This is a genomic window from Janibacter sp. UYMM211, from assembly GCF_040547045.1.
GTDB lineage: Bacteria > Actinomycetota > Actinomycetes > Actinomycetales > Dermatophilaceae > Marihabitans > Marihabitans melonis.
In genome coordinates this window covers 795,274-850,176 of record NZ_JBEPOY010000001.1, presented here as the reverse complement: position 1 = coordinate 850,176, position 54,903 = coordinate 795,274, and the positions used below count along the sequence as shown (strand labels likewise).

57 protein-coding genes and 1 riboswitch (2 of these 58 cut by a window edge) are annotated in these 54,903 nt (G+C 72.8%); of the genes, 40 read left to right on the top strand and 17 right to left on the bottom strand.

Translation table 11 applies throughout. The features are described 5' to 3' along the window. Positions 1–816: the 3' portion of a type I methionyl aminopeptidase gene (gene map / locus ABIB53_RS03845; RefSeq protein ID WP_354587188.1), read on the top strand. Its footprint begins 33 nt before the window's first position; 816 of the gene's 849 nt are visible here — the last part of the coding sequence; the start codon falls outside the window, past its left edge; the stop codon is at positions 814–816. A 3-nt stretch (positions 817–819) separates the two neighbouring features. Here the strand turns inward: map and ABIB53_RS03840 are convergent, their stop codons facing one another. Genes ABIB53_RS03840 through ABIB53_RS03830 form a run of 3 tightly spaced genes read right to left on the bottom strand, consistent with a single transcriptional unit; the run spans position 820 to position 2,465 of the window. Then, on the bottom strand, positions 820–1,248 hold the full coding sequence (locus ABIB53_RS03840) for a YybH family protein (RefSeq protein ID WP_354587187.1): 429 nt from the start codon (positions 1,246–1,248) through the stop codon (positions 820–822). Then, a complete protein-coding gene (locus ABIB53_RS03835) occupies positions 1,245–1,811 on the bottom strand; it encodes a dihydrofolate reductase family protein (protein WP_354587186.1) in 567 nt (188 codons plus the stop codon). Before ABIB53_RS03835 ends, ABIB53_RS03840 begins: the two co-directional genes overlap by 4 nt. Positions 1,812–1,823: 12 nt before the next feature. Beyond that, on the bottom strand, positions 1,824–2,465 hold the full coding sequence (locus ABIB53_RS03830) for a dihydrofolate reductase family protein (protein WP_354587185.1): 642 nt from the start codon (positions 2,463–2,465) through the stop codon (positions 1,824–1,826). A 107-nt stretch (positions 2,466–2,572) separates the two neighbouring features. Here ABIB53_RS03830 and ABIB53_RS03825 point away from each other — a divergent pair, with 107 nt between their 5' ends. The 12 genes from ABIB53_RS03825 to ABIB53_RS03770 all read left to right on the top strand — a co-directional run bounded on the left by ABIB53_RS03825 (position 2,573) and on the right by ABIB53_RS03770 (position 15,689). Then, entirely contained in the window at positions 2,573–3,079 is a 507-nt protein-coding gene (locus ABIB53_RS03825; protein ID WP_354587184.1) for a winged helix-turn-helix transcriptional regulator, read from the top strand. Positions 3,080–3,247: 168 nt separating this feature from the next. Continuing rightward, complete coding sequence (locus tag ABIB53_RS03820) at positions 3,248–5,128, top strand: methylmalonyl-CoA mutase subunit beta (protein ID WP_354587183.1); 1,881 nt, start codon at positions 3,248–3,250, stop codon at positions 5,126–5,128. Further along, positions 5,125–7,320: a methylmalonyl-CoA mutase gene (scpA, locus tag ABIB53_RS03815; RefSeq protein WP_354587182.1), complete on the top strand. Its 2,196-nt coding sequence runs from the start codon at positions 5,125–5,127 to the stop codon at positions 7,318–7,320. Before ABIB53_RS03820 ends, scpA begins: the two co-directional genes overlap by 4 nt. Then, entirely contained in the window at positions 7,313–8,305 is a 993-nt protein-coding gene (gene meaB / locus ABIB53_RS03810) for a methylmalonyl Co-A mutase-associated GTPase MeaB (protein WP_354587181.1), read from the top strand. The genes scpA and meaB overlap by 8 nt, the downstream gene beginning before the upstream one ends. 199 nt (positions 8,306–8,504) lie before the next feature. Beyond that, the gene (gene infA / locus ABIB53_RS03805; protein WP_007928045.1) at positions 8,505–8,726 is read left to right on the top strand and encodes a translation initiation factor IF-1; all 222 of its coding nucleotides are present in this window, start codon (positions 8,505–8,507) and stop codon (positions 8,724–8,726) included. A gap of 82 nt (positions 8,727–8,808) precedes the next feature. Further along, complete coding sequence (gene rpmJ / locus ABIB53_RS03800) at positions 8,809–8,922, top strand: 50S ribosomal protein L36 (protein ID WP_006592630.1); 114 nt, start codon at positions 8,809–8,811, stop codon at positions 8,920–8,922. A 254-nt stretch (positions 8,923–9,176) separates the two neighbouring features. Beyond that, the gene (gene rpsM / locus ABIB53_RS03795; RefSeq protein WP_068277189.1) at positions 9,177–9,554 is read left to right on the top strand and encodes a 30S ribosomal protein S13; all 378 of its coding nucleotides are present in this window, start codon (positions 9,177–9,179) and stop codon (positions 9,552–9,554) included. Further along, a complete protein-coding gene (gene rpsK, locus ABIB53_RS03790; RefSeq protein WP_068277192.1) occupies positions 9,554–9,952 on the top strand; it encodes a 30S ribosomal protein S11 in 399 nt (132 codons plus the stop codon). The genes rpsM and rpsK overlap by 1 nt, the downstream gene beginning before the upstream one ends. A 26-nt stretch (positions 9,953–9,978) precedes the next feature. After that, entirely contained in the window at positions 9,979–10,587 is a 609-nt protein-coding gene (gene rpsD / locus ABIB53_RS03785; RefSeq protein ID WP_354587180.1) for a 30S ribosomal protein S4, read from the top strand. 168 nt (positions 10,588–10,755) lie between these two features. Further along, a complete protein-coding gene (locus ABIB53_RS03780) occupies positions 10,756–11,781 on the top strand; it encodes a DNA-directed RNA polymerase subunit alpha (RefSeq protein ID WP_123092223.1) in 1,026 nt (341 codons plus the stop codon). A 54-nt stretch (positions 11,782–11,835) separates the two neighbouring features. Next, positions 11,836–12,387: a 50S ribosomal protein L17 gene (gene rplQ, locus ABIB53_RS03775; RefSeq protein WP_201467607.1), complete on the top strand. Its 552-nt coding sequence runs from the start codon at positions 11,836–11,838 to the stop codon at positions 12,385–12,387. Positions 12,388–12,578: 191 nt separating this feature from the next. Continuing rightward, the gene (locus ABIB53_RS03770; protein ID WP_354587179.1) at positions 12,579–15,689 is read left to right on the top strand and encodes a pullulanase X25 domain-containing protein; all 3,111 of its coding nucleotides are present in this window, start codon (positions 12,579–12,581) and stop codon (positions 15,687–15,689) included. Between the two features lie 74 nt (positions 15,690–15,763). Here ABIB53_RS03770 and arr read toward each other — a convergent pair whose 3' ends face one another. Next, positions 15,764–16,183, bottom strand: coding sequence for an NAD(+)--rifampin ADP-ribosyltransferase (arr, locus tag ABIB53_RS03765; protein WP_123092220.1), 420 nt, complete (start codon positions 16,181–16,183; stop codon positions 15,764–15,766). Beyond that, entirely contained in the window at positions 16,180–16,752 is a 573-nt protein-coding gene (locus tag ABIB53_RS03760) for a winged helix-turn-helix domain-containing protein (RefSeq protein ID WP_201467602.1), read from the bottom strand. Before ABIB53_RS03760 ends, arr begins: the two co-directional genes overlap by 4 nt. A 176-nt stretch (positions 16,753–16,928) precedes the next feature. Between ABIB53_RS03760 and rplM the strand changes: the two genes are divergently transcribed. The 3 genes from rplM to truA are packed head-to-tail and all read left to right on the top strand — an operon-like array spanning position 16,929 to position 18,787. Further along, the gene (gene rplM / locus ABIB53_RS03755) at positions 16,929–17,372 is read left to right on the top strand and encodes a 50S ribosomal protein L13 (protein WP_068277211.1); all 444 of its coding nucleotides are present in this window, start codon (positions 16,929–16,931) and stop codon (positions 17,370–17,372) included. 33 nt (positions 17,373–17,405) lie between these two features. Further along, positions 17,406–17,912, top strand: coding sequence for a 30S ribosomal protein S9 (rpsI, locus tag ABIB53_RS03750; protein WP_068277213.1), 507 nt, complete (start codon positions 17,406–17,408; stop codon positions 17,910–17,912). Between the two features lie 35 nt (positions 17,913–17,947). Further along, positions 17,948–18,787: a tRNA pseudouridine(38-40) synthase TruA gene (truA, locus tag ABIB53_RS03745; protein ID WP_354587177.1), complete on the top strand. Its 840-nt coding sequence runs from the start codon at positions 17,948–17,950 to the stop codon at positions 18,785–18,787. Positions 18,788–18,825: 38 nt separating this feature from the next. Here the strand turns inward: truA and ABIB53_RS03740 are convergent, their stop codons facing one another. Beyond that, entirely contained in the window at positions 18,826–19,977 is a 1,152-nt protein-coding gene (locus ABIB53_RS03740) for a glutamate--cysteine ligase (RefSeq protein WP_354587176.1), read from the bottom strand. Between the two features lie 150 nt (positions 19,978–20,127). On the opposite strand from ABIB53_RS03740, the gene glmM reads away from it, so the two are divergent. Further along, entirely contained in the window at positions 20,128–21,477 is a 1,350-nt protein-coding gene (gene glmM, locus ABIB53_RS03735) for a phosphoglucosamine mutase (RefSeq protein WP_123092216.1), read from the top strand. 33 nt (positions 21,478–21,510) lie between these two features. Here the strand turns inward: glmM and ABIB53_RS03730 are convergent, their stop codons facing one another. Then, a complete protein-coding gene (locus ABIB53_RS03730; RefSeq protein ID WP_068277218.1) occupies positions 21,511–22,038 on the bottom strand; it encodes a beta-class carbonic anhydrase in 528 nt (175 codons plus the stop codon). A gap of 46 nt (positions 22,039–22,084) precedes the next feature. Here ABIB53_RS03730 and ABIB53_RS03725 point away from each other — a divergent pair, with 46 nt between their 5' ends. From ABIB53_RS03725 to ABIB53_RS03710, 4 genes are all read left to right on the top strand, one after another. Further along, a complete protein-coding gene (locus ABIB53_RS03725; RefSeq protein WP_354587175.1) occupies positions 22,085–23,533 on the top strand; it encodes a GH1 family beta-glucosidase in 1,449 nt (482 codons plus the stop codon). 254 nt (positions 23,534–23,787) lie between these two features. Next, positions 23,788–25,155 carry an ABC transporter substrate-binding protein gene (locus ABIB53_RS03720; protein ID WP_123092214.1) on the top strand — a complete coding sequence of 456 codons (1,368 nt, stop codon included), beginning with the start codon at positions 23,788–23,790 and terminating at the stop codon, positions 25,153–25,155. 83 nt (positions 25,156–25,238) lie between these two features. Then, the gene (locus ABIB53_RS03715; RefSeq protein ID WP_307785194.1) at positions 25,239–26,279 is read left to right on the top strand and encodes a carbohydrate ABC transporter permease; all 1,041 of its coding nucleotides are present in this window, start codon (positions 25,239–25,241) and stop codon (positions 26,277–26,279) included. Continuing rightward, a complete protein-coding gene (locus ABIB53_RS03710) occupies positions 26,279–27,256 on the top strand; it encodes a carbohydrate ABC transporter permease (protein ID WP_354587174.1) in 978 nt (325 codons plus the stop codon). Before ABIB53_RS03715 ends, ABIB53_RS03710 begins: the two co-directional genes overlap by 1 nt. A 202-nt stretch (positions 27,257–27,458) precedes the next feature. Here the strand turns inward: ABIB53_RS03710 and ABIB53_RS03705 are convergent, their stop codons facing one another. Then, the gene (locus tag ABIB53_RS03705) at positions 27,459–28,358 is read right to left on the bottom strand and encodes a carbohydrate kinase family protein (protein WP_354587173.1); all 900 of its coding nucleotides are present in this window, start codon (positions 28,356–28,358) and stop codon (positions 27,459–27,461) included. Between the two features lie 5 nt (positions 28,359–28,363). Then, entirely contained in the window at positions 28,364–29,365 is a 1,002-nt protein-coding gene (gene glpX / locus ABIB53_RS03700; protein ID WP_229299444.1) for a class II fructose-bisphosphatase, read from the bottom strand. Positions 29,366–29,503: 138 nt separating this feature from the next. Here glpX and ABIB53_RS03695 point away from each other — a divergent pair, with 138 nt between their 5' ends. After that, positions 29,504–30,064 carry a DUF4245 family protein gene (locus ABIB53_RS03695; RefSeq protein WP_068277231.1) on the top strand — a complete coding sequence of 187 codons (561 nt, stop codon included), beginning with the start codon at positions 29,504–29,506 and terminating at the stop codon, positions 30,062–30,064. A 36-nt stretch (positions 30,065–30,100) separates the two neighbouring features. On the opposite strand, the gene ABIB53_RS03690 is transcribed toward ABIB53_RS03695, so the two are convergent. Together ABIB53_RS03690 and xseA are read right to left on the bottom strand one after the other, a co-directional pair. Beyond that, the gene (locus ABIB53_RS03690) at positions 30,101–30,349 is read right to left on the bottom strand and encodes an exodeoxyribonuclease VII small subunit (protein ID WP_354587171.1); all 249 of its coding nucleotides are present in this window, start codon (positions 30,347–30,349) and stop codon (positions 30,101–30,103) included. 10 nt (positions 30,350–30,359) lie between these two features. Then, the gene (xseA, locus tag ABIB53_RS03685; RefSeq protein WP_354587170.1) at positions 30,360–31,595 is read right to left on the bottom strand and encodes an exodeoxyribonuclease VII large subunit; all 1,236 of its coding nucleotides are present in this window, start codon (positions 31,593–31,595) and stop codon (positions 30,360–30,362) included. Between the two features lie 88 nt (positions 31,596–31,683). Here xseA and ABIB53_RS03680 point away from each other — a divergent pair, with 88 nt between their 5' ends. The 4 genes from ABIB53_RS03680 (at position 31,684) to ABIB53_RS03665 (ending at position 35,462) form a co-directional block, all read left to right on the top strand. Then, positions 31,684–32,190 carry a GNAT family N-acetyltransferase gene (locus ABIB53_RS03680; RefSeq protein WP_229299439.1) on the top strand — a complete coding sequence of 169 codons (507 nt, stop codon included), beginning with the start codon at positions 31,684–31,686 and terminating at the stop codon, positions 32,188–32,190. 67 nt (positions 32,191–32,257) lie between these two features. Beyond that, positions 32,258–33,271: a 4-hydroxy-3-methylbut-2-enyl diphosphate reductase gene (locus ABIB53_RS03675; RefSeq protein ID WP_068277237.1), complete on the top strand. Its 1,014-nt coding sequence runs from the start codon at positions 32,258–32,260 to the stop codon at positions 33,269–33,271. Positions 33,272–33,408: 137 nt separating this feature from the next. Beyond that, positions 33,409–34,887, top strand: a complete 1,479-nt coding sequence (locus ABIB53_RS03670; protein ID WP_201467590.1) for an MFS transporter — start codon at positions 33,409–33,411, stop codon at positions 34,885–34,887. An 11-nt stretch (positions 34,888–34,898) separates the two neighbouring features. Further along, a complete protein-coding gene (locus ABIB53_RS03665; protein WP_354587169.1) occupies positions 34,899–35,462 on the top strand; it encodes a universal stress protein in 564 nt (187 codons plus the stop codon). Between the two features lie 26 nt (positions 35,463–35,488). Here ABIB53_RS03665 and ABIB53_RS03660 read toward each other — a convergent pair whose 3' ends face one another. Then, positions 35,489–36,061, bottom strand: a complete 573-nt coding sequence (locus ABIB53_RS03660) for a hypothetical protein (protein WP_354587168.1) — start codon at positions 36,059–36,061, stop codon at positions 35,489–35,491. Between the two features lie 120 nt (positions 36,062–36,181). Beyond that, positions 36,182–36,937 carry an IclR family transcriptional regulator gene (locus tag ABIB53_RS03655; protein WP_354587167.1) on the bottom strand — a complete coding sequence of 252 codons (756 nt, stop codon included), beginning with the start codon at positions 36,935–36,937 and terminating at the stop codon, positions 36,182–36,184. 90 nt (positions 36,938–37,027) lie between these two features. Between ABIB53_RS03655 and hutH the strand changes: the two genes are divergently transcribed. The 5 genes from hutH to dacB all read left to right on the top strand — a co-directional run bounded on the left by hutH (position 37,028) and on the right by dacB (position 44,003). Further along, on the top strand, positions 37,028–38,599 hold the full coding sequence (gene hutH, locus ABIB53_RS03650) for a histidine ammonia-lyase (protein WP_354587166.1): 1,572 nt from the start codon (positions 37,028–37,030) through the stop codon (positions 38,597–38,599). 79 nt (positions 38,600–38,678) lie between these two features. Then, a complete protein-coding gene (hutU, locus tag ABIB53_RS03645) occupies positions 38,679–40,367 on the top strand; it encodes a urocanate hydratase (RefSeq protein WP_191564534.1) in 1,689 nt (562 codons plus the stop codon). Beyond that, the gene (gene hutG, locus ABIB53_RS03640) at positions 40,364–41,281 is read left to right on the top strand and encodes a formimidoylglutamase (RefSeq protein ID WP_354587165.1); all 918 of its coding nucleotides are present in this window, start codon (positions 40,364–40,366) and stop codon (positions 41,279–41,281) included. The genes hutU and hutG overlap by 4 nt, the downstream gene beginning before the upstream one ends. Then, positions 41,278–42,447, top strand: coding sequence for an imidazolonepropionase (gene hutI, locus ABIB53_RS03635; protein WP_354587163.1), 1,170 nt, complete (start codon positions 41,278–41,280; stop codon positions 42,445–42,447). The genes hutG and hutI overlap by 4 nt, the downstream gene beginning before the upstream one ends. 167 nt (positions 42,448–42,614) lie before the next feature. Then, positions 42,615–44,003, top strand: coding sequence for a D-alanyl-D-alanine carboxypeptidase/D-alanyl-D-alanine endopeptidase (gene dacB, locus ABIB53_RS03630; RefSeq protein ID WP_251719363.1), 1,389 nt, complete (start codon positions 42,615–42,617; stop codon positions 44,001–44,003). Between the two features lie 88 nt (positions 44,004–44,091). Here the strand turns inward: dacB and ABIB53_RS03625 are convergent, their stop codons facing one another. Continuing rightward, positions 44,092–45,387 (bottom strand): DNA recombination protein RmuC, encoded by a 1,296-nt coding sequence (locus tag ABIB53_RS03625; protein ID WP_354587161.1) that lies wholly within the window; start codon positions 45,385–45,387, stop codon positions 44,092–44,094. Between the two features lie 77 nt (positions 45,388–45,464). Here ABIB53_RS03625 and ABIB53_RS03620 point away from each other — a divergent pair, with 77 nt between their 5' ends. The 3 genes from ABIB53_RS03620 (at position 45,465) to ABIB53_RS03610 (ending at position 47,677) form a co-directional block, all read left to right on the top strand. Next, entirely contained in the window at positions 45,465–46,010 is a 546-nt protein-coding gene (locus tag ABIB53_RS03620; RefSeq protein WP_123092199.1) for an NUDIX domain-containing protein, read from the top strand. A gap of 96 nt (positions 46,011–46,106) precedes the next feature. After that, positions 46,107–47,192, top strand: coding sequence for a redox-regulated ATPase YchF (gene ychF, locus ABIB53_RS03615; RefSeq protein WP_354587160.1), 1,086 nt, complete (start codon positions 46,107–46,109; stop codon positions 47,190–47,192). A 35-nt stretch (positions 47,193–47,227) separates the two neighbouring features. Beyond that, a complete protein-coding gene (locus ABIB53_RS03610) occupies positions 47,228–47,677 on the top strand; it encodes a DUF6357 family protein (RefSeq protein ID WP_251719343.1) in 450 nt (149 codons plus the stop codon). A 28-nt stretch (positions 47,678–47,705) separates the two neighbouring features. On the opposite strand, the gene ABIB53_RS03605 is transcribed toward ABIB53_RS03610, so the two are convergent. After that, positions 47,706–49,265 (bottom strand): HNH endonuclease signature motif containing protein, encoded by a 1,560-nt coding sequence (locus tag ABIB53_RS03605; RefSeq protein ID WP_354587159.1) that lies wholly within the window; start codon positions 49,263–49,265, stop codon positions 47,706–47,708. Beyond that, a complete protein-coding gene (locus tag ABIB53_RS03600; RefSeq protein WP_354587157.1) occupies positions 49,189–49,404 on the bottom strand; it encodes a hypothetical protein in 216 nt (71 codons plus the stop codon). Before ABIB53_RS03600 ends, ABIB53_RS03605 begins: the two co-directional genes overlap by 77 nt. A 132-nt stretch (positions 49,405–49,536) precedes the next feature. Here ABIB53_RS03600 and ABIB53_RS03595 point away from each other — a divergent pair, with 132 nt between their 5' ends. From ABIB53_RS03595 to ABIB53_RS03585, 3 genes are all read left to right on the top strand, one after another. Further along, complete coding sequence (locus ABIB53_RS03595; protein WP_251719341.1) at positions 49,537–50,058, top strand: glycine cleavage system transcriptional repressor; 522 nt, start codon at positions 49,537–49,539, stop codon at positions 50,056–50,058. 69 nt (positions 50,059–50,127) lie between these two features. After that, positions 50,128–50,192: riboswitch (guanidine-III (ykkC-III) riboswitch) on the top strand. A 14-nt stretch (positions 50,193–50,206) separates the two neighbouring features. Next, complete coding sequence (locus tag ABIB53_RS03590; protein ID WP_123092194.1) at positions 50,207–50,533, top strand: DMT family transporter; 327 nt, start codon at positions 50,207–50,209, stop codon at positions 50,531–50,533. A gap of 55 nt (positions 50,534–50,588) precedes the next feature. Continuing rightward, positions 50,589–51,053 carry an SRPBCC family protein gene (locus ABIB53_RS03585; RefSeq protein WP_354587155.1) on the top strand — a complete coding sequence of 155 codons (465 nt, stop codon included), beginning with the start codon at positions 50,589–50,591 and terminating at the stop codon, positions 51,051–51,053. Here ABIB53_RS03585 and glsA read toward each other — a convergent pair. Continuing rightward, positions 51,044–52,024, bottom strand: a complete 981-nt coding sequence (gene glsA / locus ABIB53_RS03580; RefSeq protein ID WP_354587154.1) for a glutaminase A — start codon at positions 52,022–52,024, stop codon at positions 51,044–51,046. The two genes, ABIB53_RS03585 and glsA, sit on opposite strands and share 10 nt — an antisense overlap. A 57-nt stretch (positions 52,025–52,081) precedes the next feature. Here glsA and ABIB53_RS03575 point away from each other — a divergent pair, with 57 nt between their 5' ends. From ABIB53_RS03575 to malQ, 3 genes are all read left to right on the top strand, one after another. Next, complete coding sequence (locus ABIB53_RS03575; RefSeq protein WP_123092373.1) at positions 52,082–52,528, top strand: deoxycytidylate deaminase; 447 nt, start codon at positions 52,082–52,084, stop codon at positions 52,526–52,528. Positions 52,529–52,554: 26 nt separating this feature from the next. Further along, on the top strand, positions 52,555–53,499 hold the full coding sequence (locus tag ABIB53_RS03570) for a universal stress protein (protein ID WP_123092191.1): 945 nt from the start codon (positions 52,555–52,557) through the stop codon (positions 53,497–53,499). Positions 53,500–53,565: 66 nt separating this feature from the next. Further along, a protein-coding gene (gene malQ, locus ABIB53_RS03565; RefSeq protein WP_354587153.1) for a 4-alpha-glucanotransferase crosses the window boundary here: on the top strand, positions 53,566–54,903 show its 5' portion. 783 nt of this gene lie beyond the right edge of the window; 1,338 of the gene's 2,121 nt are visible here — the first part of the coding sequence; the start codon lies at positions 53,566–53,568; its stop codon lies off the right edge, out of view.

Genomic DNA, 54,903 nt, shown 5'->3' with positions numbered 1-54,903 from the left:
AAGACCCCGGAGCAGATCGCGCTCATGCGCGTCGCCGGGCTCCTCGTCGGCCGCACCCTGGAGATGCTGCGCGGCGAGGTGCGCGAGGGCGTGACGACCGCCCAGCTCGACGCCCTCGCCGAGCAGCACATCCGCGACCACGGCGGCATCCCGAACTTCCAGCTCGTGCCGGGCTACTCGCACACGCTGTGCACCTCGGTCAACGAGGAGGTCGTCCACGGCATCCCCGGCGAGCGGGTCCTGGTCGCCGGAGACCTGCTGAGCATCGACTGCGGTGCCCAGGTGCAGGGGTGGAACGGCGACGCGGCGATGACCGTCGTCGTCGGCGGCGAGGAGGCGGCGCGCCCCCGCGACCTGCGCCTGTCCGAGGCCACCCGCGTCTCCATGTGGGCGGGCATCGCCGCGCTGCGTGCCGGGGGGCGGATCAGCGACGTCGGCGCTGCCGTCGAGGACTCGATCATCGCCTCCGGTCAGGAGCACGACCACGAGTACGGCATCGTCCTCGACTACGTCGGCCACGGCATCGGCGAGGACATGCACATGCCGCCGCAGGTCCCGAACTACCGGCACACCGGGCGCAGCCCGGCGACCCCGGTCGGCACGACGATCTGCGTCGAGCCGATGGTGACCCTCGGCTCGCAGGACAACCACGTGCTCCCCGACGACTGGACGATCGTCACCGACGACGGCTCGCGGGCCGCGCACTGGGAGCACTCCGTCGCGATCACCGAGCGCGGCCTGTGGGTGCTCACCGCGATCGACGGTGGCGAGGCCGAGCTCACGGCGGCGGGCGCTCCCTTCGGCCCGCTCGACTGACGGCTACGCCGACCCGGGGCGCATGACGCCCTGGCCGGTCGTCGGGTCCCACGGGACCGACTCGTGCTGGTGCACGACCAGCCAGCGTCCGGCACGCCGCTGCAGGACCGCCGTCGCCCGCACCCGCATGTCGACCTCGTCGCCCGAGCGCAGCGTGCCGCTCACGGCGTAGACGAAGGTCGCGACCGCGAGGTCGCCGTCCGCGCGCACCTCGAGCTCGTGCACCGCGTACCCGATGTCGGAGGCGTACCCGGCGAACCACGCCTGCAGGCCGGCCGCCATGGCCTCGCGACCCCGGACCCGGTGCGGCGGGGTGACGCCGAAGCTGTCGAGCTCGTCGGCCATGCGTGCGAGCAGGGGAGCGGGGTCCTTCGCGGCGACCGCGGCGACCCGCTCGTCGAGCAGCGCCCGCACCTCCTGCTCGGAGCTCATCGCGTGCTCCCGCCGACGACGTCGTAGACGAGGGCGACGACGCCGCTCGCGAAGCGCTCGGTCTCGCGCAGGCGCAGCTCGAGGAGCAGACCCTCGGGCACGAAGCGGCGCGACCCGGCGCCGGCCACCCGCGGCCCGACATACGCGCTCACCTCGTCCACGAGGCCGGCTCGCAGGGCGGCGCCCGCGAGGGTCGGCCCGCCGACCGAGACGTCGCCGTCGGCCTCGGCGACGAGGGCCCGCAGGCGGTCGACGTCGAGCTCGGGCCACAGGGTGGTCCGTGGCGCGTCGAGCGCTTTGAGCGTGCGCGAGACGACGACCCGGTCGGTGTCCTGCCAGGCCTGCGTGTACTCGCGCACGTAGGAGATCTCGAGGTCCTCGGCGGGCGGGTCCTGCCAGTAGCGCATCGTCTCCCACATCCGACGCCCGTAGACGTCGAGGACGAGCCGCTCCTGCATCCGGTTGAAGTGCTCGTGCAGCTCGCGGTCGGGCTCGGTCGCCTCGCCCGCGTCGTCGACGAACCCGTCGAGGGTGGTGGTCATCGCGTAGATCAGCCGTCCCATAGCGCTCTCCTGTCAGTGCTTGGTCACGAAGGTCAGATGGCTCACGCCCGAGGCGGGCGAGACCACGGTCTCGACGTCGTAGCGCTCCTCGAGACCCTCGAGCCCCTCCCAGAGGGAGACGCCACGGCCGAGCAGGATCGGCACGACGACGACGTGCATCCGGTCGACGAGGCCGGCGGCGACGAAGTCGCGCACCGTGCTCGGGCCGCCGCCGACGCGCACGTCACGCCCGTCGGCGAGCCCGCGGGCGACCTCGAGCGCCTCGGTGGGGGAGGCGTCGACGAAGTGGAAGCTCGTGCCCCCCTCGAGGTGCAGGGTCGGCCTCGGGTGGTGGGTGAGGACGACGACGGGGGTCTCGAAGGGAGGGCGCGGCCCCCACCACCCCTGCCACTCCTCGTCAGTCCACGGCCCGGTCTGCGGCCCGAACGTGCGCCGCCCCATGATCTCGACACCGACCGAGCCGTCCCACCCGAGCGCGGCGAAGGCCCCGTCGACGCCGTCGCGGGCGCGCCCGCCCCCGGGCTGGTCGGGCGGCATCATCCACTCGTGGAGACGGCCGGTGGCATGACCCATGGGCTGCTCGAGGGTCTGCGGCTCGCCCGTGGCGTAGCCGTCGAGCGAGACGCTCAGCTGGGTGACGACGACCTCGGACATGGCGCTCCTGCCGGTCAGGTGGTTGCGATGCGCAACCGCTCCTCACCGTAGAGTAGGGTGATTGCGCAGCGCAACCACTTGCCGGACGAGCGGGACGAAGGGGGACGATGCGCACCGAGCCGAGATCGGGCTGCCCGATCAACCGGGGGGTCGAGGTCCTCGGCGACCCGTGGAGCGCCGTCGTCCTGCGTGACATGATCTTCGGCGACCGCCGATACTTCCGAGAGCTGCTCTCCGGGTCGCTCGAGGGCATCGCGAGCAACGTCCTCGCCGCCCGGCTGCGCGACCTCGTCGCCGCGGGCCTGCTCGTGCGCGAGGACGCCGGGCGCGGTCACCGCGCCCGGTACTCCCTCACCGAGGCCGGCATCCAGACCCTGCCGGTGCTCGTCGCGCTCGGCACGTGGGGGCGGGCGCACCGCGAGACGGCGCCGGAGCTCACCGTGCGCCAGCGGCTGCTCGAGGAGGGCGGGCCCGGGCTCGTCGCCGAGCTCATGGACGAGCTGCGCGCGGCCCACCTCGGTGCCCCGCTGCCGTCCGCGACCGGGCCGCGAGCGAGCGAGCGGCTGCGCGCCGCCTACGAGGCCGAGGTCGCCCGTGGGCTCGCCGACGGGTGAGCCGGGCGGGTGCCGGAGGCGGGTGCCCCGCCGACCCGCCAGGGCCGTGCCGCTGTGCGGGATCTCTCAGTCTGGGCCGGCCTGCCCGCCGGTAGCCTGACGACGTCCCGCCGCTGCCCGGCATGCGCGCAGGAGCCGTCCGAGCCGCCCCCGAGGAGCGATGCGCACATGATGTCTGCCCGGCCGACCGAGGTCATGCCGCTGGCCGAGGGCTTCGCGCCCACCGACGAGGCACGCTGGCGCGAGCTGGCCGCGCAGGTCGTCGGCAAGAGCCGCGCCGAGGACGACGCGCTCGGACCCGACGAGGCGGTCGAGGCGCTGTCGACGACCCTGCCCGACGGCGTCGTCGTGCGCCCGCTCTACACCCGGCCCGCGCAGGAGCGACCGCTCGGCGTGCCCGGGGCCATGCCCTTCACCCGCGGCACCGGCCCGCGCCGGCCCGACCAGCCGTGGGACGTGCGCGCCCTGCACGAAGGGGGAGACGCGGCCGCGACGAACCGCGCGGCGCTCGTCGACCTCGAGCGGGGCGTCACCTCGCTGTGGGTCGCGGTCGGGGACGGCCACCTCGACCCCGCCGATCTCGCGAGGGCGCTCGACGGCGTCCACCTCGGCATGGCCCCCGTCGTCGTCTCCTCGACGACCGCCCAGCGGCCTGCGGCCGAGGCGCTGCTCGACCTCCTCGAGGCCGCGCCCGAGCTCGCCCCCGGCTCCGGTCTCGGGCTGGACCCGCTCGGCGCCGCAGCGGCGACCGGGGGAGCCGCCGACCTCGCCGGGCTCGCCCCCTTCGTCACCCGCGCGGCGGCACTGACCGACGTACGCGCCCTCACCGTCGACACCCGCGTCTACCACGACGCCGGGGCGCACGACGTCGAGGAGGTCGCGCTCGCCGTGGCCACCGCGGTCGCCTACGTCCGTGCGCTCGAGGAGCAGGGGGTCGGCGCCGCCGAGGCCTTCGCGAGCATCGACGTGCGCGTCGCCGTGACCGCCGACCAGTTCACGACGATCGCCAAGCTGCGCGCCCTGCGGCGGGTGTGGGCCCGCGTCGGCGAGCTCGCCGACGTGCCGGAGCGGGCCCGGGCGGCGCGCGTCCACGCCGTGACCTCGGGCCGGATGCTCACCGCGACCGACCCCTGGGTCAACGTCCTGCGCGGCACGATCGCCTGCCTCGGCGCGAGCGTCGGCGGCGCCGACGCCATCACCGTGCTGCCCTACGACACCCCGCTCGGGCTGCCGGAGGCCTTCTCCCGGCGTCTGGCCCGCAACACCCAGAGCCTGCTCGCGCTCGAGAGCCACGTCGCGGCCGTCGCCGACCCCGCCGGTGGCTCCTGGTACGTCGAGGCCCTCACCGACGAGATGGCCGAGCGCGCCTGGGCGCGGCTCGGCGAGCTCGACGCGTCCGGGGGAGTGGCGGCAGCGCTCGCCGACGGCTCGCTCGCCCGCGGGCTCGAGGCGATGTGGCAGGAGCGCCTGCGCGGCCTGTCGACCCGGCAGGTCCCGCTCACCGGCACCTCCACCTTCCCGCTCGCCGGCGAGACGCCGCTGCAGCGCGCACCCCGCCCCCAGCCCCCGTCGGGGGGTCTGCCCCGCCACCGCGACGGCGAGGTCTTCGAGCGTCTGCGCGCCCGGGCCGCCCGGCTCGACGACCCGACGGTGCTCGTCGTCAGCCCCGGCAGCCGCCGAGACTTCGGGGCCCGTCAGACCTTCGCGACGAACCTGCTCGCCGTCGCCGGCATCGGCGCCCGTCTCGTCGACGGCGCCGACGCCGACACGGCCGCTGCGGAGGTCCGCGACAGCGCCCTGCCGGTCGCCGTCCTCGCGACCTCGCCCCGGCTCAACGCCGAGCACGGGCTCGAGGTCCTCGCCGCGCTGCGCGGGGCCGGCGTCGAGCACGTCGTGCTCGCCGGACGGGCGGGCGAGCTGGGCGAGGGCGACCACGGCGTCGTCGAGGCCCGTGAGGGCGTCGACGTCGTCGCCCTCCTCTCCGACCTGCTGACCCGGCTCGGGGCCGGGGACGACGTGACCATGACGACGGATGGAGACGCCCGATGAGCGCGATCCCCGACCTGTCCACCGCCTCGCTCGGCGAGGGCCTGCCCGGCGAGGACGCCGCCGCCCGCTGGGCCGAGCTGCTCGAGCAGGTGCCCGGCGCGGCCGACGGGTGGCAGACCCCCGAGCACATCACCGTCGCGCCCGTCTACACCGAGGCCGACACCGCGGGCCTGGACTTCCTCGGCACCGTGCCCGGCGCCGCGCCCTACCTGCGCGGCCCCTACCCGACGATGTACGTCAACCAGCCGTGGACGATCCGGCAGTACGCGGGCTTTTCGACGGCCGAGCAGTCCAACGCCTTCTACCGGCGCAACCTCGCCGCCGGGCAGAAGGGGCTCTCGGTCGCCTTCGACCTCGCGACCCACCGCGGCTACGACTCCGACCACCCCCGGGTCGAGGGAGACGTCGGGATGGCCGGCGTGGCGATCGACTCGATCTACGACATGCGCACCCTCTTCGACGGGATCCCGCTCGACCAGATGTCGGTGTCGATGACGATGAACGGCGCGGTCCTGCCGGTCCTCGCGCTCTACGTCGTCGCGGCCGAGGAGCAGGGGGTGAGCCCGGAGCAGCTGAGCGGCACCATCCAGAACGACATCCTCAAGGAGTTCATGGTCCGCAACACCTACATCTACCCGCCCGAGCCGTCGATGCGGATCATCTCCGACATCTTCGCCTTCACCAGCCGGCGGATGCCGCGCTTCAACTCGATCTCCATCTCCGGGTACCACATGCAGGAGGCCGGGGCGACGCAGGACCTCGAGCTCGCGTACACGCTCGCCGACGGCGTGGAGTACATCCGCGCCGGGCGCGACGCCGGGCTCGACGTCGACCGCTTCGCGCCGAGGCTGTCCTTCTTCTGGGCCATCGGGATGAACTTCTTCATGGAGGTCGCCAAGCTGCGGGCCGCCCGGCTGCTGTGGGCCCGGCTCGTGCAGGAGGGCTTCGAGCCGAGCAACCCCAAGTCGCTCTCGCTGCGCACCCACAGCCAGACCTCGGGGTGGAGCCTCACCGCGCAGGACGTCTTCAACAACGTCGTGCGCACCGGGGTCGAGGCGATGGCGAGCACCCAGGGCCACACGCAGAGCCTGCACACGAACGCGCTCGACGAGGCGATCGCGCTGCCGACCGACTTCTCCGCTCGGATCGCCCGCAACACCCAGATCGTCCTGCAGCAGGAGTCGGGCACCTGCCGCGTCATCGACCCCTGGGGCGGCAGCGCGTACGTCGAGCGGCTCACCCACGACCTCGCGCAGCGGGCCTGGGCCCACATCGAGGAGGTCGAGGCGGCCGGCGGCATGGCGAAGGCCATCGAGGCCGGGATCCCGAAGATGCGCATCGAGGAGGCGGCCGCCCGCACCCAGGCGCGCATCGACTCCGGCACCCAGCCGGTCATCGGCGTCAACACCTACCCCGTCGACGAGGACGAGCCGATCGAGGTGCTCAAGGTCGACAACGCCGCGGTGCGCGCGAGCCAGGTCGCGAGCCTGGAGCGCCTGCGCGCCGAGCGCGACGAGGAGGAGACGCAGGCCGCGCTCGCGGCGCTCACGCAGGCCGCCCGGGCCGACGGCGGCGACATGGAGACCAACCTCCTCGCGCTCGCCATCGACGCGGCGCGCGCCAAGGCGACGGTCGGAGAGATGTCGGCCGCGCTCGAGGAGGTCTACGGCCGCTACACCGCCCAGATCCGTACGATCTCGGGTGTGTACCGCGACGAGGCGAAGGGGAGCGGCTCGGTGCGAGAGGCCCAGGCCGCCGTCGAGGACTTCGAGCAGCAGGAGGGGCGTCGCCCGCGCATCCTCGTCGCGAAGATGGGCCAGGACGGGCACGACCGCGGGCAGAAGGTCATCGCGACCGCCTTCGCCGATCTCGGCTTCGACGTCGACGTGGGCCCGCTCTTCCAGACCCCGGCCGAGGTCGCCCGTCAGGCGGTCGAGGCGGACGTGCACGTCGTCGGGGTGAGCTCGCTGGCCGCGGGGCACCTCACCCTCGTGCCGGCGCTGCGCCGCGAGCTCGACGCCCTGGGGCGCCAGGACCTCATGATCGTCGTCGGCGGGGTCATCCCCGACCAGGACTTCGAGGAGCTGCGCGCCGCGGGGGCCGACGACATCTACCCGCCCGGGACCGTCATCGCCGACGCGGCAGTGCGTCTCGTCGCCCGGCTGCAGGAGCGTGCGTCGGGCGATGCCTGACCCGGTCGCCGACCTCGTCGCGGGCGTGCGGGCGCGCTCGCGCGCGCACGTCGCCCGGGCGATCACGCTCGTCGAGTCCTCGCGCCCCGACCACCGCGACCAGGCGCGAGCCCTGCTCGAGCAGATCGCGCCCGAGACCGGCGGGGGAGTGCGCGTCGGCATCTCCGGCATCCCGGGGGCCGGCAAGTCGACCTTCATCGACGCCCTGGGCACCCGGCTCGTCGAGCAGGGCCACCGGGTGGCGGTCGTCGCGGTCGACCCCTCGTCCTCGCGCACCGGCGGCTCGGTCCTCGGCGACCGCACCCGGATGGCGCGCCTGACGAGCACCGAGGACGCCTTCGTGCGGCCCTCGCCCTCGGGCCGCCACCTCGGCGGCGTCGCCCGGGCCACGCGCGAGTCGATGCTCGTGCTCGAGGCCGCGGGCTTCGACGTCGTGCTCGTCGAGACCGTCGGCGTCGGCCAGTCCGAGGTGGCCGTCGCCGAGATGGTCGACACCTTCCTCCTGCTCGCCCTCGCCCGCGGCGGCGACCAGCTCCAGGGCATCAAGCGCGGCATCCTCGAGATGGCCGACGTCATCGCGGTCAACAAGGCCGACGGGCCGCACGAGGGCGACGCCCGCGTCGCCGCCCGCGAGCTGAGCGGCGCGATGCGCCTCATGAACCCCGACCCCTCTGCCCGCCGACCCCCGGTCCTCACGTGCAGCGCCCAGACCGGCGCTGGTCTCGACGAGGTGTGGCAGGCGGTCCTCGACCACCGCGCCCACCTCACCGAGCACGGCTCGCTCGACGCCCGGCGCCGCGAGCAGCAGACGAGCTGGATGTGGGCGATGGTCGACGCCGAGCTGCGCGACGGGGTCCGGCGCAGCCCCGCGGTCCGAGAGGTCGTCGCCGAGGTGGGCGAGGACGTCGCCTCGGGTCGCGTGAGCGCCGTCGACGCCGCCCGCCGGGTGCTCGACGCCTACGCCCGCGACCTCGCGCCGGGCTGACCCGCGGGCTCACCTGCGGGCCCGGCGGCGGACGCGCCGCCGCCGCCCGGTCAGCGGCCCACCGGTGCTGCTCACCCGATTTCGTGGGTCCTCACCCGGTCCCGTAGGATGGGGCGTCGCTCTCGTGTGCGTGCTGCGCGCGCGGGGCGTCTCCGGGCGTCCTCATCCAGAGGGCCCCAATCACACGGATTGAGAGGATATGGCCAAGAAGGACGGTGTCATCGAGGTCGAGGGCACGATCGTCGAAGCACTCCCGAACGCGATGTTCCGGGTCGAGCTGACGAACGGTCACAAGGTTCTCGCCCACATCTCGGGCAAGATGCGTCAGCACTACATCCGGATCCTCCCCGAGGACAAGGTTGTCGTCGAGCTCAGCCCGTACGACCTGACCCGCGGCCGCATCGTCTTCCGCTACCGCTGACGGTCGGGCCGCCCGACCAGACGCATGTACGACCCGGCACCCATCTGGGGCTCGGGACAGATCGACCAAGGACGAGTTGGCAGTGAAGGTTCAGCCGAGCGTCAAGAAGATCTGTGACAAGTGCAAGGTGATCCGCCGCAACGGTCGGGTCATGGTGATCTGCGAGAACCTGCGCCACAAGCAGCGCCAGGGCTGATCGCGACCCACCCGGGCCCTCACGGGCCCAGCACCACGTCATAGAGCTTCACGACACGTACACACCGCACGCAGCACCCGACCCCTGAAGAAGGCCGCCTCGCGGCCGGATCTGGCGGCGCAGTCGCGCCGCGCAGGACGTCACCCTCGGCCCGGAGGCCGAGGACCGCAGGACCCCGCCCAGGTGCGGGGAGATCTCCTCGGACCGGTGCTGCACCACGACCTCCGGATGCACAGACAAGGAAACACCACAAGATGGCACGTCTTGTTGGAGTGGACCTCCCGCGCGAGAAGCGCGCCGAGGTCGCACTGACCTACATCTTCGGCGTCGGTCGCACGACCTCGCAGAAGGCCCTCGCCGCCACCGGCGTCGACCCGAGCACCCGCGTCAAGGACCTCGACGACACCCAGCTCGTCGCCCTGCGCGACTGGCTCGAGGCCAACTGCCAGCTCGAGGGTGACCTCCGCCGCGAGGTCGCCGCCGACATCCGCCGCAAGGTCGAGATCGGCACCTACGAGGGTCTGCGTCACCGTCGCGGTCTGCCCGTGCGCGGTCAGCGCACCAAGACCAACGCGCGCACCCGCAAGGGCCCGAAGCGCACCGTCGCCGGCAAGAAGAAGGTTGGTAAGTAATGCCCCCCAAGACCCGTTCCGGCGCCAAGGTGCGTCGCAAGGTCAAGAAGAACGTCGCCGTGGGCCAGGCCCACATCAAGAGCACGTTCAACAACACGATCATCTCCATCACCGACCCGACCGGTGCGGTGATCTCCTGGGCCTCCGCCGGCCAGGTGGGCTTCAAGGGCTCGCGCAAGTCGACCCCCTACGCCGCGCAGATGGCCGCCGAGGCCGCCGCGCGTCGCGCCATGGAGCACGGCATGCGCAAGGTCGACGTCTTCGTCAAGGGCCCGGGCTCCGGTCGTGAGACCGCGATCCGCTCCCTGACCGCTGCCGGCCTCGAGGTCGGCGCGATCAGCGACGTCACGCCCAGCCCGCACAACGGGGTCCGTCCGCCCAAGCGCCGTCGCGTCTGAGCACGGGAACCTAGGAGATATAGACCATGGCTCGTTACACCGGCCCCATCACCAAGAAGTCCCGTCGCCTCAAGCTCGACCTCGTCGGCGGCGACAAGAACTTCGAGCTCCGTCCCTTCCCGCCCGGCCAGCACGGCCGTCGCCGGATCCAGGAGAAGGAGTACCTCACCCAGCTCCAGGAGAAGCAGCGCGCCCGCTTCACCTACGGCGTCATGGAGAAGCAGTTCGTCCGGTACTACAAGGAGGCGGCCAACCGCCCCGGCAAGACCGGCTCGAACCTGCTGATCATCCTCGAGTCGCGCCTGGACAACGTCATCTACCGCACCGGTCTCGCCCGGACCCGTCGTCATGCGCGTCAGCTCGTGACCCACGGTCACTTCGAGATCAACGGCGTGCGGACCGACGTCCCCAGCCACCGCGTCGAGCAGTACGACATCATCACGGTGCGCAAGCAGTCCGTGGAGAGCTTCCCCTTCCAGCTCGCGCGTGAGACCTTCGGCGAGCGTCCCGTCCCGGCGTGGCTCCACGTCGTCCCGGGCAGCCTGAAGATCCTCGTGCACCAGCTGCCGACCCGTGAGCAGATCGACACCCCGCTCACCGAGCAGCTGATCGTCGAGCTCTACTCGAAGAACTGATCCTCGGATCTGCCGGGTGGCTCCCCCTTCGTCCCTGAGGCGAAGGGGGAGCCCCCGGTCCGAGGACCACCAGGGTCGTCGTCGCGGACCGATGCGCGACGACCAGCCGGGTCGCACCGGCAGCATCACGAGGCGTCATATAGCGGTCGCCCGTGGGAAGGAACAACCGTGCTCATCGCACAGCGCCCCACCCTCAGCGAGGACGTCGTCGCCGACAACCGCTCGCGGTTCGTCATCGAGCCCCTCGAGCCGGGCTTCGGCTACACGCTGGGCAACTCCCTGCGTCGCACCCTGCTGAGCAGCATCCCGGGTGCCTCCCTCACCTCCATCCGGATCGACGGCGTGCTCCACGAGTTCTCCACGATCCCGGGGGTCAAGGAGGACGTCACCGAGATCATCCTCAACCTCAAGAGCCTCGTCGTCTCCTCGGAGAACGACGAGCCGGTCGTCATGTACCTGCGCAAGACCGGCTCCGGCCCCGTCACCGCCGCGGACATCAACCCGCCGGCCGGCGTCGAGGTCCACAACCCGGACCTGCACATCGCGACGCTCAACGACAAGGGCTCCGTCGAGATGGAGCTCACCGTCGAGCGCGGCCGCGGCTACGTCTCGGCCCAGCAGAACAAGTCCGGCGAGCAGGAGATCGGCCGCATCCCGGTCGACTCCATCTACAGCCCGGTCCTCGCCGTGACCTACAAGGTCGAGGCGACCCGTGTCGAGCAGCGCACCGACTTCGACCGTCTCGTCGTCGACGTCGAGACGAAGAGCTCGATGACCCCGGCCGACGCCATGGCCTCCGCCGGCAAGACGCTCGTCGAGCTCTTCGGCCTGGCCCGTGAGCTCAACGTCGAGGCCGAGGGCATCGACATGGGCCCGTCGCCGACCGACGCCGCGCTCGCCGCGGACATGGCGCTGCCGATCGAGGACCTCGACCTCACCGTCCGGTCCTACAACTGCCTCAAGCGCGAGGGCATCCACACCGTCGGCGAGCTCGTCGGTCGCAGCGAGGCCGACCTGCTCGACATCCGCAACTTCGGCGCGAAGTCGATCGACGAGGTCAAGGCCAAGCTGCACGGCATGGGCATGGCCCTCAAGGACAGCCCTCCCGGCTTCGACCCGAGCCAGATCGTCGACAGCTACGGCGACGAGGACTACGAGGACGACCAGTCCTTCGTCGAGGACGAGCAGCTCTGACCCACCCGACGGCCTGACCCGTCCGGGTCGGCTTGCAACTCAAGGAGAATCACCATGCCCACCCCCACCAAGGGACGTCGTCTGGGTGGCGGCCCGGCGCACGAGCGCCTCATGCTCGGCAACCTGGCCCAGTCGCTCTTCGAGCACGACCAGATCACGACGACGCAGGCCAAGGCCAAGCGTCTGCGCCCGCTCGCCGAGCGTCTCGTCACCTTCGCCAAGCGCGGTGACCTGCACGCCCGTCGCAAGGTCATGACGGTCGTCAAGGACAAGGGTGTCGTGCACCGTCTCTTCACCGAGATCGCGCCCGACATGACCGACCGCGAGGGCGGCTACACCCGCATCACGAAGATCGCGCCGCGCAAGGGCGACAACGCCCCCATGTGCGTCATCGAGCTCGTGCGCGAGCCCGTCTCCGCCAAGCCCAAGCGCGCCGTCGTCGCCGAGGCCGAGGCCGCCACCGCGCGCTCGGCCAAGGACGAGGAGGCGCAGGAGGCCCCGGAGAGCACGGACGAGACCACCGAGACCGAGGCCCCCGCGGCCGAGGCCACGGACTCGACCGAGGCCACCGAGTCGACGGAGTCGACCGAGGGCGAGAAGGCCTGACCCAGGCCCTCACCTGACGAAGGGGTGAGCCTCCCGCAGCAGCGGGGGCTCACCCCTTCGTCGTGCCCGGGCGGGCCGCTCGGTAAAGGATTGTCCAAGAAGTCCGCGATCACCTGTCGCCGCAGGTCACGGCGGGCCTACGCTCCGCCCGACTGCCCTCGACGGCGAGGGCTACCCGCAAGGAGCACCCCATGGTCCGACGCCCCCACGCCGCAGCCCTCGCGATCGCCCTCGCGGCCGCCCCCTTCGCCCTGTCCGCACCCGCCAGCGCCGCCGAGCCGAGCAGCGTCACCCTCGTCGGCTCGTTGCAGGACGAGCTCGGCTGCGCCGCCGACTGGGACCCCGCGTGCGCGAAGGCCCACCTCGTCCAGGATGCCTCCGGGAAGACGTGGTCGGCGACGATCTCGCTGCCCGCCGGCAGCTACGAGTACAAGGTCGCCATCGACGACGGGTGGGCCGAGAACTACGGCGCCGGGGGCGTCAAGGACGGCTCGAACGTGCCGCTCGTGCTCGAGGGCCCGGCCCGGCTGCGGGTGAGCTACGACGAGACGAGCCACGTCACCACCATGACGCCGCTCGGCCTCGCCGGGGCGACGAGCAGCGCGGACAAGAAGGCCGCCGCCGACTCGCTGCGCGGGCCGCTGGGGCGCGAGCGCTTCTACTTCGTCATGGCCGACCGCTTCGCCAACGGCAGCACCGCCAACGACCGCGGCGGGCTCACCGGCGGGCCCCTCACCACCGGGTACGACCCGAGCGACAAGGCCTTCTACCACGGGGGTGACCTCAAGGGCCTCACCGGCAAGCTCGACTACATCAAGGGCATGGGGACGACCGCGATCTGGCTCACCCCAAGCTTCAAGAACAAGCCGGTGCAGGGCAAGGCCGGCGAGGAGAGCGCGGGCTACCACGGGTACTGGATCACCGACTTCACCCAGATCGACCCGCACCTGGGCACGAACGCCGAGATGAAGACCCTCATCGACGCCGCGCACAAGAAGGGGATGAAGGTCTTCTTCGACATCATCACCAACCACACCGCGGACGTCATCGACTACGAGGAGGGCGCGTACACGTACAAGAGCAAGAAGTCCTCGCCGTACACCGACACGAGCGGCACGGCCTTCGACGACCGCGACTTCGTCGGCAAGCCCGCCTCGCAGTGGCCGGCGATGGACCGCACGTCCTTCCCGTACACCCCCTTCGTGCGTCCCGCGGAGAAGGACGTCAAGGTCCCGGCGTGGCTCAACGACCCGCTGATGTACCACAACCGCGGTGACTCGACCTTCGCCGGCGAGAGCTCGACGTACGGGGACTTCATCGGTCTCGACGACCTCTTCACCGAGCGGCCCGAGGTCGTCGAGGGCATGGGCGAGATCTACAAGCAGTGGGCCGACTTCGGCATCGACGGCTTCCGGATCGACACCGTCAAGCACGTCAACCTCGAGTTCTGGCAGCAGTTCATGCCCGACCTGCTCACCCACGCGCAGAAGAAGAACGACGACTTCTTCGCCTTCGGCGAGGTCTACGACGGCAACCCCGCGGTGATGTCTGAGTACACGACCCGCGGCAAGCTCCAGGCCACCCTCGACTTCGGCTTCCAGCAGCAGGGCGTCGACTTCGCGAAGGGGAAGTCGGCCGCGACGCTCGCCGACTTCTTCGCCAAGGACGACTGGTACACCGACGCGGACAGCAACGCCTACCAGCTGCCGACCTTCCTCGGGAACCACGACATGGGCCGCGCCTCGATGTTCTTGAAGGACTCGAGCGCGGACGAGAAGCAGCACCTCGCCCGCGTGCGGCTCGCGCAGAGCCTGATGTTCACCACCCGCGGCAACCCGGTGACGTACTACGGCGACGAGCAGGGCTTCATCGGCACCGGCGGCGACCAGCTGGCGCGGCAGGACATGTTCGCCAGCAAGACCGACATCTACAACGCCGAGGACGTCCTCGCCGGGCCGGAGGGCTCGCGCGACCGCTACTCGCGCACCCACCCGCTCTACCGCCACGTCGCCGAGCTCTCCCGGATGCGCGCGAAGCACCCCGCGCTCGCCGACGGGGCGCAGGTCGCGCGGTACGCCTCCGACGACGCGGGCATCTTCGCGGTGTCCCGTCTCGACGCGTCGAAGAAGGTCGAGTACGTCGTCGCGGCGAACAACTCGACGACGACGCAGACCGCGAGCTTCGCGACGTGGACGAAGGGGTCGGCCCGCCCCGGCAAGGGCCGCTACGACGGCGCGCTCTTCACGCCGGTGACCCCGGGCGCCCCGTCGGTGCGCCCCGGCGCCGACGGTCGCGTGAGCGTCACCGTGCCGCCGCTGTCGGTGCGCGTGTGGAAGGCCAACCGGACGATCTCGACCGGCACCGCGGCGCCGACGGTCGAGCTGAGCGCCGGCGCCGACCACGCCGTCGGCGGGCGCGCGGAGATCTCCGCCGACGTCACCACGGGGACCTTCGCCCAGGCGACCGTCCTCTACCGCCCGGTCGGCACGAAGACCTGGCGCACCGTGGGCACCGACGACAACGCGCCCTACCGCGTCTTCCACGACGTCGAGGGCATGGCGCTCGGGACGATGCTCGAGTACCGCGTCGTCGTCGAGGACGCCGCGGGCCGGGTCTCTGCCGACAGCGACTGGGCCAGCGTCGTCTCCGCCACCGGACCGGCGCCCGAGGCCGAGATCGGCGACCCGCCGGCCACCCAGCCCGGTGCCGTCGCCGTCGCGGGCACCCACAACTCCGAGATGGGCTGCGCCGCCGACTGGGAGCCCTGGTGCGACCAGGCGCAGCTGACCCTGGACCCGCAGGACTCGATCTGGAAGGGCAGCTACACGCTCCCGGCCGGGCCCTACGCCTTCAAGGCCGCGCTCGACCGGACGTGGACCGAGAACTACGGCGAGAAGGGGGAGCGCGACGGCGCGAACATCTCCTACGAGACCGACGGCCCCGTGAGCTTCTACTACGACCCGACGACGCACTGGGCGACGACGTCCGAGGACGGCCCGGTCGTCACCGCGCCCGGTGACTACCAGTCCGAGCTCGGCTGCGCGGCCGACTGGTCACCGGCGTGCATGCGCCCGTGGCTGCAGGACAAGGACGGCGACGGCACGTACACGTGGGCGACGACGAAGATCCCCGCGGGCACGTGGAGCTTCAAGATCGCCCACGACCTGTCGTGGACGACGAGCTACGGGGCCGGCGGGTCGCCGACGGGCGGCAACATCACCGTCACCGTCCCGGCCGACGGCGCGAAGACCGTCTTCTCCTACGACTCGGCCACGCACGTCGGCCAGGCGACGAGCAGCTAGGGGGCGCCCCCCTTCGCGTGGTTCGACGAAGGACCGTCACCTCGAGGTGACGGTCCTTCGTCGACCCGGCCGGGTCAGTTGATGATCTCGGCCTGGCTCAGCGCGGCCAGACGCTCGCGCCAGAGGTCGAGGGCCTCCGGCGTGAGCCGGGTCCACCCCGTGACCTCCTCGACGACGAGGACCGGGGCGCTCGTGCGGTAGGAGCGCGTGGGGTTGCCGGGGAACTTCTTGTCGGTGACGTTCGGGTCGTCGACGTAGGGACCGGTGGGCTCGACGCGGTAGACGTGCGGCTCGCTGCCCTCCGGCCCGAGCAGCACGGCGAGCTCGGCGGCCAGAGCGGCCCCGTCGACGAGCGAGGTGATGTAGACGTGGCGCATCGTCAGACCGGCTCGGTAGTTCGAGGGGCGTCCGGCGACGAGGTGGTCACCGGGGCGAAGGGGGGCTCGCGTGCCGTGGAAGAAGGGCCCCTCGTCGAGGGGGCGCTCGCCGGTCATGACCGCGGGGTCCGGTCGACGGGGTGCACCGCGAGGGTGACGGCCACGCGCTTCGCGCCCGGGGTGCCCGCGCCGATCCGCCGGTAGCGCTCGAGGGTGCGCATGACCTCGGTGCGCAGCGCGACGAGCTGCTCCTCGTCGACGAGCACGGCCTGGTCGTGCAGGCCGGCCTCCTCCTGCCACACGAGGGGCCACGTCGGCGCGGCGTCGACCCAGGCATGGGCGCGCGCGGCGAGGTGCTCGACGTGGTCGTGCGCCAGCCAGGCCTCGTCCTGCGCGCTCAGCGGGTCGTCGTCGTCCGTGCCGACACGGGTGACGACGACGTCGTCGTCGTCCTCGTCGGGCAGGGCCCAGACCCGGGTCTTGGCGTTGCCCAGACCGGTGTCCTCGACGAGCCCGCCCTCGGCGAGAGTGCGCAGGTGGTAGCTCGTGGCGCCCGAGTTCGTGCCGAGCGCCCGGGCCAGCTCCGCCGACGTCGAGCCGCCGTGCAGCCGCAGGTGCGCGAGGATGCGGGTGCGCAGCGGGTGGGCCAGCAGACGCCAGCCGTCGGGGGTGCCCGGGGTGCTCATGGATCGCACAATAAGTGTGCGATCCGCGGCGGGGCAAGCGCGTCGCGCCGGGCGGAGTCCGCCGGATCCCGCTCGCCCGTAGGGCTCCAGGGGGTGCGCCCGCGATTTCGGGCGGTGTGCGGCCCGCCCGTAGAATTGTCGGGTACCCCGAACGACACGACACAAAGGCTGCACCTGTGCGTACCTACACCCCCAAGGCGGGCGACATCACCCGTCAGTGGCACGTCATCGACGCCACTGACGTCGTCCTCGGCCGTCTCGCGAGCCAGACCGCGATCCTCCTGCGCGGCAAGCACAAGACGACCTTCGCCCCGCACGTCGACACCGGCGACTTCGTCATCATCATCAACGCCGACAAGGTCGCGCTCACCGGCTCCAAGGCCGAGCAGAAGCGCGCCTACCGCCACTCGGGCTACCCGGGTGGTCTGAGCTCGACCTCCTACACCGAGCTGCTCGAGAAGAACCCGGAGCGCGCCGTCGAGAAGGCGATCCGCGGCATGCTGCCCCGCAACTCCCTCGGCCGCCAGCAGCTGAGCAAGCTCAAGGTCTACGCCGGTGCGGAGCACCCCCACGGCGCCCAGCAGCCGACCCCCTACACGATCTCCCAGGTCGCGCAGTAAGCCGCGCGCAGAATCACGACGAAGGACTGACACGTGGCTGACACCACCGACACCACCGAGCAGCTCGGCGACGACGTCGAGCTCACCTCCTACACCTCCGAGTCCGACGGCCCCGTCGGCGACGCCGAGCCGGCTCGTCGTCCCTCGGCCTCGGCCCCCGGCGCCGGCACCGGCCGCCGCAAGCAGGCCATCGCCCGCGTGCGGATCGTCCCCGGCACCGGCGAGTGGAAGATCAACGGGCGCACGCTCGAGGAGTACTTCCCAAACAAGGTCCACCAGCAGATCGTCGCCGAGCCCTTCACGGTGCTCGAGCTCGACGGCGCCTACGACGTGCTCGTCCGCGTGCACGGCGGTGGCCCCTCCGGCCAGGCCGGGGCGGTCCGCCTCGGCGTCGCCCGCAGCCTCAACGGCGTGGACCCCGAGCTCAACCGCGACACGCTGAAGAAGGCCGGCTTCCTCACCCGTGACGCCCGCGTCCCGGAGCGCAAGAAGGCTGGTCTGAAGAAGGCGCGCAAGGCGCCGCAGTACTCCAAGCGTTGATCGAGAGCGCTTCCGGCGAAGGGCCCCACCATGCGGTGGGGCCCTTCGTCGTGCGTCTGCGCCTCGACCTCGCCTACGACGGCGGGGGCTTCGCGGGGTGGGCCGCCCAGCCCGGTCTGCGCACCGTCGAGGGCGAGCTGACGAGCGCGCTCGAGACGATCTGCCGCACCTCGGGGGTCCGTGTCGTCGTCGCGGGGCGCACCGACGCCGGGGTGCACGCCGCCGGGCAGGTCTGCCACGTCGACCTGCCGCCGGAGGCGCTCGAGGCCGCACGCGGCCGTCGCGAACGCAGCCCGCAGGAGGCCCTGCTCGCCCGGCTGCGCGGGATGCTGCCCCCGGATGTCGCGCTGCACGCCGTGACCCGGGCGCCCGAGGGCTTCGACGCGCGCTTCTCCGCCCTGCAACGGCGCTACCGCTACCTCATCGGCGACGACCCGGGCCGCCGCGACCCGCTGCGACGTCACGACGTCGTCGCCCTGCGCGAGCCGCTCGACGTCGCGGCGATGGACGAGGCGGCCACGGCGATGCTCGGGCTGCGCGACTTCGCCGCCTTCTGCAAGCGGCGCGAGGGCGCGACGACCACCCGCACACTCGTCGAGCACTCGTGGCGGCGCACCGAGGACGGGCTCGTCGAGGGCCGCGTCGTCGCCGACGCCTTCTGCCACTCGATGGTGCGTGCTCTCGTCGGTGCCGTCGTGCCCGTCGGGCAGGGCCGGCAGGGGACCGGATGGCCCCTCGAGGTGCTCACCGCCGGGGTGCGGGACCCCCGCGTCAAGGTCATGCCCGCGCACGGGCTGAGCCTGGTCGAGGTCAGCTACCCCGACGACGACCGGCTGGCCGCGCGCGCCCGTGAGGCCCGCGCCCGCCGGGACTGACAGGTCCCCCGTCGGCCCGCGTCCCCCTTCGCCCTCGGTCAGGCGGGGCCGGGTCGACCCGGCTGCCCGGCGCGCAGCTCGTCGACGAGGGAGCGGGCGACCCCGACGAGGGTGCCCTCCTCCTGCGCGACGCGCAGCTGGCGCTGGTAGCTCGCGCCGGTGCGGGTGATCTGCTCGACGTCGGCGAGCTCGGTCTCGCAGCCGAGGCGGCGGGCGACCGGGGCGAGGCGCTCGAGCAGGTCGGCGAGGTCCTCGGTGACGAGCCGCTCGCGGTTGCGGTCGTCGCAGATGATGATCGAGTCCATGCCGTAGCGCGCGGTGCGCCACTTGTTCTCCTGGACGTGCCACGGCGGCAGCGTGCGCAGGGTGCCGCCGTCGGTGAGCCGGTCGTCGAGCCACACCACGAGGCACTGGACGAGCGCGGTGATCGCGGCGAGCTCGCGCAGCGTCGGGATGCCGTCGCAGACGCGGATCTCGAGCGTGCCGAGGTGGGGCGCCGGGCGGATGTCCCAGCGGATCTCCTTGAGCTCGTCGATGACCCCGGTGACCATGAGGTCGTCGACGTAGCGCTCGTACTCCGGCCACGTGTCGAACTGGAAGGGCAGCCCGGCGGTCGGCAGCTGCTGGAACATCTGGGCGCGGTTGCTCGCGTACCCGGTCTCCTCGCCGGCCCAGAAGGGCGAGGACGCCGAGAGCGCCTGGAGGTGCGGGGCGTAGGTGAGCATGCCGTTGAGGATGGGCAGCACCTTCGCGGCGTCGGTGATGCCGACGTGGACGTGGACGCCGTAGATGACCATCTGGCGGCCCCACCACCGCGTGCGGTCGATGAGGGTGGCGTAGCGCTCGCCCTCGCTCACCTGCTGGCTCTGCCACTGGGCGAAGGGGTGGGTGCCGGCGCACATGAGCTCGAGACCGAGCGGGTCGGTGACCTGGCGCAGCGCGCGCAGCGAGGAGTCGAGGTCGGCGCTCACCTGCGGCACGTCGTCGCAGATGCCGGTGACGATCTCGACGGTGTTGCTCAGCAGCTCGCGGTGGACGCGGGCGGAGACGTGCTCGTCGTCGAGGGCCTCGGCCACGCCGGCGACGACGTCGTCGGCGCGCGGCACGAGGTCGAGGGTGTCGCCGTCGACGAGGGCCAGCTCCCACTCGACGCCGAGCGTCGGGCCCGCGGAGGGGCGGAAGTCGATCACGGGCGGAGCCCTTCCTGCTCGTCGGCCCACCTGCCGTGGGTCGCGGAGGACTCCAGCCTAGGTCGCGGGTATCGTGCTGCGAGCCGCAAGGTCCTCACGCCGGCTGCCTGCCGGGGGGCCGATCCCCAACTGGAAGGCACCGAGAGCGACATGGCACGAATCTTCGGCACTGACGGCGTGCGCGGGCTCGCCAACGGCGACGTCATCACCGCGGACTTCGCCCTCTCCCTCGCACAGGCCGCGGCCGTCGTCCTGCGACGGCGCGACCACGAGCACGGGCACCGCCCCCGCGCCGTCGTCGGCCGCGACCCGCGGGCCTCCGGTGAGTTCCTCTCCGCCGCCGTCGTCGCCGGGCTCGCCTCGGCCGGCGTCGACGTCTACGACGCGGGCGTCCTGCCGACCCCGGCGATCGCCTACCTCACCGCCGACACCGACGCCGACTTCGGGGTCATGCTCTCGGCGTCGCACAACGCGATGCCCGACAACGGCATCAAGTTCTTCGCCCGGGGCGGGCACAAGCTGCCCGACGCCGTCGAGGACGAGATCGAGGCCCGCATGGGCCAGGAGCCGCTGCGCCCGACCGGCGCCGAGGTCGGCCGCGTCCAGGTCATGGCCGACGGCGGGGCGCGCTACATCCGCCACCTCCTCCTCGCGGTCCCCGGCTCGCTCGAGGGCCTCACGGTCGTCCTCGACGCGGCGCACGGGGCGGCGAGCGAGGTCTCGCCCGAGGTCTTCCGCCTCGCCGGCGCGACGGTGCACGTCATCGGCGCCAGCCCGGACGGGCTCAACATCAACGACGGCTACGGCTCGACCCACCTCGAGCAGCTGCAGGAGGCCGTCGTCACCCACGGCGCCGATCTCGGCATCGCCCACGACGGCGACGCCGACCGCTGCCTCGCGGTCGACGCGACGGGTCAGGTCGTCGACGGCGACCAGATCATGGCGGTGCTCGCGATCGCGCTCAAGGAGCGCGGCCGGCTCGCCGACGACACGCTCGTCGCGACCGTCATGAGCAACCTCGGTCTGCTCAACGCCATGCGCGAGGCCGGCATCGCCGTGAAGCAGACCGGCGTCGGCGACCGCTACGTCCTCGAGGAGATGCGCCGCGGCAGCTACTCGCTCGGCGGCGAGCAGTCCGGGCACGTCATTATGCTCGACCACGGCACGACCGGCGACGGCGTGCTCACCGGTCTGATGATCGCCGCGCAGGTGGCCGCGACCGGGCGCCCGCTCGCCGAGCTGGCCTCCGTCATGACCCGGCTGCCCCAGGTGCTCATCAACGTCGGGGGCGTCGACAAGTCCCGCGTCGACACCGACGAGGGCGTGCGCAGCGCGGTGCAGGAGCACGAGGCGGGCCTCGCCGGCTCGGGTCGTGTCCTCATGCGCAAGTCCGGCACCGAGCCGCTCGTGCGCGTCATGGTCGAGGCCCCGACGCAGGAGCACGCGCAGCAGGTCGGCGAGGCGCTCGCCGGGGTCGTCCGGGAGCGCCTCGCGCTCTGACCCTGGGGGTCGGGGCGGCTGCCCCGGGCCCGGTCAGACGTGCTGCTGCAGCAGCCCGCTGTCGACGTCGTAGATGAAGCCGCCGACGCGCACGCGCCCGGCGACGAGGGGGTGCGCGCGCACCGCGGCGACGTCCTGGCGCAGCGTCTGCACCTGGTCGGTGACGACGTTGAAGGCCTGCCACGACGCGTCCATGCCGGCCGAGGCGGCGACGGCCTCGCGCAGCTGCTCCTCCGTCGAGGAGGCGACCGCGCACCGCGTGTGCGGCACGACGAGGACGCGCTCGACCCCGAGCAGGTGCACGGCGAGGACGATCGCCTCGAGCGCGGCGGCGGTGACCCGCCCGCCGGGGTTGCGGAAGATCTTCGCGTCGCCGGGGGACAGGCCGAGCATCCCCAGGGGGTCGATGCGGCTGTCCATGCACGTGACCACGGCGACGCCGGCCCGGGCCACGCCGTCGAAGCCGGCGAGGGCGAAGTCCTCGGCGAAGTCGCGGTTGGCCTGGAGGAGGTCGTCGAAGGCGTGGTCGGTCGCGCCGAGGTCGACAGGGCTGGTGCTCATGCTCTCTTGCGTCACGGCACCAGCCTACGACCGGCAGGATGGCCCCATGGAGCGATACCCCGTCATCCCGCCCGCCGATCTCGCCGCCCGGCTGCCCGCCGGCTTCCGACTGGGAGCCGCGACCGCGTCGTACCAGATCGAGGGGGCAGTGGACGAAGGGGGACGTGGCCCCTCCATCTGGGACACCTTCAGCCACACCCCGGGCATGATCATGGGCGGCGACACCGGCGACGTCGCGTGCGACCACTACCACCGGTGGGAGAGCGACGTCGCGCTCGTCGCCGACCTCGGTCTCGACGCCTACCGCCTCTCCGTCGCCTGGCCGAGGATCGTGCCGACCGGCTCGGGAGCGGTCAGCCAGGAGGGGCTCGACTTCTACAAGCGGGTGCTCACCGGTCTGCGCGAGCGCGACGTCGACACCGTCGTCACGCTCTACCACTGGGACCTGCCGCAGCCGCTGGAGGACGCGGGCGGCTGGCCGGTGCGCGAGACCGCCGAGCGCTTCGCCGAGTACGCCGGGGTGCTGGCCCGCGAGCTCGGCGACCTCGTCGGCACGTGGACGACCCTCAACGAGCCGTGGGTGTCGGCCTTCCTCGGCTACGCCTCCGGCGTGCACGCGCCGGGTCGCACGGAGCCGGCCGCCGCGCTCGCCGCCGCCCACCACCTCAACCTCGGCCACGGCCTCGCCGCCCGGGCGATCCGCGCCGAGCTCGGCGACGACGCGTCGGTCATGGTCACCCTCAACCACCACGCGATCCGCCCGGCCGACCCGAGCAGCGCGGCCGACGTCGACGCCGCCCGCCGGCTCGACGCCGTCGGCAACCGGATCTTCACCGGGCCGATGCTGCGCGGCGCCTACCCGCAGGACCTCTTCGAGGACACCGCCCACGTCACCGACTGGTCCTTCGTGCGCGACGGAGACGAGGCGCTCGCGCACGTGCCGGTGAGCGCGCTCGGCATCAACTACTACACGCCGACGATCGTGCGCGGTCTCGCCGAGGGCGAGGAGCCGAGCAGCAGCGGCGGCCACGGCGAGGGCTCGGCCACCCCTTGGGTCGGGGCGACCGGCGTCGACTTCGTCGAGCCCGAGGGGGAGCGCACCCGGATGGGGTGGCTCGTCGAGCCGTCCGCGCTGTCGGGCATGCTGCGCCGCCTGCGCGACGACTTCCCCGGTCTGCCGCTGATCATCACGGAGAACGGCGCCGCCTACGAGGACGAGGTGAGCACCGACGAGGACGGCGGCCGTGCCGTCCACGACCTCGACCGCACGAGCTACTACTCGGGGCACGTCAGCGCCGTCGCGGACGCGATCGACGACGGGGTCGACGTGCGGGCCTACTTCGCCTGGTCGCTGCTGGACAACTTCGAGTGGGCCTTCGGCTACGACCGCCGCTTCGGGGTCGTCCACGTCGACTTCGAGACCCAGGAGCGCACGCCGAAGGACTCGGCGCTGTGGCTGCGGGACCTCGCGAGGTCGCACCGCGACCGGCGCTGAGGAGGTGAGGAGGGCCCGGCGGCCACGGCCGCCGGGCCCTCTCGCGTGGGCTCGTCCCCCCTTCGTGCGTCGACCGGGTTACCGGATCGTTACGGCGAAGTTGGGGCGATTCCGTGGCGCACCTCCTGCGGTGAGCGGTTCACTGTCACCGCAGGTCTGCGGGGGGAGTCGGCTCGCCGCGTGGACCGCTCGACCACCCGTGGTCGGTGGCGCCGTCGAGGTCCGTCGGTGCGACGAAGAGCAAAGGGATCCACATGTCCTTCAACACCTCGCGCCGGGCGCGCGCCTCGGTCGGCATCGCCGCGCTCGCGGTCGTCGGCCTCGCAGCCTGCGGCGGGTCGTCCTCCACGGAGGAGAGCGGCGCCGCCATGGACACCACGGACTACTCCAAGTGGTGCGACATGAAGTCCGAGCTCCAGGGCAAGACCGTCTCCATCTACACCTCGATCGTCACCCCCGAGGACGCCCCGCACAAGGAGTCCTACAAGGAGTTCGAGGAGTGCACCGGCATCACCATCAAGTACGAGGGTGACAAGGACTTCGAGAAGAACCTCCCGCAGCGCGCCCAGAGCGGCAACCTGCCCGACATCGCCTTCATCCCGCAGCCGGGCCTGCTCGCGACGATGGCCGACACCGGCAAGATGGTCCCCGCCCCCGAGTCGACCGCGAAGATGGTCGACGAGCACTTCGGCGAGGACTGGAAGAAGTACGGCACCGTCGGCGACACCTTCTTCGCCGCCCCGCTCGGAGCCAACGTCAAGAGCTACGTCTGGTACTCCCCGAAGACCTTCACCGACAAGGGCTACGAGGTCCCCGAGACCTGGGACGACCTCATGACCCTCACCGAGAAGATCGCGGCCGACGACTCCAGCGCCAAGCCCTGGTGCGCCGGCTTCGGCTCGGGCACCGCCACCGGCTGGCCGGGCACCGACTGGCTCGAGGACACCCTCCTGCGCACGGCGGACTCCGAGACCTACGACAAGTGGGTCGCGCACGAGATCCCCTTCAACGACCCGAAGGTCGCCGAGGCCCTCGCCGCGGACGCGAAGATCCTCAAGGAGAGCAAGTACGTCAACGGCGGCTTCGGCGACGTGAAGTCGATCGCCACGACGACCTTCCAGGACGGCGGCCAGCCGATCCTGAAGAACAAGTGCTACATGCACCGTCAGGCGTCCTTCTACGCCGCCAACTGGCCCAAGGGCACGAAGGTGGCCGAGGACGGCGACGTGTGGGCCTTCTACCTGCCGAGCAACGGCGAGGAGAAGCCGGTCCTCGGTGGTGGCGAGTTCGTCGCCGCCTTCCGTGACGCCCCCGAGGTCAAGGCCTTCCAGACCTTCCTCGCCTCGCCCGACTGGGCCAACGCCAAGGCCAAGGCCACGACGAGCGGCGGCTGGGTCAGCGCCAACAAGGGTCTCGACCCTAAGAACCTCGTCAGCCCCCTGGACCAGCAGTCCGCGGAGATCCTCCAGGACCCCAAGGCCGTCTTCCGCTTCGACGGCTCGGACATGATGCCCAGCGCCGTCGGTGCCGGCACCTTCTGGTCGGAGATGACCAACTGGATCAACGGTCAGGACGACAAGACCACCCTCGACAACATCGAGAAGTCCTGGCCCTCCAGCTGATCTGACGTCGCCCTGATGCCTCGGCGGGCGGGTGCCCACCCGCCCGCCGGGGCATCGTCATCCCCGCACCAAAGGAGGTGCCCGTGCTCCACGCCCTGATCCTGCCCGCGGCGACCGCCGGCGAGACGTCCGGCAAGTTCGTCACCATGCTCGTCGGCCTGGCGGTCTTCGGTGCCGTCTTCCTCGGCATCCTGCTGCTCGCATCGGTCTTCAAGGGGCGGGTGGGCGAGCGCGTCCAGGCCGCCGCCTTCGTCGGGCCGACGCTTCTCTTCATCGCGATCGGCCTCATCTACCCGGCGATCCTCACGATCCGCCGGTCCTTCTACAACGGCAAGTTCTTCGACATCAACTTCGGCGGGTACACCTCGAGCAAGCCCGAGTTCGTCGGCTTCGAGAACTTCGCCAAGCTGTGGACGACCCCCGGTCTGCCCGAGGTCATCCGCAACACCTTCCTCTGGGTCATCCTCGTGCCGCTCGTCGCGACCGCTTTCGGCCTGCTCTACGCGGTGCTCGTCGACCGGGCGAAGGGCGAGGCCGTCGCCAAGGCGCTCATCTTCATGCCCATGGCGATCTCCATGGTCGGTGCGACCCTCATCTGGAAGTTCGTCTACAGCTACAACGGCGGCGGCGACACCCAGATCGGTCTCATCAACGCGATCCTCAACGCCGTCGGGCTGCCGATGGTCGACTTCCTGCGGGCACCCGACGGGGCGATCCCGACGAACACCCTGGCCCTCATCGTCATCATGATCTGGATCCAGGCCGGCTTCGCGATGACGATCCTCTCGGCGGCCATCAAGGGCATCCCCGACGACATCATCGAGGCCGCGAAGATGGACGGCGTCTCGGGCATGAAGCTCTTCCGCTTCATCACCCTGCCGAGCATCCGCCCCTCGATCGTCGTCGTGCTCACGACGATCTCGATCGCGACGCTCAAGGCCTTCGACATCGTCCAGGCCACCGACGGCGGCACGCAGGGCAACTCGGTGCTCGCCAACGAGTTCTACCGGCGCTCCTTCGTCACCCAGGAGCCCGGTCTCGGCGCGGCCATCGCGCTCGTCATCTTCCTGCTCGTCATGCCGATCATCATCTTCAACGTCATCCAGATGAGGAAGGACGCCTGATGAGCACCCTCACCCCCGCCATCGACCCGGCGGACACCCCGGACCCGAAGCACGCTTCTCCCGAGGCGGCGGGCGCGCGTCGGCGCAAGCGTGGCGGCGCCGCGGGCAACGCCGCCCGCGCGGTGACCTCGCCGTGGGGCTCCTTCTTCGCCGTCGTCCTCGCCATCGCGTGGACGACCCCGACGGTGGGCCTGCTCGTCACCTCCTTCCGCAACCAGGAGGACATCCAGAGCACCGGCTGGTGGTCGGCCCTGTGGAACGGCGGCTTCACGCTGCAGAACTACAAGGACGTCCTCGGCGGCGGCGCGGAGATGCCGGTGTCGATGACGGACTTCGTCATCAACTCCATCGTCATCGCGATCCCGTCGGTCATGCTGCCGCTGCTCCTCGCCTCGCTCGCGGCGTACGCCTTCGCGTGGATGGACTTCCCCTTCAAGAACGCGCTCTTCGTCGCGGTCTTCGCGCTGCAGATCGTGCCGCTGCAGATCGCCCTGCTGCCGCTGGTGCAGATGTACCAGCAGATCAAGATCGGCAGCTGGACGATGGGCGGGTCCTTCTGGGCGCTGTGGATCTCGCACGCGATCTTCGCGCTGCCGCTGGCGGTCTACCTGCTGCACAACTTCATGAAGGACATCCCGGCCTCGCTCATCGAGGCGGCCCGCGTCGACGGCGCCGGGCACGTGCGGATCTTCTTCAAGATCATGCTGCCGCTCATGGCCCCGGCGCTCGCGTCCTTCGGCATCTTCCAGTTCCTGTGGGTCTGGAACGACCTGCTCGTCGCGATCACGATGCTCGGCGGCTCGCCGGACCGGGCGCCGCTGACGATGGAGCTCAACCAGATCTCGGGCACCCTCGGTGGCCGCTGGTACCTCCTGTCGGCCGCGGCGTTCATCTCGATGGCGCTGCCGGTGATCGTCTTCCTCGCCCTCCAGCGCTACTTCGTCCGCGGCCTGCTGGCCGGTGGCACGAAGGGCTGACCCGGGCTCGACCGCAGACGGCCGGCACCCCCTTCGGGTGCCGGCCGTCTCGCGTGCGGTGGGCGCCCCTGACCCGCTCAGCATGACTAACCCCGGCTTCGCACGAGTCTCAGACTCATGCCGAGCCGGGGTTTATCGGGTCACCCGAGAAACGTGGGGCGCGTGAGGTCGTGGGCGAAGGGGGGGAGGGGGGCGAAGGGGGTCAGAGCTCGGAGCGGTCGGGGGCGTAGGCCCCGGGGCGGCCGACGGTGATCGCGCTCGTCGTCAGCGCCCGGTCCAGAGCCGGGGCGAGGGCCGCGTCGTCTGCGGCGTGCAGGGCCTCGCGGGTGGCGGGACCGAGCAGACCCGCGTCGAGCAGGCCGGAGAGCAGCCCGGCCATGAAGGAGTCGCCCGCGCCGACGGTGTCGGCCACCTCGGGCGCTCGGGTGGGGGCCGAGCCGGACGCCCCGGACGCCGCCCGCCAGACCACGCCGTCGGCCCCGCGGGTGATGACCACGAGACCGGCGCCGAGCCCGAGCCAACGGGTCATGACGTCGTCGAGGTCGACGTCGCCGTAGAGCTCGCGGACGTCCTCGTCGCTGCCCTTGACGACGTCGGAGAGGGCGATGACCTCCTCGACGCCGATGCGGTGGTCGCCCTCGCCGACGACGGCGGGGCGGATGTTCGGGTCGTAGGAGATGCTCGCGGCCTCGCGCCGCTCCCGCACGAGCGCGACGACGTCGACCGCACCGGGCTCCAGGACGGTCGCCAGAGACCCCGTGTGCACGTGCCCGGCCTCGCCGAGGCCGTCGAGCGTCGGGTCCCACTGGATCTCGAAGGTGTACGTCGCCGAGCCGTCGGGCGCGAGCAGCGCTTGGGCGGTCGAGGTGCGCCCGGGCCGCACGGTGCCGTGGCTGAGCTCAACGCCGTGCCCGGTGACGTGCTCGACGACGACGTCGCCGCGCTCGTCGTCACCGACGCACGCGGCGAGGACCGTCGGGTGGCCCAGCCGGGCCAGGCCCATCGCGACGTTGGCCGGGCTGCCGCCGACGTGCTCGGAGCGAGACCCGTCGCGGTCGACGACGTCGACGAGCGCCTCGCCGACCACGAGCACCCGGTGCACGGCGCTCAGCCCTGCGAGGACGGGCCGAGCGCGGAGTACTGCTCGACCTTCGTCAGGCGGTGGTGGCCCTCGATCGTGCGGATCGTGCCCGAGCGGCTGCGCATGACGAGCGAGTGCGTCACCGCGCCACCGCCGCGGTAGCGCACCCCGCGCAGCAGCGAGCCGTCGGTGATGCCGGTCGCGACGAAGAAGCAGTTGTCGGTGCGCACGAGGTCATCGGTCGTGAGGACCGCGTCGAGGTCGTGCCCGGCGTCGATCGCGCGCTGGCGCTCCTCGTCGTCGACCGGCGCGAGACGGCCCTGGATGATGCCGCCGAGGCATTTGATGGCGCAGGCCGTGATGATGCCCTCGGGGGTGCCGCCGATGCCGAGGAGCAGGTCGACGCCGCTGTCGGAGCGGGCGGCGGTGATCGCCCCCGCGACGTCGCCGTCCGAGATGAACTGGATGCGGGCGCCGGCGTCACGCACCTCGCGGGCGAGCGCCTCGTGGCGAGGGCGGTCGAGCATGACGACCGTGACGTCCTCGACGTCGGACCCCTTCGCCTTGGCCACGCGGCGCACGTTCTCCGCGACGGGCAGGCGGATGTCGACGACGTCGGCGGCCTCGGGGCCGGTGACGAGCTTGTCCATGTAGAAGACGGCGCTCGGGTCATACATGCTGCCGCGGTCGGCGACGGCGAGCACGGAGACCGCGTTGGGCATCCCCTTCGCCGTGAGGGTCGTGCCGTCGATCGGGTCGACCGCGACGTCGCACTCGGGGCCGGTGCCGTCGCCGACCTCCTCGCCGTTGTAGAGCATCGGGGCGTCGTCCTTCTCGCCCTCGCCGATGACGACGGTGCCGCGCATCTGCACGGTCGAGATCATCGCGCGCATCGCCTCGACGGCGGCGCCGTCGGCGAGGTTCTTCTCGCCGAAGCCGACCCAGCGGCCTCCGGCCATCGCGGCGGCCTCGGTCACCCGGACGAGCTCGAGGGCCAGGTTGCGGTCGGGGGTCGTCGTCGGGCTCATCGGCCGGTCCTCACTGTCGTGGCGCGTCGTCGTGCGGGCGCGGGGCGCCTGCGCCGAGCCTATCGAGGGCGCGGGGGTGGGGGTGCACCCGACCACGGGTGGTCGGCGCGGTCAGGTCGGGATGCGACAATCTCGAGCATGAGTCAGAGCTCGGTCAGCCACTACGCGAAGGGGTCGGTGGCCAACGTCATCCGCTCCCTGCTCGTCGTCGGCGGGCTCACCGCGGTGATCTTCTTCGCCGTCGCCCGCACGAGCTCGGTGACCGCCGAGCAGGTCGACGTCGTCGCCGCCGCCGAGCAGCGCGCCCAGCAGTCGGGGGTCCCGTACGAGTACGCGGAGGACCTGCCGGAGGGGTGGACGCCGGTCTCGCAGCGCTTCGTGCGCAGCAAGGACGACGTGCAGATGTGGAGCGCGACGTGGACGACGCCGGACGGCGCGTACGTCGCCGTGCAGCAGGCCGTCGACGCGACCGACTCATGGGTCGACACCCAGACCAACAACGGCGCCCGGGTCGGCACGGTGACCACCGACGACGGCACCACCTGGGTCAAGCGCGACCGCGAGGGCAAGGTTCAGCGCAGCCTCGTCGACCGCCAGGAGGGCACGGGCGAGCTGACGACGCTCGTCACCGGCACGGGGACCTTCGAGCAGCTCGAGACCTTCGCCGACCACCTCGTCGCGGCCCCCGTCAACCGCTGACCCACCCGCGGGGCGCGAGCGCCCCGAGCGAGCCGCTCAGTCCTGCTCGGCGTCCTGCGCCGACCCGTCGTCGTCCGACCCGTCCTCGCCGAGGCTGCGCTCGGCGCGGTCGAGCCACGTCGTGCAGTGGGCAGCGAGCTCCTCGCCGCGCTGCCACAGCCGCATCGACTCCTCGAGCCCGCTGCGCCCGGACTCGAGCGTCGCGACGAGGGCGACGAGCTCGTCGCGGGCCTGCTCGTAGCTCAGCTCGGGCACCGGGCGGGGCTCGGTCTGCTCCTGGCTCATGGCCGCCACCCTACGACCCGCCACCGACGGCCTCGACGGCGAAGTCGCCGTCGCCGACGGTGACCCGCAGCAGCTCGCCGGCCTCGACGTCTCCGCGCGACTGGACGACCGCGCCGCCGCGGTGCTGGACGATCGCGTACCCCCGGTCGAGCGTCGACTGCGGGGACAGCACCCGGGCCTGGGCCCGCAGGTGGGCCACGCGGTCGCGCTCGCGGTGCAGCATCGACTCCGTCCGCGAGCGGGCGCGGTGCTGCAGCGTCGCGACGACCTCGCGCTGGGCCCGCACGAGCGCGGTCCGGTCGGCGAGCACCGGCCGCGACGTCAGCTGCACGAGCGCACGGCGCTCGCGGTCGAGGCTGTTGCGTGCCTGCCCGCGCATCCGGCTCAGGGCGGTCGCGACCGTGCGCAGCTCGGCGTCGTGGTCGGGGCAGACGAGCGAGGCGGCGTCGGTCGGGGTCGAGGCGCGCACGTCGGCGACGAGGTCGAGCAGGGGACGGTCGACGTCGTGGCCGATCGCGCTCACCACGGGGGTGCGGGCCGCGCTCACCGCGCGCAGCATCGACTCGTTGCTGAAGGGCAGGAGGTCCTCGACCGCCCCGCCGCCCCGAGCGATGACGACGACGTCGACCTCGGGCATCGCGTCGAGCGCCCGGAGCGCCTCGACGACGTCGGTCACGGCCTGCGCGCCCTGCACCGCCACCTGCCGGATCTCGAAGTCGAGCCCCGGCCACCGGCGGTGGGCGTTCTCGACGACGTCGCGCTCGGCCGCGCTGGCCCGCCCGCAGATGAGCCCCACGCGGCGGGGCAGGAAGGGCAACGGCTGCTTGCGGTCGGCGTCGAAGAGCCCCTCGGCGGCGAGGTGCTGACGCAGGTACTCGACGCGGGCGAGCAGCTCGCCGATGCCGACGGGACGGATCTGGCGCACGTCCATCGACAGCGACCCGCGCTGGCTCCAGTAGCTCGGCTTGGCCTGGACGACGACGCGCGCGCCCTGGCTCAGCGGGGTCGCCATCGCGTCCAGCGCGGTGACGCGCACGGAGCACGACAAGGACATGTCGACGTCCGGGTCGCGCAGGGTGAGGTAGGCGGTCCGGGCGCCGGGCCGCCGGGTCAGCTGGACGACCTGGCCCTCGACCCAGGTGACCGACATCCGCTCGACGTAGTCCTGGATCTTCATCGACAGCACGCGCACCGGCCACGGCTGCTCGGCCGTCGTGTCGGCAGCCTTCTCCGGCAGGGCGCTCATGGGGGTCACTGTAGGTCGCACCGGTGACGACGCCCCGGCGGGCGGACGGCTGGGCCGGGCGAAGGGGGGCGTGGCAGGGTGGCCGCTCATGACCCCTTCGCCCGAGCAGCCCGAGCAGACCGAGCAGCCCCGCGATCCCGCCGGCGGGGTCGTCGTCCGCGAGGCCGCCCTCGAGGACGTGCCGACGATCGTCGCGATGCTCGTCGACGACCCGCTGGGGCAGTCCCGTGAGGACCCCGCAGACCTCGCGCCGTACGACGCCGCCTTCGTGCGGATCGCCGGCGACCCCGGCGAGGTGCTCGTCGTCGCCGAGCTCGACGGGCAGGTCGTCGGCACCCTCCAGCTCTCCGTCCTGCCGTCGCTGTCGCGGCGGGGTGCGCTGCGCGGCCAGCTCGAAGGGGTCCGCGTCGCCGCCGACATGCGCGGCGCCGGGGTGGGGGAGCAGCTCGTGCGGTGGGCCCTGGAGCGGGCCCGCGCCGAGGGGTGCGAGCTCGTCCAGCTCACCTCCGACAGCAGCCGGACGGGTGCGCGCCGCTTCTACGAGCGCCTCGGCTTCACCGCGAGCCACGTGGGGATGAAGCTCGCGCTGCGGTAGGGCGCCCTTGCCCGTCTCGGCCACCGCCGCACAGGGCGCGCCCAGGGCGCTCGCCTACGATGAGCACATGTCTGACAGCCCGCGCGTCCTGCTCGCCGCCCCCCGTGGCTACTGCGCCGGCGTCGACCGCGCCGTCGTCGCGGTGGAGAAGGCCCTCGAGCTCTACGGCCCGCCCGTGTACGTCCGCAAGGAGATCGTGCACAACAAGCACGTCGTCACGACGCTGGAGAAGCGCGGCGCGATCTTCGTCGACGAGACCGGCGAGGTGCCCGAGGGCGCGACCGTCGTCTTCTCGGCGCACGGCGTCGCGCCGGTCGTCCACGAGGAGGCCAAGGCCCTGTCGCTGAAGACGATCGACGCGACCTGCCCGCTCGTGACGAAGGTCCACCGCGAGGCCGTCCGCTTCGCCGCCGACGACTTCGACATCCTCCTCATCGGCCACGAGGGTCACGAGGAGGTCGTCGGCACCTCGGGCGAGGCGCCCGAGCACATCACCCTCGTCGACGGCCCCGACCACGTCGCCGAGATCGAGGTCCGCGACCCGGAGAAGGTCGTCTGGCTCTCGCAGACGACCCTCTCGGTCGACGAGACGATGGAGACGGTGCGCCGCCTGCGCGAGAAGTTCCCCGCGCTGCAGGACCCGCCCAGCGACGACATCTGCTACGCCACCCAGAACCGCCAGCTCGCCGTGAAGCAGATGGCCGCGCAGTGCGACCTCATGATCGTCGTCGGCTCGCGCAACTCGAGCAACTCCGTGCGTCTCGTCGAGGTCGCGCTCGAGCACGGCACCCGTGACGGGCACCTCGTCGACTACGCCGAGGAGATCGACCCGGCGTGGTTCGAGGGCGTGCGCACCGTCGGTGTCACCTCCGGCGCCTCTGTGCCCGAGATCCTCGTGCGCGACGTCCTCGCCCTGCTCGCAGAGCACGGCTACGCCGACGTCGAGCCGGTCGTCGCCGCGGAGGAGAGCCTGCTCTTCGCCCTGCCGATGGAGCTGCGCCGCGACCTCAAGGCGGCCGGCATGGACGACAAGATGCGCCACGACGCCGGCTCCCTCGAGGACGCCGGACAGCTGCGCTGACCTGCCTGGACGCACCGGGCGAAGGGGTCGGATTCTGACCCCCCGCCGTCACCCCCTCTCAGCCGACTCCCAGGCGTAACGTCCCCTTCGGTGCTCGACGCGACGGTGCGCCGGGCCGGTGGTCTTGGGAGGTTTGGATGTCGACAGCTGAGGCGACCGAGCAGGAGAAGCCGGTACGCAGCCTGATCCCCGCGCGCATGCACGACATGCCGTGGTCGAAGTTCCACTGGATGGTGATCTTCGGTCTGGGGACCGCGTGGATCCTCGACGGGCTCGAGGTCCAGATCGTCGCCTCGGGCGGCTTCGAGAAGTCGCTCGGCATGGACGCGACCGACGTCGGTCTCGCCGGCACGGTCTACCTCATCGGTCAGGTGACCGGTGCCCTGCTCTTCGGGCGGCTCACGGACACCCTGGGCCGCAAGAAGCTCTTCGTCATGACGCTGGCGCTCTACCTCATCGCGTCCGGCCTCGCGGCCTTCTCGCCGAACATGTGGGTCTTCTTCGCGCTGCGCTTCGTCGCCGGCATGGGCATCGGCGGTGAGTACTCCGCCGTGAACTCCGCGGTCGACGAGCTCATCCCCGGGCGCTTCCGCGGACGCGTCGACCTCGCGATCAACGGCACGTACTGGTTCGGTGCCGGCATGGGCGCCTTCGCCTCGTACTGGCTGCTCAACCCCGACATCGTCGGCGAGAACATCGGCTGGCGGATCGCCTTCCTCATCGGCCCGGTCCTCGGTCTCGGCATCATCTACCTGCGGCGGCACATCCCCGAGAGCCCTCGCTGGATGGTCACCCACGGGCGCGGCGAGGAGGCCGAGCGGGTCGTCTCCGCGATCGAGGAGAAGGTCCGGTCGGAGGGCAAGACCCTGCCCGACCACGACGAGGAGAAGGACGGCATGTGGATCAAGGCCCGCGAGGGCCTGACCCCCAAGCAGCTGTCCTACGTCTTCTTCCAGATGTACCCGACGCGCACGGTGCTCGGCGCGACGTTGATGATCACGCAGAGCTTCCTCTACAACGCGATCTTCTTCACGTACTCCCTGGTGCTCCAGAACTTCTACGACCAGACACCCTCGAGCGCCGCGCTGTACTTCTTCCCCTTCGCGCTCGGCAACCTGCTGGGGCCCCTCCTGCTCGGGCCGTTCTTCGACACCGTCGGCCGGCGCAAGATGATCGGCGGGTGCTACGCCTTCGCGGCGGTCGTCCTGGCGATCTCGGCCTTCCTCTTCAACGCCGACGTGCTCAGCCCGCTCACCCACACGATCTTCTGGTGCGTGGCGTTCTTCTTCGCCTCCGCGGGCGCCTCGGCCGGCTACCTCACGGTCTCGGAGATCTTCCCGCTCGAGGTGCGCGGCCAGGCGATCTCGTACTTCTTCGCCATCGCGCAGGTCTTCGGCGCCATCGGCCCGGTCTTCTACGGCTGGCTCATCGGGGACGGGGGCGACCGCGGGCCGATGTTCGTCGGGTACCTCATCGCCTCCGGGATCATGCTCGTCGGCGCGCTCGTCGCGGCGGTCTGGGGCGTCGACGCCGAGGGCAAGTCCCTCGAGGAGATCGCCCCGCCGCTCACGAGCTACGACGAGCACGGCAACGAGACCGTCAACCTGCCGGTCTGAGGGAGGACGACATGACCGAGATGCGTCCGGACGCGGGAGAGCGTCCGTACACCGTCGTCGTCGGCGTGAGCGCGACCTCGAAGTCGCCGACCGCCCTGCGGTGGGCCGCCGGCCAGGTGGCCGCGAACGACGGCCACCTCGTCGCCGTGCGTGCCTGGCGGGTGGGCGCCCCCCAGGCGAGCACCGCGGGGGTCATGGCTGCGGCCGGGCCGACCGAGGGCGAGCTGGAGGGTGCCGAGCGCACCGCCCTCGAGCGCGACGTCGAGGAGGTCCTCGGGCCCGACCACCACGCCGAGGTCCGGCTCGTCCGGGGCAGCGACCGTCAGGTCCTGCTCGACACGGCCGTCGGGGCCGACCTCCTCGTCATCGACGCCCCTCGCGCGCTCACCGGGGCTCCGCTCTTCGCGCAGCGGCTCATCTACGACGCGAGCTGCCCGGTGGTCGTCATGCCGCCGCACATCTCGGGCCAGGAGCCGGGGCTCGTCGAGCGCGCCGGCCGCGCCGTCGGGCGGGCCGCGGTCCGCTCCGCCGGCACGGCCGGGCGGCCGGGCTACCGCCCGCCCGCCCGGCACTAGGGGTCAGGGGTGACCAGGGCCGCCGGTCAGAGCCGGCGGCACTGGTCCTCCTTGTTGCCGCGCACGGTGTTGTTCCACCCCTTCGGCGCCGGGGTGTTGCTCTTGCACTGGAGGTTGCCGTCGACGGAGTTGTCGTAGACGTACTTCGTGCCGGAGGGGTTCGAGAAGAGCTGGATGTCGCCCTTGACCCGGTTGCGGATGACGTTCTGCGTCGAGCGGTTGCCCTCGAGCTGGATGTTGCCGTCGACCGTGAGGCCGCGCAGGTGGTGCATGCTGCCGCCCTCGAGCTGGACGTCGCCGTCGACCCGGCCCCACGTGTTGCGCACGTAGCGGTGGCCCTCGGACTGGATGTTGCCGTCGATGCTGTTCTGCCAGCCCTGCAGGGTCGCGCCGCGGCGCACGACGACGTTGCCCTTGACGACCGACTTGGTGAGCTTGCACGTCGCGCCGGCCGGCACGACCACGTCGTCGTCGATGGTGCGGCCGGTGATCGTGCCGGAGCACGTCCGGTCGGCGTGGGCGGGCACCGCGACGGCGACGAGGCCGGTCGTGGTGAGCGCGGCGGTGGCGAGGGTGCTGATGATCCGGGTGGTCGACATGCTGGTCTCCTCGGTGAGTGGCAGCGGCGCCGGTGCGCCGCGAGAGCAACGCTGCCGGGTCCGCGTGAGGCCACGGTGAGCCGTCGATGAGAGGGGGCTCATCAGCCGGCCACCTCCTCGTCAGGTGGCAGGGGACCCGAGCCGGCGGTGGATCGTCGTGACCGAGCGGCGAAGGGGGGCGAGCAGCTCCTCGAGCCCCGTCACCGAGCCCTCGGGGTAGGTGAGGGCGACGGCCGCGAGCGGCTGACCCGTGCGGTCGAGGACGGCGAGAGCCACGGAGGCCAGGCCCTGCGTCACCGACCCGCTCTCGAGGGCGTGACCGCGGCGGCGCACGGCGACGAGCTCACGGCGCAGGGCGGACGGGGTGGCCGGTGACCCGGCGCTCGCGACGACCGAGGCGGCGTGGGGGTAGAGGGCCGTGACCTGGCGGGCGGGCAGGGCCGCGAGCATCGCCAGCCCGCTCGCGGTCGTCGTCGCCGGCAGCCGGACGCCGACGTCGGAGACGAGGAGGGGGCGCCCGGGCGCGCGCTCCTCGACGACGTAGAGGACGTCGCGGCCGTGCAGGACGGCGAGATGACCGTTGTGCGTCGTCTCGTCGACGAGGCGCTGGAGGACCGGGCGGGCCAGACGCTGCAGCGGGCTCTGCCGCTGGTAGCCGCTCGCGAGCTCGAAGGCGGCCACGCCCAGGCCCCACCGGCGCTCGTCCGGGTAGTGGGTGACGTACGAGTGCTCGGCCAGCTCGGCGAGCAGGTGGTAGGTCGTGCTGCGGGGCAGGTCGAGGTCCCGCGCGAGCTGAGCCGCGGGGACGGGCTCGACCCGTCCGGCGAGGTAGGACAGCAGGCGCAGTGCGTGGCCGGCGGCGGGGACCTGGGGCACCGGCCGAGCCTATGCCCATGTCTCGGATCCGAGACGGTAGTGGTGCGTGCGCGGTGGTCGCAGGGGCTGTCGGCGCGCTGCAATAGATGCATGCCGCACCTCGCAGATCTCGACGCACCGCACACCACCGTCCGCCTCGGCGACCGCCCGCTCACCGTCGAGGAGGTCGTCGCCGTGGCCCGTCACGGGGCGCGGGTCGAGATCAGCGACGCCGCGTGGGAGCGCGTGCGTACGTCGCGCACCGTCGTCGAGGACCTCGCCGAGGACACCGTCGCCCACTACGGGGTGTCGACCGGCTTCGGCGCGCTCGCGACGACCCACATCCCGCACGAGAAGCGCACGCAGCTGCAGCGCTCGCTCGTGCGCAGCCACGCCGCGGGCATGGGTGACCCCGTCGAGGAGGAGGTCGTGCGGGCCCTCATGCTGCTGCGCGTCCAGACCCTCGCGACCGGTCGCACCGGTATCCGCGAGGAGACCCTGCGGCTCTACCTCGCGCTCCTCGAGCACGGCATCACCCCGCTCGTGCTCGAGTACGGCTCGCTCGGCTGCTCCGGCGACCTCGCCCCGCTCGCGCACTGCGCGATGGTCCTCATCGGCGAGGGCGAGGTCCTCGTCGACGGCGCCCCGCAGCCCGCGGCCGAGGCGCTCGCCGCCGCCGGTCTGCACCCCGTCGTCCTGCACGAGAAGGAGGGCCTGGCCCTCATCAACGGCACCGACGGCATGCTCGGCATGCTGTGCCTGGCGATCCACGACCTGCACGTGCAGCTGACGACCGCCGACATCGCCTGCGCTATGAGCGTCGAGGGGCTGCTCGGCACCGACGACGTCTTCGCCGCGGACCTGCAGGCGCTGCGCCCGCACCCCGGGCAGGCGCAGTCCGCGGAGAACCTCCGCGCCGTGCTCGCCGGCAGCCCGATCCGCGACAGCCACCGCGACCCGCACGCGTGCACCCGCGTCCAGGATGCCTACTCGCTGCGCTGCGCCCCCTCGGTGCACGGAGCCGCGCGTGACACCCTCGCCCACGCCCGCCGGGTCGCCGACGCCGAGCTCGCCTCGGCGGTCGACAACCCCGTCATCACCCTCGACGGCCGGGTGGAGTCGAACGGCAACTTCCACGGCGCGCCCGTCGCCTACGTCCTGGACTTCCTCGCAATCGTCGCCGCCGACGTCGCGAGCATGAGCGAGCGCCGGACGGACCGCTTCCTCGACGTCTCCCGCTCGCACGGGCTGCCGCCCTTCCTCGCCGACGACCCGGGCACCGACTCGGGCCTGATGATCGCGCAGTACACCGCGGCCGGGATGGTCTCGGAGATGAAGCGTCTCGCGGCGCCCGCGAGCGTCGACTCCATCCCGAGCAGCGCGATGCAGGAGGACCACGTGTCGATGGGCTGGGCCGGCGCGCGCAAGCTGCGGCGCTCGGTCGACGCCCTGACCCGCGTCCTCACCGTCGAGCTCGTCACCGCTGCCCGGGGCATCGCGCTGCGCGCGCCCCTGCAGCCCGCCGCCGCCACCGCGGCCGTCATCGCCGATCTCGACGCGCTCGCCTCGACCGCCCCCGGTCCGGACCGCGACCTCGGCCGCGACCTCATGGCCTGCGCCACGACCGTCCGCGACGGCGGCCCGGTCCTCGCGGCCGAGTCCGTCACCGGCCCCCTGCACTGATCTTCGGAGTGCGCTGATCACTCGCACTGACCCCCCTTCGCCCGACGACCACCGACCCGACCCACCCGAGGAGCACCCCATGGACGGCGCCCGTCCCGTCCGCGCACCGCGCGGCACCGAGATCACCGCCCGCAGCTGGCAGACCGAGGCCCCGCTGCGGATGCTCATGAACAACCTCGACCCCGAGGTGGCCGAGCGCCCCGACGACCTCGTCGTCTACGGCGGCACCGGTCGGGCGGCGCGCAGCTGGGAGGCCTTCGACGCGATCGTCGAGACGCTGCGCGACCTGCAGCCCGACGAGACCCTCCTCGTGCAGTCCGGCAAGCCGGTCGGCGTGCTGCGGACCAACGAGTGGGCGCCGCGCGTGCTCATCGCCAACTCCAACCTCGTCGGCGACTGGGCGACGTGGCCGGAGTTCCGCAAGCTCGAGGCCGAGGGCCTGATGATGTACGGCCAGATGACCGCCGGGTCGTGGATCTACATCGCGACGCAGGGGATCCTCCAGGGCACCTTCGAGACCTTCGCCGCGGTGGCCCGTGGCCGGTTCGACGGGACCCTCGCCGGGACGATCACCCTCACCGGCGGGTGCGGCGGCATGGGCGGCGCGCAGCCGCTCGCGGTCACCCTCAACGGCGGCGTCTGCCTCGTCGTCGACGTCGACCGCTCGCGTCTGGAGCGGCGCGTCGCCAAGCGCTACCTCGACGAGATCGCCGACGACCTCGACGACGCGGTCGCCCGTGCCGAGCGGGCGAAGGGGGAGCGACGCGCCCGCTCGATCGGCGTCGTCGGCAACGCGGCGGAGGTCTTCCCGGAGATGCTGCGTCGGCACCGGGCCGGCGAGATCCGCGTCGACGTCGTCACCGACCAGACGAGCGCGCACGACCCGCTGAGCTACCTGCCCGCCGAGATCGCCGTCGACGAGTGGCAGCGCGAGGCCGAGGCCGACCCCGAGGGCTTCACGAAGAAGGCGCGCGAGTCGATGGCCGCCCAGGTGCAGGCGATGGTCGAGCTGCAGGACGAGGGCGCCGAGGTCTTCGACTACGGCAACAGCATCCGCGACGAGGCGCGCCAGGCGGGGTACGCCCGGGCCTTCGAGTTCCCCGGCTTCGTCCCGGCCTACGTGCGCCCGCTCTTCTGCGAGGGGCTCGGCCCCTTCCGCTGGGTCGCGCTCTCGGGCGACCCTGAAGACATCGCGGTCACCGACGCCGCGCTCAAGGAGCTCTTCCCCGACGACGAGCACCTGCACCGCTGGCTCGACGCGGCCGCCGAGCACGTCGAGTTCGAGGGGCTGCCGGCGCGGATCTGCTGGCTGGGCTACGGGCAGCGTCACCGGGCCGGGCTGCTCTTCAACGAGCTCGTCCGCGACGGCAAGGTCAAGGCGCCGATCGTCATCGGGCGCGACCACCTCGACTCCGGCTCGGTCGCCTCGCCGTACCGCGAGACCGAGTCGATGCTCGACGGCTCCGACGCGATCGCCGACTGGCCGCTGCTCAACGCGCTCACCGCGGCGAGCTCGGGCGCCACGTGGGTGTCGATCCACCACGGCGGGGGCGTCGGCATCGGCCGCTCCATCCACGCCGGTCAGGTGGGCGTGGCCGACGGCACCGACCTCGCCGCCGCGAAGCTCGAGCGCCTGCTCACCAACGACCCCGGCATGGGCGTCCTGCGCCACGCCGACGCCGGCTACTCGCGCGCCGTCGAGGTCGCGCAGGAGCGCGGCGTGCGGGTCCCGATGACCCCGGTGGTCCGCGACGGGGAGGGGGCGTGACCCCCTTCGTCTGGAAGGGGCGCCACGACGGACCCGGTCCCGAGCACCGTCGGCTCTGGCACACGGTGAGCGAGCCCGGCGGGCCCGCGGACGCCGCAATCGTCGGCTTCGAGAGCGACGAAGGGGTGCGCCGCAACCGTGGTCGGGTCGGTGCGGTGGAGGGCCCGGCGGCGCTGCGCACGGCGCTGGCCTCGCTCGCCGTCCACGACGACCTCACCCTCGTCGACCACGGCGACGTCACGGTCGAGGACGACGACCTCGAGGGCGCCCAGCGCCGGCTGGGCGAGGCCGTGGCCCGGGCGCGACGTGACGCCCCGCTCACCGTCGTCCTCGGCGGCGGGCACGAGAGCGCGTACGGGAGCTATCTCGGGCTCGGGCACCCGCCGCGGCTCGGGGTGATCAACCTCGACGCCCACCTCGACCTGCGCGAGGCGGACCGGCCGACGTCGGGCACGCCCTTCCTCCAGATCGCCCGCGACCGACGTGAGCGCGGGCTCGACGTGCGCTACGTGGCGATCGGGGTGAGCACCGCGAGCAACACGACGGCCCTCTTCGACACCGCGCGCGAGATCGGCGCGCAGTGGGTGCTCGACGACGACTGCCAGGACGCGGAGGCGCCGCTCGAGCTCGTCTCCCGCTTCGTCGCCGACGTCGACGAGGTCTACCTCTCCATCGACCTCGACGTGCTGCCAGCGTCCGCGGCCCCCGGGGTGAGCGCTCCGGCCGCTCTCGGGGTGCCCCCCGTCGTCATCCAGGCGATCTGCGACGCGGTCGTCGACAGCGGCCGCCTCGTCCACCTCGACGTCACCGAGCTGTGCCCGAGGCTCGACGCCGACGCCCGGACCGCCCGGGTCGCAGCCCGGCTGATCCACCGCGTCATCACCCGCGAGACCGCCCGGCGGAGGGGCGCATGAGCGCCGGCTCGACCCTCGTCACGGGCATCGGCGAGCTCGTCACGTGCGACGGCACGGGTGACGGGGGAGCCGGAGTGCGCCGCGACCACGCGCTCGTCGTCGAGGACGGACGCGTCGCGTGGGTGGGACCAGCCGCGTCGGCGCCGTCGGCGGACGCCGTGGTGGACGTCGAGGGCCGGTGCGTGCTGCCCGGCTTCGTCGACAGCCACGCGCACCTCGTCTTCGCCGGGGACCGGTCTGCGGAGTTCGCCGCCCGGATGGCCGGCGAGCGCTACGACGGGGGCGGCATCGGGGTCTCGGTCGGGGCGACCCGGGCAGCGGGTGACGACGAGCTGCGGGCGCTTCTCGCGGGCAGGGTCGCCGAGATGCGCGCCCAGGGCACGACGACCGTCGAGGTGAAGTCCGGCTACGGGCTCACCGTCGCCGACGAGGTCCGGGCGCTGCGGCTGGCGGGGGAAGTCACGCAGGAGACGACCTATCTCGGGGCGCACGTCGTGCCCGAGGAGATGCGGGCCGACCGGTCGGCCTACGTCGACCTCGTGACGGGCGAGATGCTCGCGGCCTGCGCGCCGCACGCCCGGTGGGTCGACGTCTTCTGCGAGCCTGCGTCGCCGCACGCCTTCACGGGGGAGGAGTCGCGCGCCGTGCTCGTCGCCGGTCGGGACGCCGGTCGCGGGCTGCGGGTGCACGGCAACCAGCTGGGTCACGGCCCCGGCGTGCAGCTGGCCTGCGAGCTCGGCGCGGCGAGCGTCGACCACTGCACCTACCTGTCGACCGCCGACGTCGACGCGCTCGTCGACAGCGCGGGGACCACCACCGCGACGCTGCTCCCGGGCGTGGAGTTCTCCACCCGCTCGCCGTACCCGGACGCCCGGGCGCTCCTCGACGCCGGGGTGTCGGTCGCGCTCGCGAGCGACTGCAACCCGGGGACGTGCTTCTCGAGCTCGATGCCCTTCGTCGTCGCCCTCGCGGTGCGTGAGATGGGGATGACGCCGAGCGAGGCCGTCGTCGCGGCCACCCGGGGCGGGGCTCGCGCCCTGCGGCGTGACGACATCGGCCGGGTCGAGGTCGGGGCGCGGGCCGATCTCGCGGTCCTCGACGCGCCGAACCACCTGCACCTCAGCTATCGCGCGGGCGTGCCGCTCGCGCGGGTGCTCGAGGTCTGAGGGCGGTCGCGCCCCGGTCCTGCTCCGGGCCTGACGGGTGCCGCCGTCCTCCGCGCCGGCGGGCGGGGTCTGCCCCGCCTGGCTATGCTCGTCGCGCGCACCAGCCAGGGGGTGCCGCGCATCCGCAGGACCCCGACCCTGGCCCCGCACCAGGACCGAGGGACCCCATGCGCCACCCCCGCCGCACCGCCACCACGACCACCCTCCTCACGGCCGCTGGTCTCGTCGCAGCGCTGGGGCTGGCAGCTCCCGCGACCGCCGACCCCGCGCCGGCCCGCGTGCCGGCGCAGGCGACGACACCGCCGGACCCCGGCGGCAGCGGCGAGCACAGCGAGACGACGACGGGAGTGGTCCCTCCCTTCGTCGCCCCGTCGCACACGGGCCCGGCCCGCAGCGTCGACGGCACGGCGCGCTCCACCGCGGGCCTGCCGGCGAGCGGCCTGCCGACACGGCTCAGCTCCCGCAGCACGAGCTTCGGGTCGAGCTTCAGCGGGTCGGTCTTCGACACGAGCACCGGGTCGCGCATCTGGAGCAAGCAGGCGACGAAGGCGCTGCGTCCCGGCTCGACGATGAAGCTGCTCACCGCGACGACCGCGCTGCGCACCTTCGGCACCCGGCACCGCTTCGTCACCCCGGTGCTGCGGGCCGGCAGCCGCGGGGACTACGTCTACCTCAAGGGCGTCGGCGACCCGACGGTGAGCAGCTACCGCCTCGACCAGATGGCGGCGTCGACCGCCTACCAGCTGAAGAAGCGGGGGATCCGCTCGATCTCGCTGCGGGTCGACGACACGCTCTTCCCCGCACCGCGCAACGCGACCGGGTGGGAGGCCTCGGACGTCGGGCAGTGGGTGACGCCCGTGCGTGCGCTCGTCTACGACGGCCGGATGGTCTCCGACACCTCGATGGACGCGGGCGACCGCTTCCGCTCCGAGCTGCGCTCGCGGGGGATCAGCGTGCGCGACCTGCGCCGCGGCGCGACCGCGTCGGGTGCTCAGCAGATCGCGTCCGGCCGCTCGCCCGAGCTGCGCACGATCGTCGGCGACATGCTGCGCGTCAGTCACAACGACTACGCCGAGAAGCTGCTCTGGGCCTCCGGCATGAAGGCCGGCACCTCGCGCACCTGGGCCGGTGTCACGTCCTACTCGCGCTCGCAGGTGGCCGGGTACGGCGTGTCGACCTACGGCTCCGTCATCGCCGACGGCTCCGGACTGTCGCGTTCGGACCGGCTGACGAGCCACACGCTCGCCCAGCTCGTCCTCGCGCTGCGCAAGCACCCCTCGCTCGGACCGGTGATCTTCGCCGACGCCTCCCTGCCGATCGCGGGCCGGACCGGCACGCTGCAGAACCGCTTCGAGACCGCGCCGGCGTCGTGCGCCGTCGGTCGGGTGCGGGCGAAGACCGGGTCGTTGCGCGACGCGGGCGCCATGGCCGGCATCGCGAAGGGCACCGACGGCAAGGAGCGCGTCTTCGCGGTCGTGAGCAACGGCCAGCCCTACGACGCCGACCTGCGCGGGCGCATCGACGCGCTCGTCGCGACGACGACCCTGTGCATGTGACCACCGTGCGCATGTGACGACCGCGCGCGTGTGACGACCGCGCTGAGACCGGCGTGCGGGCGGGCCGGGGACGGCCTGCGGCGTCGGGTCAGCCGGCGTCGGCCACGTCCGGACGGCTGTCCCGTCGGGTCCGTGGGGCGAGGTCGAGGTCCAGCTCGGCGCGGCCGAGATCGCCGGCGGCGGAGTCGAGCTCCTCTCCCAGCGAGCGCGGTCGGGAGTCATCGGTGCCGACGAGCTCGGGCGCGCTCAGCGGGCGGGGGGCCGCCGTCGAGGGCTCGAGCTCGTCGATCGCCTGGGTCGACAGGCCCAGCTCGGCGATCCGCCGGGCGGAGACGAAGACCCTCGTCTCGAGGGTGCCCACCATCGCGTTGTAGCTCTCCACGCTCTTCGTCAGCTGGCGGCCGAGCGCGCTCGTGCGCTCGCCGAGGGTCGACAGGCGCTGGTAGAGCTCGCGACCGAGGGCGAGCAGGTCCTGCGCGCTGCGCGTCAGCGCGTCCTGCTGCCACCCGTAGGCCACGGTGCGCAGCAGGGCGAGGAGCGTGCCGGGGGAGGCGAGCACGACGTGCGCCCGCATCGCCTCCTCGTGCAGACCCGGGTCGCGGGCCAGGGCCGCCGACAGGGTCGCCTCCGACGGGACGAAGCACACGACCATCTCGGGCGAGGGCTCGAAGGCCGACCAGTACTGCTTGCCGGACAGGACGCGCACGTGTCCTCGCAGGGCGGCGACGTGCCGACGGAGGAGCCGCTCGTGCTCGGCCGGGTCGACACCCTCGCCCTGGGCCGCGAGCCAGTCGCTCATCGGGGCCTTCGCGTCGACGACGAGGTGCTTGCCCCCGGGCAGGCGCACGACGACGTCGGGGCGCACCGCGCCGCCGTCGGGGGTCGTGCCCCGGGCCTGCTCGTCGAAGTCGCAGCGAGCGAGCATGCCGGAGACCTCGAGGACCCGGCGCAGCTGGGTCTCGCCCCACGCGCCGCGCACCGACGAGACGCGCAGCGACGACGCGAGCGAGCTCGCCTCGTCGGAGACGCGCCGGGTGCTCGTCTCGACCCGGCCGAGGACCTCGCGCACCGTGGCGAACTGGTCGACCCGGTCGCGCTCGAGGGTCTCGACCTGGGTCGCCACGCGGCGCAGCGCGTCCTGCATCGGGCGCAGGGTCGCGGCGGTCTGGGCGTCCTCGGACAGGCTCGCCTCGAGGTCGACGACGCGTGCTCGCAGCACGTCGCGCTCCGCGCTCGCGGCGGCCAGGCCCTCGCGGGTCGCCGACCCGTCCTCGGCCGCGCGGGCGCGCACGCCGGCCACCTCGGAGCGGGTCAGGCCCCAGAGGGTCGCCGCACCGAGGAGCACGCCGAGCACGGTGCCGAGGAGCAGGGCGGTGATGTCCATGGCGTCACCCAACCACCGCCCTCCGACAGCCGGGGTCCGCCCGGGGCGCGACGCGCCGGCGCGGGTAGCCTCGCAGCATGACTCGTGACGAGCCCCGCGAGGAGGAGGTGAAGGCCTCCGCCCCGCGCCCCGACCTCAGCACGGAGTCCGGTCAGCTCGCCTTCATCCAGGTCCTCAACGACCGGCTGCCGACGAAGCGGCTCATCGCCCAGGGCCTGCTGCGCAACGAGCGCGGCGAGGTGCTCCTGTGCGAGCTCGTCTACAAGAGCGCGTGGGACCTGCCCGGCGGGGTCGTCGACCCGGGGGAGTCCCCTGCCACCTGCGTCCATCGCGAGGTCACCGAGGAGCTCGGTCTCGACCTGCCCGTCGGGTCCCTCGCCGCGGTCAACTGGCTGCCGCCCTACCGCGGGTGGGACGACGCCCTGCTCCTCCTCTTCGACCTCGGCACCGTCGACTCCGCGCTCATGGAGCGTGCGGTGCTCCAGCCCCGCGAGATCCGGGCGGTCCACTGGGTAGCACCGGACGACCTCGCGGACCACGTCGCGCCGTACACGGTCGAGATGATCCGGCAGGTCGCGACGCCCGGCCCGACCCGCTACCTGGAGAACTCGCAGGACCGCTGAGGACGCCCTCGGGCGACCCCGACCGAGGGCCGCACCGGCCCCGGCGCGAAGGGGTGGGCAGGACCTCCCTTCGCCCGCCGGTAGACTCCTGTCCCCGTGGCACTCACCATCGGAATCGTCGGTCTCCCCAACGTCGGAAAGTCGACGATGTTCAACGCTCTGACGAAGAACAACGTCCTCGCCGCGAACTACCCCTTCGCGACCATCGAGCCGAACGTCGGCGTCGTCCCTCTGCCGGACCCCCGGCTCGAGCGGCTCGCCGAGATCCACGGCTCCGAGAAGATCCTCCCCGCGACGGTCTCCTTCGTCGACATCGCCGGCATCGTGCGCGGCGCGTCCGAGGGCGAGGGGCTGGGCAACAAGTTCCTCGCGAACATCCGTGAGGCCGACGCGATCTGCCAGGTGGTGCGCGCCTTCGAGGACGGCGACGTCGTCCACGTCGACGGCAAGGTCTCGCCCGAGTCCGACATCGAGACGATCCACACCGAGCTCATCCTCGCCGACCTCCAGACCCTCGAGAAGGCCGTCGTGCGCCTCGAGAAGGAGGCCCGCATCAAGAAGGAGTCCAAGCCGCTCCACGAGAACGCGCTCGCCGCGCAGAAGGTCCTCGAGGAGGGCAAGACCCTCTACGCCGCGGGCGAGGCCGCCGGCGTCGACCTCGACGAGGCGCGCTCGCTCGGGCTGCTGACGACCAAGCCCTTCATCTACGTCTTCAACCTCGACGAGGACCAGCTGACCGACGACGCGCTGAAGACCTCGCTCGCCGAGCTCGTCGCGCCGGCGGACGCCGTCTTCCTCAACGCCAAGCTCGAGATGGACCTCATGGACATGTCCCCCGAGGACGCCCAGGAGATGCTCGAGGGCTTCGGCGCGACCGAGTCGGGTCTGGACCAGCTCGCGCGCACCGGCTTCCACACGCTGGGGCTGCAGACCTACCTCACGGCCGGCCCGAAGGAGTCGCGCGCGTGGACGATCGGTCAGGGCTGGACCGCGCCGCAGGCGGCTGGGGTCATCCACACCGACTTCCAGCGCGGGTTCATCAAGGCCGAGATCGTCTCCTTCGCGGACCTCGACACCCTCGGCACGATGCAGAAGGCCAAGGAGGCCGGCAAGGTGCGCATGGAGGGCAAGGACTACGTCATGCAGGACGGCGACGTCGTGGAGTTCCGCTTCAACGTCTGATCCCGTCGATCGGGCGAAGGGGGGAGGATCGGCGCATGCCTGAGGTTCTCTTCTCCCGTGGGACCTGGATGCCGGCCGTCGTCGACGACGACGGCCGCCTGCTCCTCGACGTCGTCGGCGGGGCCGACGCGCTGCACGGCCCGCGGACCTTCACCGTCCCGGTGACGCACGAGCACGCCGAGGTCGTGCGCACGAGCGTGCGCCGTCACCTGCTGCTCTACGCCGCCCTGCTGCCGCTGTGCTACGACGCCGGTGTCGCCGGGCCGTGGGACGAGGAGGCGGCGGCAGCGCTGCTGGATCCCGTGCTGCTCGGCACCCCGCAGGAGGTCGACGAGACGCTGCGCCGGGCCCGGGTCGACCGGCGCGTCCTCGTCGCCCATCACGTGAGCCTGCGGCTGCTCAAGTCCCGTCGCTACTACGAGGCGGCGCAGTCGGCGACGGCGGAGTCGGACTGGGCCAGGGTCCGCAAGCACCTCGGCGTCTGAGACCAGCGGCGCTCGCGGACCAGCCGCCTCAGAAGGGTGGGTCCGCCCCCGGGACGGGGGGCGAGGCCAGGGCGAGCTCGTCGTCACCTCGCCCGCCCGCAGGTGCCTCGTGGGCAGGGGTCCCTGGTGTCGAGGCCCCCGGTGCGGTCGGCTGTCGTGTCACGGGCTCTGGTGACGCCTCTGGCGCTCCGGGCTCCAACTCCGAGGCCCACGGCTCCGATCTCGCCGGTCTCGATCTCGCGGGTCTCGATCTCGCGGGCGCCGGTCTCGCAGGCGCCGGCCTCTCGACCGCCCAGGTCCGGGGCCACGTCGCGCGGCTCGTCCCACCCGGCGCCGTCCAGGTCGCTCGGCCCTCGGCATCGAGCTCGTAACCCCACCGCGGGTGCTGCTTGAGCCGGTGGTGGCGCCGGCACAGGGAGCCGAGGTTGCGCGACGACGTCGGGCCGAGGGGCCAGGCCTGCGCATGGTCGAGGTCGCACTGCACCGCGGGGCGGGTGCACCCCCACATCCGGCGGGTCCCGTCGCGGGTCTGCACGAGCCGGCGCAGCCCCGGACGCGGGACGTACCCGGGCTGGGGCTGCCCGGAGGCGACGACATGACCCTCGTCCGCGTCGAGGAGCACCCGCCCCAGCTCGTGGTCCTCGCTCCGACGGATCCCGTCGACGACGTCGGCCGGGATCCAGCCCGCACCTGGCACCTCGACGCCGCCCAGTCGAAGGCCGCGGGCGCCCTCGCCGTCGAACCGCTGGCCGTCGAGCCGCCCGCCGCCGACCTCCGGATGGCCGGGCCGTCCACCGGAGGTGGACCCTAGAGCGGACCCGGCGGGCATGCCCCCTCCGGCTTCCTCGCCCCCGCTGGCGGGGGCCGACGCCGTGAGGTCCGCCGCGCCCCGCCGGTCCGTGATCACCGGCACGGTGAGGTCCAGCCGCGTACGCACCTCGACCCCTCGAAGTGCGAGGTCGACGAAGCCCTGAGCCCGCGCTGCGCCGAGGCGCAGTCCCGGCTCGTCGCGCACCGCCCGGGCGGCGAGGTCCTCGACCGCTGCATAGACGACGACGGCGAGCTCCGTCGGCAGGACCGCCGAGATGACGCTCGTCCCGAGTGGTCCGGGGTCGAGGTGCACGTCGGTGCGGTCGCGACGGTTCTGCGCCGCGCGCCGCTCGAGGATGCCCTCGTCGACGTTCATCAGCACCCGGCGACAGGCCCGCGCGAGCTCGCGGTGCTCGAGCGCGACGAGCCGCGAGTGCTCGCTGCCGCGCTTCTGGGCGAGGACGTGCGCGACGACGGCCGCGACGGCCTCGGGTGACGCGTCGCGCGTCTCCGTGGCGACGAGCTGCACGGTCCGCTCGGGCACCTCGCCCGCCACGAGAGGCGCGACGAGAGCCGCGAGGTCGCTCGACAGGCGCGCAGCCAGGCGGCACCTGCGGTCGGCGACGGCGATCGAGCAGTCGAGCGTCATCGCGGCCTCGTCGCCGCAGAAGTCGGCGGTCGTCCCGTCGGGCAGCCGGATCTCACCGGCTCCCGGACGGGTCCCGCTCGCGCCGGGACAGCTCGGCGAGCAGTGCGAGCTCGGCCGCGTCGGCAGCACGCCGGGCGCGCTCGACGGCGACGAGCATCTCGGCGAGATCGGGGGTCGCGATCGACCCGCCGACCACCTCCGCCGTCGCCGCGCACGCCCCGAACCCCAACCGGGCCTGCTCCGCGAATCTCATGGCGTCGTCGAACATGTGTACGAATATACGAGCCCCCACCGACAGCCCACGGCAGCCCAGGGCAGCCCACCGACAGCCCACGACGCCGCCCGCCGCCGACCGTGGTCAGCCCTACCCCCTGTCCCCACCCGCCCCTACGCTGAGCCCATGACCGACCTCGTGCTCACCGTCACCGCCGACGACCGCGCCGGCCTGGTCTCGCGCCTCGCCCAGGTCGTCGCCGACCGCGGCGGCAGCTGGACGACGAGCTCGATGGCCCATCTGGCCGGCACCTTCGCCGGGGTCGTCCTCGTCTCCGTGCCCGCTGAGGGCGTGGCCCCCCTTCGCTCCGCCCTCGAGGGTCTGGCCGCCGACGGCATCACGGTCGTCGTCCGCGAGACCCAGCCGCAGCCGGCCACGGCGGGGGAGCCGACCCTGCTCCACCTCGTCGGCCAGGACCGCCCGGGCATCGTCGCCCAGGTCTCCGCCGCGATCGCGTCCGCCGGCGTCGGCATCGAGGAGATGCAGACGGCGACGAGCGAGGCGCCGATGGCGGGCGGTCTGCTCTTCGAGGTCCGGGCGCGGCTCGTCGTCCCCGAGGGGGCCGGCGCCCCGCTGCGCGAGCGCCTCGAGGCCATCGCCGACGAGCTCATGGTCGACCTCGACCTCGCCGACCCCGTCACCACCTGACGCCGACCCCGTCACCACCCTCCGCCGAGACCCGACTGGCCTTCTGCGCCCCGGCCCGGCACCGTAGGAGGCGAGCCGCGCACCGCGGCGACCGGACGAGGTCACGTACCCGGATCGCGACAAGACGTGTCGTCGAAGGAGTCGTGCCATGCCCTGGGTCGTCCTCATCATCTCCGGTGTCCTCGAAGCCGTCTGGGCCACCGCTCTCGGCCGCTCGGAGGGCCTGAGCAAGCCCGTCCCGACGACGGTCTTCGCCGTCGCACTCCTCGCGAGCATGGGCGGTCTCGCCTACGCCATGCGCGACCTGCCGACGGGCACCGCCTACGCGGTGTGGGTGGGCGTCGGCGCCTCCCTCACGGTGATCTACGGCATGGCGACCGGCGCAGAGACCGCCTCGGTCGCCAAGATGCTGCTCATCGCCGGCCTCGTCGGCTGCATCATCGGCCTCAAGCTCGTGAGCGACGGCGGCCACTGACCCGACCCGGGGCGAAGGGGTGGCCCCCAGCCCCGCGGACGGGTTGACTGAGCCCATGAGCCAGCCCCAGGTGATCTCCGCCAGCCGCGAGATCGACGCCCCCGCAGCCACCGTCTTCGAGCTCGTCGCCGACCCCGCCCAGCACGCGAGCTGGGACGGCAACGACAACGTCGTCGAGCTCGTGCGCGGCGGCCGGGTCCGGGCGACCGGCGAGATCTTCGCGATGCGCACGACGAAAGGGAACGTCCGGGACAACCGCGTCGTCGCCTTCGAGGAGGGCCGGCTCGTCGCGTGGCGCCCGGGTGACGACGGCGGCGAGCCCGCCGGTCACGAGTGGCGCTGGGAGGTCGAGCCGCTCGGCGACGACCGCTGCCGCGCGACGCACACCTACGACTGGCGCGAGCTCACCGACGAGCGCCGCCGCGCGCGAGCGGAGTCCACGACCGAGCGCAACCTCAGCGCCTCGCTCGACAACCTCGCGCGGCGCGCCGAGGCCGCCGGCGGCACGCCTCAGGCCTGACCGGACTCCACGAGCTCGGTCCACAGGTCCTGCCGGGCGGCGGGGTCGGTGAGCAGGTGCAGGTCGAGCTCGCGGCTCATCCGCTCGAAGACCGCGCGCCCGCGCGTGCTCGTGCCGTGCCGGTCCAGGCGCGGAGAGTACGTCGCGAGCCCGAAGCGGCCGGGGATCGCGCCGACGAGGACGCCGGAGACCCCGCTCTTGGCGGGGATGCCGATCTCCGACATCCAGTCACCCGCGGAGTCGTACATGCCGCACGTCGTCATGACGCTCAGCGCCTGGCGGCTCGAGGCGACCGAGAGCACGCGCTCGCCGGTGATCGGCTGGCGCCCGCCGGTGGCCAGCGTCGCCGCCATGACGGCGAGGTCGCGCGGGGTGACGAGCACCGAGCACTGCCGGATGTAGCCCTGCACGACGTCGCGCGGGTCGTCCTCCATCACCCCTTCGCCGCGGAGCATGTGCGCGATGGCGAGGTTGCGGTGGGCCGCGGCGAGCTCCTCCTCCGCGGCCTGCTCGTCGAGCGAGAGCTCACGCCCGGCGAGCCGGGACAGGCCCTCGAGGACGAGCCGGTCGCGGTCCTCCCAGCTCGAGCTCGGGCCGCCGACCATGCCGTGCACGACGAGGGCGCCGGCGTTGATCATCGGGTTGCGCGGGCGCTTCGTCTCGGGCTCGACGGAGAGCACGTCGAAGGCCTCTCCGGAGGGCTCGACGTCGACCCGCTCCATGACCTCCTCGACGCCGTACTCGTCGAGGACGAGCGCGTAGACGAAGGCCTTGGCGACGGACTGGATGGTCATCTCGTGCTCGGAGTCGCCGGAGTCGAAGATCTCGCCGTCGGTCGTGCACAGGGCGACGCCGAGACGGTCGGGGTCGGCCTCGGCGAGCGCCGACGGGACCCCGTGCACCTCGCCGCCTGAGTCCTCCCGCACCGCGTCGAGGGTGGAGGAGAGGTATTCGGCGAAGGAGCGGGTCACCGGCCCCACACTATGCGCGGGCCTGCCGGGTCCCCCCACCGCACTAGCCTGCCCGCCATGAGCGTGCAGCCAGCCACCGTCCCCGGGTGGGACGAGTACTTCCTCGGCATCGCGACGGCTGTCGCCGCCCGGGCGAAGTGCACCCGGCGCCGGGTGGGCGCCGTCCTCACCATCGAGCACCGGATCATCGCGACCGGCTACAACGGCGCCGCGCCGGGGGAGCCGGACTGCCTCCAGGGGGCCTGCCCTCGGGGCGCGCTCGACTACGAGACCGTGCCGGGCCTGGGCGACTACGACCGCCCCGGCACCCCCGGCTTCTGCATCGCGATCCACGCGGAGGTCAACGCGCTGCTCTTCGCCACCCGTGACACGAAGGGGGCGACGGCCTACATCACCGACCCGCCGTGCCCGGGCTGCCGCAAGGCGCTCGCCGCGGCCGGGATCGTGCGCGCCGTCTGGCCCGGGGGAGAGCACGACAGAAACTCGCTGACAACCTGGGCGTGAGCCGCCCACCGGTGCCACCATGAGGCATGAGCACCGCAGCAGAGCACCAGAGCACTCCAGCAGGCGCCGTCGTCGTCGCGGTCGACGGCACGAGCAAGGACGAGGCGGTGCTCGCCTGGGCGGCCCGCTCCGCCCAGCGACGAGGCACGTCGTTGCACGTCGTGAGCGTCGCGGACATCGGGGTGTCCGCCTTCGGGGGACCTGAGTCAGCGGGGGCGGGGGCGGTCGTCGACCAGCTCCTCGCGGGTGCCGACGCGACCGTCACCGACGCCCTCGAGCGCATCGCCCAGATCGCCCCGGACGTGCCCGTCACCTCGCAGTCGCTCACCGGGAGCCCCTCGCGCGTCCTCGTCGACGCCGCCGAGCAGGCCGCCATCGTCGTCGTCGGGTCGAGCCGGGCGAGCCGCCTCGAGCGGGTCGTCCTCGGCAGCGTCTCGGCCGCCGTCATCCAGCACGCGAGCGCTCCCGTCGTCCTCGTCCCCGAGGGCTCGGGCGCGGGCCCGGCCCGCGTCGTCGTCGGCGTCGACGGCAGCTCGCACTCCCGGGCCGCGGCCCGCTCCGCGCTCGACGTCGCCCGGCACGCCGGCGCCCCGGTCCTCGTCCTCACCGCCTGGCGGGTCGAGGTCGTCGACGGAGTCGTCGTCACCGAGCCCGGCACGCCCGCGTGGGAGCAGGTGGAGACCCGGTACCGCAAGGTCGCCGAGGGCGTCCTCGCCGAGGCCCGCGCCGACGTCGAGCACGGCATGACGACGGCGCCGGGCATCGAGGCCAAGGCCCAGGGGATGCCCGAGGTGAGCGTCGAGGTGCGCCGCGGGCGCGCCGCCGACGTCCTGCTCGACGAGGTGTGCGACGAGGACCTCATCGTCGTCGGCACCCGCGGGCGCGGCGGCTTCCGGGGTCTGCTCCTCGGCTCGGTGAGCCAGCGGGTGCTCGAGGCCGCGCCCTGCCCGGTCCTCGTCACCCGCGGCTGAGCCGACGGCGAAGATCGTCGGTGTGTTTCGTCCTCGCGCGGCGTCCCATCGGACATCGTGGGCGTCGTGAGTGACACCCTGCCCTCGGACCTCGTCGACCTGGCCCACGCGAAGGGGGTCTCGACCGAGTACTGGGACTGGAAGGGCGTGCACACCCACATCCCGCAGGACGCCCTGCGCCAGGTGCTCACGGCGCTCGGCGAGGACGTCTCCGACGACGACGCGGTGCGCGGCTCCCTTCGCCGGACCCGGCAGGCGCCCTGGCGGCGCACGCTGCCCGCGACGGTCGTCGCCCGTACGTCGCACCCCTACCGACTGGCGGTCCACGTGCAGCACGGCCGCGCGGTGCGGGTGCACGTCGAGCTCGAAGGGGGAGGCCGTCTCGACCTCGACCAGGTGCCCCACGACGTGGCGCCGGTCGAGGTCGACGGGGTGCTCGTCGGCGAGGCCGCCTTCGAGATCCCCGCGGGCCTGCCCCTGGGCTACCACGAGCTCGTGGCCGAGGTGGAGGGCGAGGACGCCCTGCCGGACCCGACGACCCGACGGGCGACCTTCGTCGCCGTCCCCGACGCCCTCGAGATGCCGGCCGGTCTCGACGAGCGGGCCGCGACCGGTCTGACCACCCAGCTCTACCAGGTGCGCTCCGAGACCTCCTGGGGCCTGGGCGACCTCGGGGTGCTGCGCGAGCTGTCGCGGTGGGCCGCCCGGGAGCACGGTCACGACTTCGTCCTCGTCAACCCGCTGCACGCGGCCGAGCCGGTCGCGCCGGTCGAGCCCTCGCCGTACCTGCCGACCTCGCGCCGTTTCGTCAGTCCCCTCTACGTCGACATCGCGACCCTGCCCGACCTCGACCGGCTCGAGCCCGGGACGCGGGTCCGGATCGACGACCTCGCCGCCGAGGCGGCGCCGCTCAACCGCACCGACGTGCTCGATCGCGACGCGAGCTGGGCGCTGCGCCACCAGGCGCTGCGCATCGCCTACGCCGAGCTCGGCCCGCTGCACGCGCAGCGGATGCAGCCCTGGTACGAGGCCGAGGGCGAGGGGCTGCTCCTCTTCGCGACGTGGTGGGTCATCGCCCAGGTGCACGGGCCGCACTTCGCCACCGACTGGCCGGCCGAGCTGCGCGACCCGGCCTCGCCGGCGGTCGCGGACTTCCAGCGGGCGCACACGGGCGAGATCAGCTTCGCCTGCTGGGTCCAGTGGGTGCTCCAGGAGCAGCTCGCGGCGGCCCAGGAGGCCGCCGTGGGGGCGGGCATGCGGCTCGGGGTGGTCCACGACCTCGCCGTCGGCATCCACCCGAAGGGGGCCGACGCGTGGGCCCTCGGCGACGCGCTCGCCCGCGGGGTGACCGTCGGGGCGCCGCCGGACCAGTTCAACCAGCGTGGCCAGGACTGGTCGCAGCCG

Bases quoted from the DNA above. Each gene is read 5' to 3' on its own strand.
- ABIB53_RS03730 (WP_068277218.1), bottom strand. From the start codon at position 22,038: ATGAGCACCAGCCCTGTCGACCTCGGCGCGACCGACCACGCCTTCGAC.
- ABIB53_RS03675 (WP_068277237.1), top strand. From the start codon at position 32,258: ATGTCTGACAGCCCGCGCGTCCTGCTCGCCGCCCCCCGTGGCTACTGC.
- ABIB53_RS03725 (WP_354587175.1), top strand. From the start codon at position 22,085: ATGGAGCGATACCCCGTCATCCCGCCCGCCGATCTCGCCGCCCGGCTG.
- ABIB53_RS03590 (WP_123092194.1), top strand. From the start codon at position 50,207: ATGCCCTGGGTCGTCCTCATCATCTCCGGTGTCCTCGAAGCCGTCTGG.
- scpA (WP_354587182.1), top strand. From the start codon at position 5,125: ATGAGCGCGATCCCCGACCTGTCCACCGCCTCGCTCGGCGAGGGCCTG.
- ABIB53_RS03665 (WP_354587169.1), top strand. From the start codon at position 34,899: ATGACCGAGATGCGTCCGGACGCGGGAGAGCGTCCGTACACCGTCGTC.
- rpsD (WP_354587180.1), top strand. From the start codon at position 9,979: ATGGCTCGTTACACCGGCCCCATCACCAAGAAGTCCCGTCGCCTCAAG.
- infA (WP_007928045.1), top strand. From the start codon at position 8,505: ATGGCCAAGAAGGACGGTGTCATCGAGGTCGAGGGCACGATCGTCGAA.
- glpX (WP_229299444.1), bottom strand. From the start codon at position 29,365: ATGAGCCCGACGACGACCCCCGACCGCAACCTGGCCCTCGAGCTCGTC.
- ABIB53_RS03575 (WP_123092373.1), top strand. From the start codon at position 52,082: ATGAGCGTGCAGCCAGCCACCGTCCCCGGGTGGGACGAGTACTTCCTC.
- ABIB53_RS03690 (WP_354587171.1), bottom strand. From the start codon at position 30,349: ATGAGCCAGGAGCAGACCGAGCCCCGCCCGGTGCCCGAGCTGAGCTAC.
- ABIB53_RS03760 (WP_201467602.1), bottom strand. From the start codon at position 16,752: ATGAGCACCCCGGGCACCCCCGACGGCTGGCGTCTGCTGGCCCACCCG.
- hutI (WP_354587163.1), top strand. From the start codon at position 41,278: ATGAGCGCCGGCTCGACCCTCGTCACGGGCATCGGCGAGCTCGTCACG.
- ABIB53_RS03660 (WP_354587168.1), bottom strand. From the start codon at position 36,061: ATGTCGACCACCCGGATCATCAGCACCCTCGCCACCGCCGCGCTCACC.
- rpsK (WP_068277192.1), top strand. From the start codon at position 9,554: ATGCCCCCCAAGACCCGTTCCGGCGCCAAGGTGCGTCGCAAGGTCAAG.
- ABIB53_RS03585 (WP_354587155.1), top strand. From the start codon at position 50,589: ATGAGCCAGCCCCAGGTGATCTCCGCCAGCCGCGAGATCGACGCCCCC.
- ABIB53_RS03825 (WP_354587184.1), top strand. From the start codon at position 2,573: ATGCGCACCGAGCCGAGATCGGGCTGCCCGATCAACCGGGGGGTCGAG.
- ABIB53_RS03710 (WP_354587174.1), top strand. From the start codon at position 26,279: ATGAGCACCCTCACCCCCGCCATCGACCCGGCGGACACCCCGGACCCG.
- glmM (WP_123092216.1), top strand. From the start codon at position 20,128: ATGGCACGAATCTTCGGCACTGACGGCGTGCGCGGGCTCGCCAACGGC.
- ABIB53_RS03820 (WP_354587183.1), top strand. From the start codon at position 3,248: ATGATGTCTGCCCGGCCGACCGAGGTCATGCCGCTGGCCGAGGGCTTC.
- dacB (WP_251719363.1), top strand. From the start codon at position 42,615: ATGCGCCACCCCCGCCGCACCGCCACCACGACCACCCTCCTCACGGCC.
- ABIB53_RS03625 (WP_354587161.1), bottom strand. From the start codon at position 45,387: ATGGACATCACCGCCCTGCTCCTCGGCACCGTGCTCGGCGTGCTCCTC.
- rpsM (WP_068277189.1), top strand. From the start codon at position 9,177: ATGGCACGTCTTGTTGGAGTGGACCTCCCGCGCGAGAAGCGCGCCGAG.
- ABIB53_RS03570 (WP_123092191.1), top strand. From the start codon at position 52,555: ATGAGCACCGCAGCAGAGCACCAGAGCACTCCAGCAGGCGCCGTCGTC.
- ABIB53_RS03695 (WP_068277231.1), top strand. From the start codon at position 29,504: ATGAGTCAGAGCTCGGTCAGCCACTACGCGAAGGGGTCGGTGGCCAAC.
- ABIB53_RS03720 (WP_123092214.1), top strand. From the start codon at position 23,788: ATGTCCTTCAACACCTCGCGCCGGGCGCGCGCCTCGGTCGGCATCGCC.
- rplQ (WP_201467607.1), top strand. From the start codon at position 11,836: ATGCCCACCCCCACCAAGGGACGTCGTCTGGGTGGCGGCCCGGCGCAC.
- arr (WP_123092220.1), bottom strand. From the start codon at position 16,183: ATGACCGGCGAGCGCCCCCTCGACGAGGGGCCCTTCTTCCACGGCACG.
- meaB (WP_354587181.1), top strand. From the start codon at position 7,313: ATGCCTGACCCGGTCGCCGACCTCGTCGCGGGCGTGCGGGCGCGCTCG.
- hutH (WP_354587166.1), top strand. From the start codon at position 37,028: ATGCCGCACCTCGCAGATCTCGACGCACCGCACACCACCGTCCGCCTC.
- hutU (WP_191564534.1), top strand. From the start codon at position 38,679: ATGGACGGCGCCCGTCCCGTCCGCGCACCGCGCGGCACCGAGATCACC.
- ABIB53_RS03840 (WP_354587187.1), bottom strand. From the start codon at position 1,248: ATGAGCTCCGAGCAGGAGGTGCGGGCGCTGCTCGACGAGCGGGTCGCC.
- ABIB53_RS03680 (WP_229299439.1), top strand. From the start codon at position 31,684: ATGACCCCTTCGCCCGAGCAGCCCGAGCAGACCGAGCAGCCCCGCGAT.
- ABIB53_RS03600 (WP_354587157.1), bottom strand. From the start codon at position 49,404: ATGTTCGACGACGCCATGAGATTCGCGGAGCAGGCCCGGTTGGGGTTC.
- ABIB53_RS03670 (WP_201467590.1), top strand. From the start codon at position 33,409: ATGTCGACAGCTGAGGCGACCGAGCAGGAGAAGCCGGTACGCAGCCTG.
- ABIB53_RS03610 (WP_251719343.1), top strand. From the start codon at position 47,228: ATGCCTGAGGTTCTCTTCTCCCGTGGGACCTGGATGCCGGCCGTCGTC.
- ABIB53_RS03770 (WP_354587179.1), top strand. From the start codon at position 12,579: ATGGTCCGACGCCCCCACGCCGCAGCCCTCGCGATCGCCCTCGCGGCC.
- ABIB53_RS03595 (WP_251719341.1), top strand. From the start codon at position 49,537: ATGACCGACCTCGTGCTCACCGTCACCGCCGACGACCGCGCCGGCCTG.
- ABIB53_RS03620 (WP_123092199.1), top strand. From the start codon at position 45,465: ATGACTCGTGACGAGCCCCGCGAGGAGGAGGTGAAGGCCTCCGCCCCG.
- xseA (WP_354587170.1), bottom strand. From the start codon at position 31,595: ATGAGCGCCCTGCCGGAGAAGGCTGCCGACACGACGGCCGAGCAGCCG.
- ABIB53_RS03830 (WP_354587185.1), bottom strand. From the start codon at position 2,465: ATGTCCGAGGTCGTCGTCACCCAGCTGAGCGTCTCGCTCGACGGCTAC.
- ABIB53_RS03835 (WP_354587186.1), bottom strand. From the start codon at position 1,811: ATGGGACGGCTGATCTACGCGATGACCACCACCCTCGACGGGTTCGTC.